Raw genomic sequence first — 56,112 nt, forward strand, 5'->3', positions numbered from 1 at the left:
ATCTGTCGGAATGTCATGGCCTGCTCTTGGTGGGTGTCGACCTTGGTCGACACGTAGATCCACGCCATGCGTGGATGCTCTTCGATCAATTGTCGAAATATTCGATTTCGATTGGATTTGATCCAAGCGAAGCACAGATGGACCAACAGACACCGGACAACTGTCGAAGGCGGGGCGGTGTCGGATTGCGGGGTGTCAGCCGCATGGATGCGGCTGCCAAGCCTACAAGGACGTACTTGCGGCGTCCCCGCCATCCGACACCGCCCCGCCCTCCACGGAATACCCGCTGTTGCTGTTGCTGTTGAGGTTGCCGGCCAGCGGCCGGCACTACAGCAGGTGCAGGGCGCAGCCCTGCCGAACCACCCTCAACGCAGACGGATCAGCAGGCTGCCGCCGGCGCAGATCGTCGCCAGCCACGCCACGCCGTGCCAACCCCACTGCGCCAGCGCCAGGCTGCCCAACGCACCACCGCCAGCCATGCCGATGAACATGCCGGTGAACAGCAGTGCATTGAGGCGACTGCGCGCCGGCGGCACCAGGCCGTAGACCAGGGTCTGGTGCGCGACCAGCGCCGACTGGAAACCGAAGTCGAACAGCAGCGCGCTGACCACCAGCAACGGCAGCAGCGCCACGGCCGGCAGCCACGCATCGACCAGCAACAGCGCAAAGCCAACCAAGGCGACGGCAATCGCCAACCGCGCGACCGCGGGGCTGCCCAACCGATCTGCAAAACGACCGGCAACCGGTGCCGCCAATGCACCGGCAGCACCGGCAATGCCGAACGCACCCGCGGCGGCACTGCCCAGGCCCAGCCGTGCGTGCAGCATCAGCGCCAGCGTCGACCAGAACGCACTGAAGCCCACCGCCAGCAGCGACTGGCTGGCCACGGCGCGGCGCAGCTGCGGCTGCTCGCGCCAGAGCGCCAGCAACGAACCCAGCAGCGCCGGATAACGCAGCGTGCTGGTCGCAGCGAAGTGCGGCAGTGCGCGTGCCATCACCGCCCCCATCGCCAGCACCGAAAGCGCAGCGAGGCCGAACTGCACGCGCCAGCCCCAGGCTTCGGCCACCACGCCGCTGACCACGCGCGACAGCAGGATGCCCAGCAGCAGGCCGGTCATCACTCTGCCCACCACCTGCCCGCGCTGCGCATCCGGTGCCAGCACCGCGGCGGCCGGCACGATGTCCTGTGCCAGCGTGGCCATCAGCCCCACCAGCAGGCTGGCAACCAGAAGCCCCGGCAACTGGCCGGCCAGGGCGGCCGCCCCCAGGGCCAACGCCAGCAGCACCGACTTCAGCAGGATCAGGTTGCGCCGGTCGAAGCGGTCGCCCAACGGAGCCAGCAGCAGGATGCCCAGCGCATAGCCCAGCTGGGTCAGCGTCGGCACCAGGCCCACGGCACGCTCGCCCGCAGCCAGATCCTGCGCGATCAGGCCCAGCATCGGCTGGCTGTAATAGAGCGAGGCCACCGAAAAGCCCGCGCCGGCGGCCATGGCCAGCACCAGGGACGGGGCGGGCGCAGCGCGTGGCGCAGAGACGACGGTTGAGAGCGAGGGAGCGGGCATGGAAGGCACCAGGGAGAGAATTGGAGCCTAGCGTGCCTACATTCGCGATGCGTCTGTAGTAGGCTCAACAACATACTTTACATACGCCATACGCATGAACGATCTCGCATCGGGCGGCGACCGCCTGGACCTGCTGCGTACCTTCCTGCGCATCGTCGACAGCGGCAGCCTTTCGGCCGCCGCCGTGCAGCTGGGCACCACCCAGCCCACCGTCAGCCGTCGGCTTCAAGCCCTGGAACGGCAGCTGGGCCTGCGCCTGCTGCAGCGCTCTACCCACGGCCTGCTGCTGACCGAGGACGGCCAGCGCTGCCAACGCCATGCGCAGCGGGTGGTGGACGAATGGGAAGCGCTGCAGGCCGAGCTGCACGGGCAGACACAGAGGCTCAGCGGCCGCCTGCGGGTGATGGTCCCGCATGCGTTCGGCCAGGCGCAGCTGCTGCCCACCATGCTCGACTTCCTGGCCCAGCATCCACAACTGAGCCTGGAGTGGATCCTCGAGGACCGCCGCCCGGACTTCATCGCCGAAGGCATCGACTGCGCGGTGCGGGTCGGCGCGGTCGATGAACCGCGCGTGGTTGCCCTGCCGCTGGCCGAAGTACCTCGCATTGTCGTGGCCGCACCGTCGCTGGCCGATGCGGAGTCGATCACCACCCCCGAACAGGCGCAGGCATTGCCGTGGATCTCGCTGGTCACCTACTACCGCGAACGTCTGCTGCTGCACGATGCGCAGGGCCGTGCGCACACGCTGTCGATCACGCCGCGCCTGCTGAGTGACAACCTGTTCGTGGTGCAGCAGGCCGCACGTGCGGGATTGGGGGCCGCAGTGGTGTCGGCCTGGCTGGTGGCCGAGGATCTGGCCGAAGGTCGGTTGGTGCAGCTTTTAGCGGACTGGCAGGCACCACCGCTGCCGGTGCATCTGGTGTTCCCCGCTGCGCGACAGCAACCGCTGCGCCTGCGCGCCTTCATCGATGCGATGAAAACCACGCTGCCGCAGCTGCATGGCATGCGGCCGGCACCGCGCTAGGCGCTACCGGCCGCATCACTGCGAAGCGTGGTCCTGCTTCGCCACGGCATTCCATGCAGCGACCTTTGCCTTGGTGTCGGCCAGCATCTTGTCCAGCGCCGCGCGATCGTACACATCACCGCGCAGGATCACGCTGTCGATCTTTTCGGTGGCAGCGATGTCCTGCAACGGGTTGGCGGTCAGCAACACCAGATCGGCCGCCTTGCCCGTGGCGACGCCGCCATAGCGCTGCATCTGGCCGAACCAGGCCGGGCCCGAACGGGTCGCGGCCGACAGCGCCTGCGGTGCGCTCAGGCCTTCCTTCACGAACAGCTGCAGTTCCTGGTGCAGGCCGATGCCGGGGTAGTTGAACGAATTGAGGAAGCCAGCATCGGTACCGGCAATGATCGTCACTCCCGCTTCCTGCAGCAGCGGTAGCACCGCAGCCACCTGGTGGTACTGCGCATGGCGCGCCTCGATCTGCGCCGGGGTGGCCTTGGCCGCGCGTTCGATGCGCCAGGTGTAGGTCGCGCGCAGGCCCGGGCCGATATAGGCCAGATACGGGTCGTTGGCGTGGTCGTCCTGGTCGAGGAAGTCGAGGATGCGGCCACCGTTGAGGGTCGGCGTCACGAATACGCCACGCTTGGCGAAATCACGGTAGGCATGCAGCGCGGTTTCGCGATCGAAGCTGGCGTCGAGCCGGCGGTTGGCTTCGGCGCGATCGATGCGCCCGGCGCCGAAATCGGCCGCGATCTGCGCCTCGTCCTTGCTGCCAGCCTTGAAGGCATAGTCCAGATGCTCGATCGAGGCCAGGCCCGCATCCACGGCCTGCTCCACCGTCAACGCCATCGGAATGTGGCCCGAGGCCTTGAGACCCGCCTTGCGCGCCGCGCTGGCCGAGTACAGGAACAGCTCCGGCGTCAGCGTGCTGTCGGTGATCTTCACGAAGTCGACCTTGTCGTGCTGCAGGCGCTCGATCGCCTTGTCCGCGTCGGCCTTGCTGCCCACTTCGATGGTGCCCTTCCAGACCGGCTTGATGCCTTCGATTTTCGCACCGGAGGTCAGCAGGCGGGGACCGAACAGCGTGCCGTTGGCGATGTCGCCGCGCCACTGCAGTACCTGCTGCGGAAGATCACCGGAGCAATCGCGGATCGTGGTGATGCCATGAGCGATGTATAGCGGCAGCAGCGCCTTGTTCTCTTCCACCAGCGCCGGCCCGCCGCCGAAATGCACGTGCATGTCCCACAGGCCTGGAATCAGGTACTTGCCTTTGGCGTCGATCTGCCGGCTGGCGCTCCACTGGCTGCGTAGCTGCGCATCGGGACCGACCGCGACGATGTCCTCGCCACGGATGACCACGCTCTGCCCGGGCACGCTGCGTGCGTGCTCGACATCGACCACCGTGGCGTTGCGGATCAGCAGATCGGCGCGCTCGGCGGCAGACGCCGACAGCGGTGCAACGGCAAGAAGGACGGCAAGGGACAACGGATGGGAACGGAACATGGACGGCATCCTGGTGGGCACGGCAGCGTGCGGGTGGAAGGGGCGGGTGTCAGCGCGTCGCGCCATGCTGGCGCAGCAGGGTTTCGATGTTGGTGTAGCCGCGTTGCTTGGCATGCGCCAGCGGCGTTACGCCGTCGCCATCGGCAAGCTCGGGGTTGGCGCCAGCGTCCAGCAGCAACTGTACGATCTGCACGTGGCGCGGGCCGCCATCGCCAAGCAGGATCGCCTCCAGCAGTGCAGTCCAGTGCAGGCGGTTGACATGATCCACGGCCACGCCGGCGCGCAGCAGCGTACGCACGGTGGCGACGTGGCCGCGTTCGGCCGCAGGAATCAGCGCGGTACCGCCATAGCGGTTGGTGCTGCGCAGGTCTGCACCGTGGGCGAGCGTCAGCGCCAGGATCTCATCCAGGCCGCGCGCGCCGGCATACAGGTACGCGCTGTCCTGCATCGCGTCCTTGGCATTGACGTCGGCACCGGCCTCGATCAGTTCCCGCGCCGCGTCCACGCTGTTGCCGTGGGTGGCCAGCAGCAGGGCCGTGCGGCCCTGGCCGTCACGCGCCTCCAGATCAGCACCCGCATCCAGTGCCTCGCGCACGGCGCGGGCATCACCGCGGCTGGCGGCATCGCGCAGCTGCGCATCGGCGTCGCTTCGGGAAGTCGCCGTACACGCCGGGATGACCATGGCCAGCAGGCACAGCAGCAGCATGCGGGCCAATGGCGAACGGCGCTGCCGGGAGCGAGGGTGGTGCATCGTGACTCTCCTCATGCGCAATGGCGCCGGCCATTGCCGGCCCCTGCCCTGCATGGTAGAAGTCGGCACGGGTATCCAGAAGTGAAATGTTCAAATGCAAGACAGTGCCAAATCGAATAGAACAGTGTTCGAACTGGACCTGCTGCGGGCCCTGGTGATGGTCGCCGACTGTGGCAGCTTCACCACCGCGGCTACCCGCCTGCATTCAACCCAGTCCACGGTCAGCCAGAAGATCCGCCGCCTGGAGGAGCTTGCCGGCCACCGCCTGCTTGAACGCGGCCACCGCGACGTGCATCCCACCGACGCCGGGCACACCCTGCTGGGCTATGCCCGGCGCATGCTGGATCTGAACGAGGAACTGGCCCAGGCCTTGGCCGGCGCCACCGTGGAGACCGCGGTGCGCATCGGCGTGCCGGAGGACTTCGTGAACCCGCAGACCACGCGCATGCTGGCCGCCTTCAGTCGCCGCCACCCGCAGGTCAAGCTGGAAATCAGCAGCGGCCTCAGCCGTGATCTGGCCCATGGCTTCGACCATGGCGAGCTGGACCTGGTGCTGGTCAAGCAGCGTCGCAACACCCGCCAGGCCGTGCACTGCCGACGCGAACCGATGCATTGGATCGACAGCCTGCGCAGCAGCAGCCTGCAGCAGGACCCGCTGCCACTGGTCACCTTCCCGCCGCGCGGGCTGTACCGCGACGAGATGATCCAGGCCGTCGAGGCCTTGGGCCTGCGCTGGCGCATCGCGTTCACCAGTTCCTCGCTGAGCGGCATCCAGGGCGCGGTGGCCGACGGCATCGGCATCAGCCTGCTGCCACGGCGCGCGGTCAACCGCGAACACCGCATCATCGATGGTCAGCGCGACCTGCCCCTTGTCGACAACTACGAGATCGGCCTGCTGCATCGCGCCGATGCCGATGATGCGGTGCGTGCGCTGGCCAGCGAGTTGTGGCGCCAGGTGCAGCGCGAGCCGGAATAGTCGGCAGGGCTGCGCCCTGCACCGCATTGGTAGTGCCGGCCGCTGGCCGGCGACCTCAACGGCAACGACAACAGCTGGTTTCCTGTGGGATGGCGGGGTGGCATGGCCTGCTCTTGGTAGGTGTCGACCTTGGTCGACCAGTAGATCCACGCCACGCGTGGATGCTTTTCGAGATATTCGATTTCCAATGGAGATTCATCCACGCATGGCGTGGATCTACTGGCCACCGGGAAAACTGTCGGAGGCGGTGCGGTGTCGGATTGCGGGGTGTCAGCCGCATGGATGCGGCTGCCGAGCCTACAGGGACGTACTTGCGGCGTACCCGCAATCCGACACCGCACCGCCCTCCCACGGCATGCCGCTGTTGCTTTGGCTGTTGCTGTTGAAGTTGCCGGCCAGCGGCCGGCACTACCAGGTGCTACCGGGCTCGGCCCGGCCGCTACAGCCAACGGCCGTCGACCACCACGCGTCGCTCGGCCGGCACTGCGGCCACCGCCGCCGGGCCATGGTCGGCACGCACCGCCACGAAGGTGGCCGGACGACCTTCTGCAATGCCGTACTGCGGCAACCCGATCACCTCCGCCGCATGGGTGGTGACCATGTCCAGCGCCAGCATCAGGTCCGCATCGGTGTAGAAGCCCGACCGATAGCCCAGCAGCATCGCCCGCTGCAGCAGGTCGCCATTGCCATAGGGCCACCAGCAGTCGCGGATGTTGTCGTTGCCGGCGAACACGCGCACACCGGCGTCGTGCAGAGCACGCAGCGGCGGGAACGGATGGTCGCCCGGCGCATTGCTCATGATCGCTACGCCTGCGGCAGCCAAGGCCTCACCCACCTGCAGGGCCCGCGCCAACGGCACCTCGCCCAGCGCATAGGCGTGACTGACCGCCACCCTGCCCTGCAGGCCCGCCGCGCGTGTGCGCGCGGCGATCCGCAGCAGCTGCGCCAGCCCGGTCTCGCCCGGCTCGTGCAGATGGATGTCCAGACGCACGCCATAGCGCTCGGCCAGCCCGAACAACAACGCAAGCTGGCCTTCGGCATCCCCGTCCAGCGTGCTCGGGTCGATGCCTCCAAGCACCTCCACCCCGGCAGCAATCGCCTGTTCCAGAATGACCGCCGTACCCGGGCACGACATCACGCCGGCCTGTGGGAATGCCACCAACTGGATGCGCATGATGTCGGCACAACGCAGCGCCGCTTCACGCACCGCCTCCAGGTGACGCAGGCCGGTGCTGCCATCGATGTCGACGTGGCACCGCATCGCCACCGTACCGAATCCGCTGCACTGGCGGATCAGGGCCTCGGCACGATCGGCCATGGGTGCGGCGGTGGCAATCGCGGCCTTTTCCACCGCCAGACGCTCGCGCAGGCTGTTCACCGGCTGATGCGGATGCCAGCGGTCGCCGACGAAACTCTTGTCCAGGTGGATATGGCCGTCGACCAGTCCAGTCAGCACGCTAAAACCGGTCAGATCGACGCTTTCGGCTCCCTGTGCTGCTGCATCGTCGCCATTGATGCCGACAAACCGGCCATCACGGATGTGGAAATGCAGCGGGGCACCGTCGCGATCGACGCCACCATGGACGAACTGCAGGGTCATCAGGTTCTCCCGGAAAGCCAACACTGGCGCCATCCTGCCCGCCGCCGCGTCCATCGGCCAACGAAATATCTGCATGCCATGCATTCACCGGCACGATGAATCCCGTCCGCGACCGTGCGCCGCAGGGACGCCGGATACACGCCTGAACGGGTAACATGGGCGCCTGTTTCCGCTGTGATGCCGCATGGGCCCGTCCGACCGCCACGATCGTCTTCGCCGCTGGCAGGCCGCGTCCCTGCTGGCCGCTGCCCCGATCGCCAGCCTGTCCGCCACCGATGCCAACGCCAGCGCGCCCCTGCAGGCGCCGCCGGGCCAGCAGCGGATTGCCTCCGCCGCGCTGGTGGAGGTACTGCATCAGCGCGTGCTGGCCGGCCAGAGCGCCACCGCCACCCTGGAAAGCTGGTGCGCCGAGCACGGCCTGGCCGAGCAGGCCCGGGTCCGTGCCGTGCGTGTGCACGGCCAGGACAAGACCGCGCCGGCCGACGTGCTGCAGGCCCTGGGCGCCACTGCCTCCATGCCCCTGCGTTACCGGCGCGTGCAGCTGGCCTGCGGCAGCCGCGTGCTGTCCGAGGCCGACAACTGGTACCTGCCCGACCATCTCAGCCCGGCCATGAACCAGGTCCTGGACACGACCGACGAGCCGTTCGGCCGCGTGGTCGGTCCGCTCGGCTTCCAGCGCCAGACCGTGACCGACCAGACGTTCTGGCCGCCGCGCGGCGAAGGCGACCATGGTGTGATCCTGGAAGTGCGCGCACTGCTGCGCGACCGCCAGCAGCAGCCTTTCAGCTACGTCATCGAGTCGTACCTGGTGCAGGCGCTGCCGTAACGTTTCGTCCGCCCGGCATGTCCCGACCTACTGGGTGGTGATGCCGTTGGCAGCCGGATCGGTGGAGAACACGAAGCGTCCCGAATGCAGGTTCCGGCCCAGGGTGTACTCGGCCGTTGCGAATGCATAGACGGGAGGCGTGTTGCCCTTCCCGAAGGAGCGCGCCCAGGCGCTGAAACCGTCTTCGGTCCGGCTGCGGATCTCGCCGAGGCACAAGCTGTAGCCGCATGCGAACGAGACCACGTCCGTATTCCCGTCCAGCGCCGCAGTCACCGCTGACCTGTACAGCCCGGTCAGATCCTGTGCTTCCGGTTGGCGTGCGGCATCCTGCTCGAATTGGCTGACCGCCTGTGCGAATGCTCTGTTGGAACCGACCACCGCATGGAATCGTTCAACGGACATCGCCCCCTCACTCAACAGGCTGCGCTCGCCGGTGAGGAACGTTCCTTCCGCTGGCTTGGCCGCCGCAGCAATGACTGCAGACCCGGGCGAAGCGGGAGCGGTGTGCAGGGATGTTGCAGCATCGCGTATCCGTGTTGCTGCCTCAACCCGGTCGGCAGGCGCCATCGTGGCATCCTGGGCAGCGGCTGCCGGTGCTTCTTCTTTGCTGCTGCAGCCCGCGACTGCGAGCACCACAACCATCAGATGACGAACGTCCATGCGTTGTTTCCTCCCTGCTGATTGGGTGAGCATGCCATTGCTTGGCGCTGGAAGCGAAGTGCCACACAAAGAAAGGCCCGGCAATGCCGGGCCTTTCGTTTTGCATCGCTTAACGGAACCGGTAATCCAGCTGCACCCAGAACTGACGGCCATACGGGTCGTAGTTGCCGACCGGATAGAACGGCCAACCGCCACCGTTCTTGTCTGCCGGCGGGCGGCTGTCGCGCAGGTTGTTGACGATCACGCCAACCGACAGGTTTTCGCCGAACTGGCGGAACACGCTGGCGTTGTAGGTCATGTACGGTGCGATGCGGCCACTGCCATCGGTCTTGGGCAGCGAACCGAAACGGTTGCCATACAGCGTCGTGGTCCAGTCGCCCTGGTTCCAGGTGATGCTGCCATTGGCCTTGCTGCGCCACTGGTAGTCATCCAGCGAATTGCGGATGTCGCGCACTTCGTCATCGGCGAACTGCTTGTACTCATGCTCCAGCACCAGGGTGTAGGCCAGGCGCGTGGTGAAGCGGCCATAGCGACCCGCATCGAAGCGCCAGTTGCCCTTCAGGTCTATGCCGCGCACCGACTCCGATGCCGCATTGATCGGGTTGATCAGTACGCGGGTCACCTGGTCCGGCTGCACGGTGGCAGTGGAGGGGTTGCGGATCACCCGCGAAAGCGCGTCCTGGCACAGCGACGAGCTGATGTCGCGCGTTTCGCCGCCGAGGGTGCGGCCCAGCCGGCAATCGGCCTCATCACGCAGGATGCGGCTGGTGTCGAGGCTGGTCACTTCGTTGTCGATGCGGATGTCGTAGTAGTCGGCGCTGAAATCCAGCCCGGACAGTGGCGACCAGACCACGCCGAAGCCATACGACTTGGCCGACTCGGGCTGCAGCTGCGGGTTGGCGCGGTTGCTGTAGTCGATCGACAGGCCGTTGTAGTCGCAGTTGTCATACGACTGGCCGGCGGTGCGGCAGCGCCAGTAGTCGGTCATGCCGGGGTTGTAGCCTCGGGTCTCGGTGGCGAACACATAGTTCATGTCCGGCGCACGGAAGCTGGTGGCCGCGGTGCCGCGGATCAGCAGGCTTTCGATCGGACGGAATTCGACACCGAAGCTCCAGGTCGCCTTGCCGATATGCTCGCCGCCGGCGCGGTACTGGTCGTAGCGACCTGCCAGGGTGGTGGTCAGCGACTGCAGCAACGGCAGCTGCAGTTCAACACCGGCCGCATAGCGGTCACGTTCGCCACCGGCACCGATGCCGGCGCTGGTGTTCCAGAATTCGCCGGTGCCCAGGCGCGGGTCCGGGCGATTGCGGTAGCCCTGGCTGCCCGCTTCGACCACCGCGGCCAATGCGGCATCGCCACCGGGCAACGCGAACAGGCGGCCGTTGACCGTCGCGCTGAAGGTCTGCAGCCACGCGGCATTGCGGCTTTCCTGGTAGTCGGACAGGCGGCCGTACTCGTCGGGCGTCAATGGCTGGAACAGGCGCGCAGGGTCTGGTGCATAGACCTCCACGCCGTTGCGCACGCCCAGCTGCGGGCCCAGCAGGTACTCGTTGATGCCGGCCAGCAGCACCGGGCGGCGCGTGCGGTTCTCGTAGCGTGAGCGGCTGTAGACGGCCTCGTAGTCCCAGCCGCTGTCGCCGATCTGGCCCCGCGCACCGACGTTGAACGACCACGAGCTTTCCAGGAAGCGATTGGCATTGCGCGGCAGGCCGCCGATTTCCTCCGGCGCGAAGCGGCGGTACCAGCTCTCCAGGTTGCCCGTGTTCTGGTTGTAGAAGTAGTTGCGTGACGAGGTCCAGGTGGGCGCACGGGTATTGTTGTTGATCCGTGCGCTGCCCAGCGCGACATCCGCAAACAGGTCGGTGGTGTCGTTGACGTGGAAGGTCAGCAGGCCGTAACCGTTGAGGTTGCGCTTCTCGGTCTGCACGGTCCAGTAACTGGCAGCGGCTTCGTTGCTGCCGCAGTACCAGCCCTGGCGCGGGTTGTTGGCGCGCAGCACGCTGCCACCGTAGATGGACGAAGCCGCATCGCAGCCGGCGGTGCCCGGATCGATGTTGCGACCGGTGGCTGCATTGCGACGATAGGCGACGGCCGTCGGCTGCGGCGCCTTGCCGGTGGGGTCATCGTCCAGCGAATCCATGAAATCGCGCTGGCGCGCGTGGATCGCCTTGCGCACGTCCAGTTCGAAGCCGAACAGGCCTTCCCAGCGTTCGCCCGAGCTGCCTCCCACCACCTGCACGCGCTGGTTGTCACCACCGCCCTGCTGGGTGCCGCCGGCACGCACGTTGACGTCCACGCCGTCGAAGCGGTCCTTGAGGATGATGTTGACCACGCCGGCGATGGCATCGGAGCCATACACCGCAGACGCGCCGGCAGCCAGCACCTCGATGCGCTCGATCAGCGCACTGGGGATGTTGGCCAGGTTGACCACGTTCACCGAGCCTTCGTAGGCCAGCGGATAGTCGGCCTGGCGGCGACCGTTGACCAGCACCAGCGTGCGGTTCGGGCCCAGGCCACGCAGGTTGATGGTGTTCGCCGCCGGGGTGAAGGTATTGCCGAAGTCCTCGCCCTGCACGTTGCCGGTGTTCTCGGTGAGCGCGCTCAACGCATCGAATGCATTGCGGTAGCCCTGCGCATCGATCTGCTCGCGGCTGATCACCGTGACAGGCGACGGCCCCTCGACACTGGCACGCGGGATGCGCGAGCCGGTGACCTTCACTTCCTGCAATGAGGTGGGTGCGCTTTCCTGCGCGAAGGCCGGCAACGAGGCCAGCATCAGTGACGACAAGGCAAGCACCAGCGGACGCGGGCGCAGCGCCAGGGAAGAGGCGGACATGGGCTTCCTGGGGGAGTTGGGCGGGTGGTCCGGGGCGCTGACGACGGTGTGCGCATAACGATCCCGTAACGAAAGTGTCCTGAACGGATGGTTGCAACGGAAATGACCAGGCTTGATGGCGTTATGCCTGAACCGAATCAGACCGCAGCCAGTGACCACGCCGCATTTGCAACTTCTTTCATTGTTCCCCCTCGCCGGCCTGCGGCATCGTCGCACCCCATGAACCGGTATTTCCCTACTTCCTTGCCACCGCTGCGACCGGTGCTGCGCCGCCACCTCCTGCTGCTCCAGCACGGGCCTGTGGTGCTGCGCCCGTTGCAGCGTTCAGACCTTTCCGCCTGGCGTCACCACTATCGTCAGGTCGAACGCAGCGGCAACCCGCCTGACCATTTCGATGCCGAAGCCCATTTCCTCTGCGGTGTTCAGCGTTCGCAGCTGCAACACGACAACGATCAGTTGCTGCTGGGCAGCTTCGACGCAGCGGGTGAGCTGCTGGACCAGTTGAACCTGCGCCTGCATTGCGCGCATGCGCGCAGCGTTGAACTGCGTTGGCTGCATGCCGCAGGCTGTCCCCAGCGGCGGCAGCTGCACGCTTCGTTGCAGGCGCTGTGCACGTTCCTGTTCGAACAGGTGGGGATCCGCCGCCTGTTCGTACTGCTGCCGCCCGATGCAGGCAGCGCGCTGGTCGCTACCCTGCAGGCGATCGGCTTCGAGCGCGAAGGCCTGCTGCGCGACCACCACCTGGATGTCGAAGGCTGGCAGGACCGCCAGCTCTACGCCCTGACAGCCCCTGCCTGGCTGCAACGGCAGTCAGCAGAGAACTAGCGCACCCGCTCCAGCGAAGCATCCGCGCCGGTCAACACGCTGCAGGCATGGTCCTGCAGCTCCTCGGCGCTGGCATCGTTGTCGCTGCCGGGATCCAGCTGCGTGGCCAGCAGGATGAAACCCGGCGCGCCATGCACGTCCTCGTGCCCCGCCACCAGCAGGCTCCATTGGCCAACCCTGTCCACACCGCTCAGGCCATAGGCCAGCAGGTTGAGGGGATTGGCAGTCAACGCCTCGCCCGGCAGCAGCCGCGCCTGGTATTGATGGCCGCGCAGCCTTACCGGCAGCGGTGCCCACTGCGCGCCGAGGGCCGCGCGATTGTCTTCCAGCGCCCGCAGCACGTCGGCGCGCAGGCAATCGACGTGGATGTGCAGCTGGTGCTGTGAACGTCCATGCGGCGAGTTCAATGCCAGGCTGGCGACGCTGCGCGGCAACCGCTGGCCAAGTGCCTGCTCGGTACGAGCGCGGGCCTGCCAGGCGGCAGCAAAGTAATTGGGTGCCCCGCGCCGGTACAACGCGGGACTTTCGATGCCACTGACCTTGTCCAGTGGCATAAGCAGGAACTGATAGCGGCCGTGCGCGTCCTTGACCAGCACATCGCGGTGATCAACGGCCGGGCGCACCTGCAGGCAATCGCCGCGTGGCGACTGTGCGCCTTGGCAATCACGTTCGATCAGGCGCCACAGCGCATCCGAATGGGCCGGTGGCGGCGCAGGGGGCACGCTGGCACAACCGGCCAGCAACAGCAGGGGCAGCAACAGAAATCGCACGGCAACAACTCGCAGGATCAGGCGCGCAGGCAGCGCCGCGCGCCATTCTAGCCAGTGGGATGTGGCAATCAGTAGGTGCCGAACGGCACTTCAACCACGACCGGGTCGCCGGCAGGCAGCACCTGCAGGGTGTACCGGTCCAGTGCGCCGTCATCATCGGCCAGCGGCTGGCGGTGGAACTGCAGGCGATAATGGCCCTCGCCCACGCGCACCTCGGTGCCGTCGGCAGCCAGCGCGGCAGCGTCGGGCAACAGCAGCCCGCCCAGGTCGCTGTAGGCACCGGCAACATCGGCGAAACCATAATCGGCCAGTTCATCCACCCGCTGCATCGCATAGACATGCGGCAGATACGGGCGCGCCGGGCTGCGGCCGTTGCTCAGATCGGTCACCCCGGCCTGCGGCAGGTGGTACTGCTCGCGAAGCGCGGCAACACCCAGCGACTCGCTGGCCACCTGCAGGCAGCACACCGTGCGCTTGCCTTCACGGTCGAGGATGGCGAAGCGATCACCACGGGTAGCGGCCTGCGGCAGCATCGCGAACGCCAGGTTGCGCTGCGCCGGCTGGTAACCGGCTTCGGTCTGCAGGTTGCGCCAGCCACCAAATACCGGCGCTTCGGCCGCGGGCGCTGGCGCCGGTTCGGCAGCCATGGCTGCCACTGCCATGCAGAGCAACGACAGCACTGCCGTCGTCTTCACTGCGTTCTGCCTGCCACGGAAACTGCCTGACCTCATACCGGACCCAACACCTGCACCGGAATGGCCCGGCCTGCCCGCCGGCACGTTGCCGGCAACGCCGGCCACTATGCAGTGCGGCGGCCGCGCGGGCAATGACCCGAACGCTGCCGGGTTTCGCGCGGTCAGTGCTATCGTGCCGCCAATCCCCTGCGCAGGAGCGCCCGCATGACCATCCGCCTGACTCTGTTGCTGCCCGCCTCGGCCTTGTTGCTGTCGGCCTGTGTCAGCACTCCCGGCCCGGAGGTCAAGGGCAGTGGCCGCTGCGATGCCAGCCAGCTGGGCTGGGCCATCGGCCAGCCGGCCAACGAGCCGAACATCCGCCGCCTGTCCAGCGAAAGCGGCGCCGGCATGGTCAACCCCATCGGCCCGGCCACCATCACCACCAAGGACATCCGCCAGGACCGCCTGCGCGTGTTCGTGGACAAGGACAACATCATCACCGCCACCCGCTGCGAGTAAGCGCGTCACGGCCGTTGCTCAGAGCCGGGCATGCGTCCGGCTCCATGGCTCAGGGCTCGGTGTAGGCCGAGCACTCCGGCAGCGGCTGGTCCGGCTGGTATGCCCCTGACGTGAAGCGGAAGGCGCGCGTGTAGCTGCATTGCGCATCCTGTTCGGTGCGCAGGTCCTTCTTCGTCAACCGCCCCTTGGCCAGCGAGTCCCGCTGCGGTGATACCCCGGCCGGATAGTTGGTGGCCCCGGTCTGGTAGCGCAGTACGGGCATGTCCTGCGCTTCGGCTGCCAGCGCAAGTTCCGCATCGAAGCTGTACTCGTCATGGCAGGCGCCGGCGCGCTGATCAAAATCGCGCTCGCTGAAACAGGCCCGGATCATCTTGTTGGCCGACCACGCAACGGACAGCACGTCGGCGTCCACCTGGATGCCATCGTCGAGATGACGGATGCGCGCCAGGTGCAGGGTCGATGCGCTGGCACCGCCGCCGGAATACATCGCACGGGCCTCCACCAGACCGCCGACGAGCACGTTCTGCAATGCGGCCTGTTGTGGATCGGCCACGGCCTGGCCTGCCCCGGCGCCGGGCGCCAGGCGCACGATGAAGGGCCAGACCCGCAGGTCGCCATCGTCAACCACGTCGATGGGCACGTAGCGCATCTGCGGCTCGCCTTCAGCATCCGCGCGCTCGGCAACTTCCAGCGAGGCCGGCTGGTCTTCGCCCGCTGAAGGCAGCGCCTGCACGCACCACTGGCCATCAGCAGTGCAGTAGCGCTCCGGGCCGTCCGGTCCCTGCCCGCCCTGCAGCAGCAGCGTCTCCAGCCGGTTGCCTGCCGCGTCCCGTTGAACGGGCGCAACGTCCGCCGCTGCAGGCAACGACGATGCCAGCAGCAGTACAGACAGCAGCGCGTAAGCCATGCGCGTGGAAACCATGATCATCCTGTGCGCACCGGCACGTCCTTGCGAGGGGCCGATGGTAGCGCAGGCGCCACGTTGCGGCTCAATGCCCGTCGCAGTCGCAGCTGCCCCAACCTCTCGCCTTCGACGTCTGGCCGATGCCGGGGTTGAAGGTATTGCTCGGGTCCAGCGTGCGGTAGAAGCCGGCCAGCGCCGGCTTGGCCGGATACAGGTGGCCGACGTTGTGCTCGGCCGGGTATTCCGCGCCGCGCTGGTCCAGCAACGCCCACATCGCATGCTCGATGGCCATCGGATCTTCACCCTTGCGCGCGATGTAGTCCTGGTGGAACACATGGCACAGGAAATGGCCGTAGTACAGCTTGTGCAGCAGGCGCCCATCGATATCGGCCGGCAGCTGCTCGAACCAGTCGGCGTCATCGCGGCGCAGCGCAATGTCCAGCGCGACGATGTCCTGCACCTGCCGGCGGTGCACTTCGCGGTAGCGCACCGCCGCACCGGCCACCGCGAAACGATGCAGGAAGGCCTTGCGTCCTTCGTCCGCCGTGCAATGGAAGTAGCCGCCTTCGTGGTCGTTGAAGAAGCCGCGCAGCCAGGCCTCGGTGGCAGCCGCATCCTGTGCGGACACTTTCAGCAGCAGATGATGCTCGTAACGCTGGCGGAACTCGCCCATGCGCTTGGGCAGGTGCGATGGCAACAGGCCGGTCAGCGCCTGCATCATCCGGTCGGTGACACCGCGCAGGCCCAGCCGTTCGAACCAGCCATCAACCCGGCTCTTCAGTGCGAATGCGGCCGGAACGCGCGCGGTACCGAGCTTGTCGATCAGCAGGAAACTGTCCTTGCCGTAGCGCTCGCCGATGTCATAGGCATCCCGGTGGATGTACTCGCCGGCGATGGGCAGGCGCTCGAAGCCGGTCAGCAGCTGGCGGCGGATCGCGGTCAGGCTGTCGGTGCGGTTGCTGCCGATATAGAAGACCTCGGCGGCCTCCTTCTCGAAGGTATCCAGGCGCACGGCGAACACCGCCAGCTTGCCGGCAGATCCGGCCGCCTCGAAATGGCGGCTGGGGTCGGCGTTGAAGCGTGCCGGGGTATCGGCATCGACCTTGCGCACTTCCTCGGCATAACGCGGATCGGAGGCGGCACGGCCATCACCGTCGCTGACATCGGCAGCGCTGTAGTCACCGCTCTGCAGGCGTTGCAGGATCTGCTCGGGCGTGTCGCCCAGCGCGATGCCCAGATGGTTGACCAGTTGCAGTTCACCCCGCGCGTCGACCTGCGCATACAGCGCCAGTTCGGTATAGGCCGGGCCGCGGCGCACCAGCGCGCCACCGGAGTTGTTGCAGATGCCGCCCAGCACCGAGGCGCCGATGCACGACGAGCCGATCACCGAGTGCGGCTCGCGGCCCAGTGGCGCCAGCGTCTGCTCCAGCCGGTCCAGCGTCGCGCCGGGCAGGCACAGCACCTGGCGGCCTTCATTCAACAGCTGGATGCCGGTCAGGCGCAGGGTGCTGACCAGCACGATCGGCCGGCCGTAGTCGTCGCCGTCCGGGGTGGAACCGCCGGTCAGGCCGGTATTGGCCGCCTGCAGGATGATCGCGGCCCCGCCCTGCACCGCGGCCTGCAGCACGTTCCACAGTTGCAGCAGCGTGCCCGGGCGCACCACCGCCAGTACCGGGCCATCACCGAAGCGATAGCCGCGACGGAAGCGACGGGTGGCCTTGTCGCCGGTCAGTACGTGGCGGTTCCCCACCGCGGCACGCAACTGTTCCAGCACCGTATTGCGATCACTCATGGCAGGCGCACCAGCGAATCACGGCCGATGTCGGCAATGCGATGCGCGCCGGTCAGGGTCATCGCCACGCGCATTTCCTTGGCGATCAGGTCCAGCAGGTTGGCCACGCCGGCCTCGCCCTGCGCGGCAAGAGCGTAGACAAACGCGCGGCCCAGCAGCACGGTGTCGGCGCCCAGCGCCAGCATGCGCACCACGTCCAGGCCGGTGCGGATGCCCGAATCGGCGAGGATCTTCAGGTCACCCTGCACGGCGTCGGCGATGGCCGGCAACGCCCGTGCGGTGGACAGCACGCCGTCGAGCTGGCGGCCGCCATGGTTGGAGACCACGATGCCATCGGCGCCGAACGCGACCGCATCACGCGCATCGTCCGGGTCGAGGATGCCCTTGATCACCATCGGGCCTTTCCAGAACTCACGGATCCACTCCAGGTCCTTCCACGAAATGGACGGATCGAAGTTGCTGCCCAGCCAGCCGATGTAGTCCGCCAGGCCCGTTGGGTTGCCACGGTAGGTGGAGATGTTGCCGAGGTCATGCGGGCGTCCGCGCAAGCCCACGTCCCACGCCCAGCGCGGATGGGTGATGGCCTGGCCGATGCGGCGCATTGCAGCGTTCGGACCACTCATGCCCGAGTGTGCGTCGCGATAGCGCGCGCCCGGCACCGGCATGTCGACAGTGAATACCAGAGTGGTCACACCGGCCGCCTGCGCGCGCTCCAGCGCATTGCGCATGAAGCCGCGATCGCGCAGCACGTACAGCTGGAACCACATCGGGCGCTGGATCGCCGGGGAGACTTCTTCGATCGGGCACACCGACACCGTGGAAAGCGTGAACGGAATGCCGCGGCTGTCGGCTGCACGCGCGGCCTGCACTTCGCCGCGACGGGCATACATGCCGGTCAGGCCGACCGGTGCCAGTGCCACCGGCATCGCCAGCTTCTCGCCGAACAGCTCGGTTTCCAGGCTCAGGTCGGACATGTTGCGCAGGACGCGCTGGCGCAGCGCGATGTCGGACAGATCGGACACGTTGCGCTTCAGCGTGTGCTCGGCATACGCGCCACCATCGATGTAGTGGAACAGGAACGGCGGCAGCCGGCGTTCGGCTGCGGCACGGTAATCGGTGGAGGCGGAGATGATCATGGGGTCAACCGTGTGGGGAAGGTAGACGCGAAGCCCGTGCACGCCGGGCTTCGTTGTCATCGAGGGTGCGCAGCGTGGTGTGCACGAACTCGAGGTGGGCATGCGCGGCGGCGCGCGCGCGTTCGGGGTCGCCGGCCAGCACCGCATCCATCATTTCGCGATGCTGGTCGGACAGCGGCGAGAAGGTCCTGGCCGAGGTGTAGAGCTTTTCGCGGCTCTGCGAGATATTGGTCTGCAGCAGTTCGAACAGGCCGCGCATCACCTGCAGCAATACCAGGTTGTGCGAGGCCTCGGCGATGGACAGGTGGAAGGCCGCATCGGCCTGCGCCTCACCGGCGGGGTCGTCCTTGCCATGCGCATCCATCATGGTCTGGAACGCCTGGGCGATGCGCGCGCGGTCCTCGTCGGTGGCGCGCAGCGCGGCGTGCCAGGCCGTGGCGCCTTCCAGCGCGTGGCGGATTTCCAGCACATCGAAGCGGTATTCCGGGTCCCCCTGGAACAGCGGCAGGTACGGCACCAGCGGTTCATCCAGCGCCTGCCGCGCACGTGCGGCGGGCTCGCTCACGTAAGTGCCACCGCCTACCCGCGCGGTCAGCAGACCATGGCTGGACAATTGCGCGATGGCCTCGCGCAGCGCGGTGCGCGAAACCCCCAGCTGAACGGCCAGCGTGCGCTCGGCCGGCAGCCTGTCGCCCGGCTGCAACTGCTGTTCCTGCACCAGCGCACGCAGCTGCGCGGCCACCTTGTCCGAAACCCGTTGTGTGCTCATGGCGCCATTGTGGCCCGAAGCACGCCGCTGTTGGTCGGCCTGTACTGCATGGCTCAGGGAATCATCCAGGTCAACCAGTAGGCCTGGGCTAGGGTGATCAGGCCGACCATCGTGGTGAAGATCAGGCTGTGCTTGACGGTGAAGCGGAACAGGTCCGACTCCTTGCCGGCCAGGCCCACCGCCGCGCAGGCAATGGCAATGGACTGCGGCGAGATCATCTTGCCGGTGACGCCGCCAGTGGTGTTGGCCGCTACCAGCAGCACGTCGGACACGCCGATCTGCTGGGCGGTGGTCGCCTGCAGCGCCGAGAACAGTGCATTGGACGAGGTATCCGAACCGGTCAGGAACACGCCCAGCCAGCCCAGGAACGGCGAGAAGAACGGGAACGCCTTGCCGGTGTGCGCCAGTGCCAGCGCCAGCGTTGCCGACAGCCCCGAATAGTTGGCGATGAAGGCGAACGCCAGCACCATGCCGATCGAAAAGATCGGCATGCGCAGTTCGCGCACGGTTTCAGCGAAGGTCTGCAGCGCCGAACGCGCCGGCATGCGCAGGGCGATGATCGCAATGATTGCGGCAAGGATGATCGAGGTACCCGTGGCCGAGAACCAGTCGAACTTGTACACCGCCTCATAGCTCAGCGGCGCATCGACGATCGGCGGCATCTTCTGCACCATCTGGTCCAGGCCCGGCACCGGAATCTTCAGTACCCAGCCTTCAAGCGGGCCACCGGCTGCGAACAGCGACTTGAACGGCTTGATGCTCCACACGGTGACCATCGCAGTGAGGATCAGGAATGGCGACCACGCCTTGGCGATCTGGCCGACGCTGTGGCGCGGCGCCTCCATTGCCTGTGCGGCCGCCTCAGCGCTGGTTTCGGTATCGAAGCGGAAGATCCGTACCGGCTTCCAGCGGCGCAGGAACAGGGTCAGGCAGACCAGCGACGCCAGCGAGGCGGTGATGTCCGGCAGTTCCGGGCCGATGAAGTTGGAGGTCAGGTACTGGGCGATGGCGAACGAACCGCCTGCCACCAGCACCGCCGGCCAGGTTTCCTTGATGCCGCGCCAGCCGTCCATGATCGCCATGATCCAGAACAGCACGATGACAGTCAGGAACGGCAGCTGGCGGCCGGCCATCTGGCCGATCTCGAAGGCATCCAGGCCGGTCACCTGCCCCGCCACGATGATCGGGATGCCCATCGCGCCGAACGCCACCGGCGCGGTGTTGACGATCAGGCACAGGCCGGCCGCATACAGCGGCTTGAAGCCCAGCCCGACCAGCAGCGCGGCGGTGATTGCCACCGGCGCACCAAACCCGGCTGCACCTTCCAGGAAGGCGCCGAAGGCAAAGCCGACCATCAGCATCTGCAATCGCTGGTCCTCGGTGACCGACAGGATCGAGGCACGGATGATGTCGAACTGGCCGGTCTTGACCGAAACCTTGTACAGGAACACCGCGCCGATGATGATCCAGGCGATCGGCCACAGGCCATAGACGAAGCCGAAGCCGGCCGCGCCCAGCGCCTGCGCCACCGGCATGCGATAGAACAGCAGCGCCACGGCAAGGGCGATGGCCACCGTGATGGTGCCGGCGATCCAGCCCTTCATGCGCAGCACGGCCAGGGCGATGAAGAAGAAGGCGATCGGCAGCAGCGCGATCAGGCTCGACAACCACAGGTTGCCGGCGGGGTCGTACACGTGTTGCCAGGGCTGCATAGGGCTCTCGACAGGAACAGGAGGTTCCCCACCGGGTGGGGGCGTCGGGCCCGCCATATATTGGTCGTACCACATTGACCAACAATCGGGCCACAGGCGCGAATTGAACCTCCAATCCTGCCGACAGCCTATTAGACCATAGGGCTATACGGAATTATTGGTAGTACCATTTGGCGATTACAACTTCTTTTCCACCCGCCGTATCAACGCCAGCACCAGCACGCACAGTACGCTGACACCGAGCGCGATCACGTACTTGCCGATGCCCACGACAATACCGATGGCCGCGGCCATCACCAGCGAACTGGCCGTGGTGAGCCCGCTGACCTGGTCTTCGCGATTGCCGCGCAGGATGGTGCCGGCGGCAACGAAGCCCACGCAGGCCACCACCGCTTCGATCAATCGCACCGGGTCGACCTGCAGCAGATCGCGGTAGCGTTCCTGCTGGAAGTGTTCGGCCACCGAATCACCGAGGCCGACGATCAGCGCAGCGGCACCGGCAATCAGCATGTGCGTGCGCAGGCCGGCAGCGTGCTTGCCCATCTCACGTTCAACGCCCAGCACGCCGCCAAATACCATGGCGGCGGCCACGCGCAGCAGAATGGACATGTCCTGGGTAAGTTCCATGGGGAGGCTCCGGAAGTTTCCCGGAGCGTTGCCCGGCGGCCGTGGGACGGGGGTGAAGGCGATGGCACGCCCTCTTCACCGGGCGATGCCGCCTTGTTTCATGCAACGGGAGTTGCCGGCCAGCGGCCGGCACTACTGCGCCAGATAACCACCGTCGATGGCGTAGTAGGCACCCGTCGCGAACGAGGCATCGTCGCTGGCCAGCCAGGCGACCAGCGCGGCCACTTCCTGCGGCGTTCCCAAGCGCTTGAGTGCATGCCGGCCCTCCAGGGTGGCACGCACTTTGGCGTCCATCTTTTCCAGCAACGGCGTGTTGATGAAGCCCGGGCCCACCGCATTGATGCGGATGCCATCGGCAGCGTGCTCCCATGCAGCCGTCTGGGTCAGGCCGACCACACCGTGCTTGGCGGCCGCGTAGGCGGTCGAACCGGCATACCCGACCTGGCCCAGGATGGAGGCCATGTTGATGATGCTGCCGCCGCTGCCCGCCGTGCGCATCGCCTGGATCTGCGCCCGCTGGCACAGGAACACGCTGGTCAGGTTCACATCGACCACGCGCTTCCAGCCATCAATGGGGTAGTCGCCGCTGCTTGCCGCTGGCCCGCCGATGCCAGCGTTATTCACTGCGACATGCACGCCGCCCAGTTCCTTCACCGTGCGCTGCACCGCCGCTTCCACCGCCGCCTCGTCGGTGACATCCAACGCGACACCGATGGCCTCGGCCCCCTGGTTGCGCAGCGTGGCCACCGTGGCATCCACCGCATCCTGCTTCAGGTCCCACACCGAAATGCGCGCGCCCGATTCAGCGAGCGTTTCCGCTACCGCCAGGCCGATACCGGATACACCGCCGGTGACGATCGCGGTTTTTCCGTTGAGTCGGTAATCAATCATCTGTGGTCTCCATCTGTTGGGAAATCGATGCGGACAGAACCGTCCGACCTCGCCGACACTACGCCCTTCGTCGTGACGAAAGCGCTGCATGCGTGATACTTGCGCGCATGCCCGCCACCTGAGCTCCCATGCGTACAGCCTGCGTTCCACTTTCTGCCGATGCCGAACGGCGGCTGGATACCGATTCCTGCCTGCCTGGCGATCTGTACGAAGTGATGCTCAGCGATGCCACGGTCGATCTGCTGTTCGACAGCGGCTTCCTCACTACCCTCAATACGCGGTTCGGCCTGCTCTTTGACCACTACGAAGACGAATCGATCACCCGTCCCGAGCAGTTACAGTACGCACGCGCATTGCTGCGCGATCTTCAACTTGGCCGTAAATGCCAATCGATTGACCCGTTGGATATCGCATTCGGGCTGGCATTGGAGAAAATGACAGGAATCTATTTCCAACTCTGAAAGCGCAGGACCGATCCGCGCTGCAGGTGCACGATGGAACGTGCGGGCACATCGTCGCCGGCACCCATCATCCATGGTTGAGCGCCGAGCGATGTCCCGATATTTCACGTTTGCCGATTACCGCCGTTTTGGCCAGCGACACGGCTATGACTACCGTGCCGATCCAAGCCACCTGCGCGAAGAACAGTGGGCCGGTCACGGCGACCTGCACGAACAGACCCTGCGCGGCGGCATGAGCCTGCTCGCATCGGATGTGCACAACCGCATCGCCTACACCGCCACAGCGCACGAACGGCCCGGCCTGGTCATCCGCGTGATGCTGCAGGGCCAGGTCGACGTGCAGGTTCCCAACCGCAGTGACTTCAGCCTGCGCGCAGGCACCGCCGTGACCACCAGCCACCGCGACCATGTGGCAATGGTCGGCGTCCATCCCGGCAATATGCGCCTGCGTGGCATCAGCCTGATGGTGCCAGCCGATCTGGACCCGGACCTGCTGCGGCAACCGCAATTGCAGCGGGCATTGGGTTCACACATGGAATGCAGGCACTGGGCGATTCCGCACGCGATGCTGCCGCCTCTCGCGCAGCTGTTCGACAGCCCCTGGCAGGATGGCCTGGACGCGCTGTGGCGCGAGGGCATTGCCCTGCAGCTGCTGTCCACCGGCCTGCAGGCCGATGATCTGCACGCCGAAGGTGCGCGTGCGCTGCGCAGTGGCCAGCGGGCACGGCTGGAACGCGTACGGACGTTCCTGCACGACGACCCTGGCCATGCGCACAGCCTGCTGGAACTTGCCCAACTGGCCTGCATGAGCCCCAGCGCACTGCGCCGGCACTTCGTCCAGGCGTATGGCTGCTCGGTGTTCGACTACCTGCACGAACAACGCATGCGACATGCCGAGCAGGGCCTTCGCGAATCCGGCTGGAGCGTGGAACAGGCGGCTGCGGAAACCGGCTATCGGCATCCCAGCAACTTCGCTGCCGCATTCCGCAAGCGCTTCGGGCTGGTGCCCAGCCGCTGGCGCACCGGCCCTTCGAAGGTTGGTTGAAGCGCATCTGCCCGGGCAGGTGTCGACCTTGGTCGACACGCTTTCGCGCCACCGSGTTGCCGGCCAGCGGCCGGCAMTACCCCRTCRGTCCTGCARGCGATCTGTTCCGGTAGGTGTCGACCTTGGTCGACACGCYTTCGCACYACCGCGTTGCCGGCCAGCGGCCGGCACTACCCCGTCGGTCCTGCAAGCGATCTGTTCACGCTTTCGCGCCACCGGGTTGCCGGCCAGCGGCCGGCACTACCACAACCGGCGCTACCGACATCGCGCGACCGGGGTAGCGCCGGGCTGTGCCCGGCGTCATCCCCTCCGTCTCAGTACACCGGCAGTTCGATGTAACTGGCCTGCGCGGCGCTGTGCCATACCCGCTGCGTCGCCTTCTGGTAGTCACCCGGCTTGGCCAGGTAGATGTTCGGCACGTAGGTCTGTGGGTTGCGGTCGTACAGCGGGAACAGGCTGGACTGCACCTGCACCATCACCCGGTGGCCCTTCTGGAAGGTGTGGTTGGCATTGGGCAGGTCGAAACGGTACGGCAGCACCTGGTTGGCCGCCAATGCCTTGGGGTCGCTGAAGCTCTCGCGGTAGCGGCCACGGAAGATCGCCAGCGACACCGGCAGCTCATAGCCGCCCATCTCCGGTGTCGATGCTTCCTGGTCGGGATACACGTCGATCAGCTTCACCACCCAGTCGCTGTCGGTGCCACTGGTGGAAGCCTGCAGGTTCACCACCGGCGTACCTCCGATACGCAGCGGTGCGGTCAACGGCTCGGTGATGAAGGTCAGCACGTCGGGGCGGCCATCGACGAAGCGCTGATCCTTGACCAGCCAGGTCGTCCACATGTCGCGGTCGCCAAAGCGCACCGGACGCGGTACGAACGGCACCGGCTTGGACGGATCAGACACGTATTCCTCGAAGTCGCCCTCGCCCGCCGCCGGCGCCTGGAACGCCAGCTTGCCACCGGCACGCAGGTACAGCGGCTTGCTGTTTGCCGCGCACGCCTTCTCGCAGCTGCGCGGCCAGCCCTGCAGGCGGTCCCAGTGGTTTTCACCGGTGTTGTACACCAGCACTGGTGGCGTATCGGCCTTCGGCGCGCCATCCACCAGATACTGGTCGAAGAACGGCTTGAGCACGTCGCGGCGGAACTGCAGCGCGGTATCGCCATCGAATTTCAGCGCCCCAAGCTGGCTGCCGTCATAGTTCACCTGGCTGTGCCGCCACGGCCCCATCACCAGGTAGTTGTGGGTGTTGCCGGTATCGCGCCCTTCCATCGCCTGGTAGGCGTGGTTGGCACCCCACATGTCTTCCTGGTCCCACAGGCCCTGCAGCCACATGGTCGGCACCTTCAGCGGCGTCTTCGCCATCACCGCATCCAGCGCCTGGCCCTGCCAGAACGCATCGTATGCGGGGTGCTGTACCAGCTTTTTCCACCAGGTCAGCTGGTCCACGCCGGTAAAGCGCGCGTAGTCACCGGCCGAGCCGATGCGCAGGAAAGTGCTGTAATCGTCGTAGCCCAGCGACGGCAGCGGCGTGCCCTTGCCACGCTTCTCGGTCTGCATCGCGAAGTAGTTGAAATTGACCTGGCGGAAAGCGCCGTAGTTGAGCCAGTCGTCACCCATCCAGCCATCGACCATCGGGCTCTGCGGCGCGGCCACCTTCAGTGCAGGGTGCGGATCGGTCAGCGCCATCACCACGGTGAAGCCTTCGTACGACGAGCCGAGCATGCCGACCTTGCCGTTGGTCTCCGGCACATGCTTGACCAGCCAATCGATGGTGTCCCACGCGTCGGTGGAATGATCGACCTTGGTACCGTTCAGTGGCCCACGCAGCGGCCGCGTCATCACGTAATCGCCTTCGGAGCCGTACTTGCCACGGATGTCCTGGAACACGCGGATGTAGCCGCCATCGACGAACACTTCATCGCCCTGCGGCAGCAGATCGCGCATGCGCGGCGAATCGCTGCGGCTGGCGCGGCCGGCGGCGTCGTACGGTGTGCGGGTCAGCAGGATCGGTGCATTGTGGGCACCCTTGGGCACCACGATCACCGTGTACAGCTTGGTGCCATCACGCATCGGCACCATCACCACGCGCTTGTCGTAGTCGCGACCCACATCGGGGGCGACGAAGGGTTTTCCGCTGATGTCCGGGGTCATCGGCGGCGTGTCGGCGGCCAGCACGGCGCTGGACAGGCTCAGGGCTACGGCAACAGCAACGGCACGCACACGCATGGACATCACCTCCCGGCAGGAAAGGCCCCAGCCTACTCCCGTAGCCCCCGGCAAAGCGTGTGCCTGCTTTGCATTCTGCGGCGTTTACAGGCAGGACTGATGGCACATGTGCGGTCTGCTGCCGCTGCGCTCACCGGGCATGGCCCGGTGCTACCCGTTCACGGCCAACCACGGTAGCGCCGGGACATGCCCGGCGGATCCATCACGCCACCGGTACTTCATGCAGGGCCAGCCAGCGCCAGCGCCCTCCTTCCTGCCGCAGCACTGCCAGCGATTCCCGCCACGCGGTTTCTTCCCCACCCACGGCATGCCCTTCGCGATAACGCAGCACCGCCAGCGGCGACGGCGCTTCCACCGCCTGCACGGCCTCGATGGCGATCCCCAGTCCCGGCCGGGCGCCGTGTCCGCCCACGAACAGCGCCTGCACGGCAGCGCGGTCCAACCTGCGACCGGAGATGCCGACCATGCTGAAGTCCGCGCAGAAATGTTCCATCAGATCAGCCAGTGCATCGGCCGCGACCTCTGCGCGGAACCAGGCCTGCAGCTTGTCGTGCAGCAGGTGGATTTCGTGTTCGGCGGTCATGTCCATCAAGCAGTCTCCGGAGCGGAAAGGGAATGCAGCTGCGACCGGCGCAGCAGCGCCAGCGGCAACAGGGTGAGTACGGCCGCCAGGCCCAACGCCACGCCGGTGGCATGCGCCGGCCACCACTGCATGGCCAAGGCCAGCAGCAGAGCAATGGCGGCGGTACCCAGGCAGAAGCTGAGCTGGCGGTTGAGGTTCCACAGCGCACTGGCATCGCCCAGCGCCTCGGCGTCCACACTCTGGAACGCCAACGTCTGCGCGGTGCTGCTGCACAGGCTGCCGCCAGCGCCCATCAGGGCGAACAGCGTTGCGGCCAGCGTGAAGGGGGGCTGCGATTGCAGCGCCATCAGCAGCAGACCGCTGGCCTGCAGGACCATGCCCAGCCGCAGCACCGAGCCCGGCCCGAAGCGCGCCAGCAAGCGTCGGCTGCCGGTGATTGCCAGTGCCGAGGCCAGCGCCCACGGCAACATCAAGGCGCCGATCTGCGCGGCGCTGTAACCGGCGTGGTTCAACTGCAGGGTACTGGCCAGCTGGCTGCCGATGAACACACCCGGCACCGCCAGATAGACCAGCATCGCCATGCGCAGGCCTCGATGGGACAGCAGCGACCAGCGCAGCAGCGGCTGCGGCTGCCGGCGTGCATTACGCAGGTGGGCGGCGGCCAGCACTGCTGCCAGCAGCAGCAACCCTGCGCCGGCGAAGCGATGGTCGGGCTCACCCAGCCAGGTCAATGCCAGCAGCAACGCGCCCAGCGCAGACATGGCGGTGGCCAGTGCATAGCCCTGCAGGCGTGGCGCACTGCGCAGGCCATCGGCCGGCATCCACGCCAGCACCAGGGCGATCGCCAGCACCGCCAGCGGCAGGCTGGCCCACAGCACGCCGCGCCAGGACAGCCACTGCACCAGCAGGCCGCCAAGAGCCGGTGCAAGTGCCGGCACCAGCAACGCCACCAGCAGGATGCGCCGGGTCAGCGCACCGCGTTGCTCAGGCGTGCACTGCCGGTACGCCGCCGCCTGCGCCACCGGAATCAGCAGCCCGCCAGCCAACCCCTGCAGCAGCCGCCAGCCCAGCAGCCAGCCGATGGACGGCGCGGCGCCGGCCAGGCCCGCAGCCACCGCGAACAGCACCAAGGCAGCCAGCAGCAGGCGACGCTCGCCGCAGCGCGCGGCCAGCCACGGGGCCAGCGGAATCACCACGCTCAGGCCCAGCATGTAGGCCGTGCCTACCCAGGCCAGGGTGCCGATGTCCGCATGCAGCTCGGCCGCCAGCGCCGGGTAGGCCACGGTGGCGATGAACATGTTGACCAAGTCCAGCGCGAACACCAGCAGGAAGATCGCCTCATGGCGCAGGCGTGGGGAAGGCATCAGCAGGCTCCGGCAGCGAAGGCGACAGCATCGCGGACCAGCGTTGTTGGAAAAACACGACGGCAGCTGCAACACTGTCAAACCTGTTTTGACAATCAGCCACCATGGTCAGCCTCGATCGCTTCGATATCTTCCGTGCCGTGGTCGAGGCCGGCAGCCTGACCGCCGCCGCCGAGCGCCTGGGCCTGAGCCGGGCCGTGGTCAGCTTCAACCTGAAGCGGCTGGAGCAGGAGCTGGGGGTAACCCTGCTGCTGCGCAGTACCCGCCACCTGGCGCTGACCGAGGCCGGCGAACAGTTCCTGCAGCACTGCGTGCAGGCACTGGATGCCGCGCAGGCCGCCATCGATGCCGCGCGCCGCGACCAGCATCAACTGCAGGGCGTACTGCGCCTGACCACCACCCCGGAGTACGCGCAGCTGCGGCTGATTCCAGCACTGGAAGCCTTCCGCGCGCAGCATCCAGCGCTGGCGCTGCATCTATCGACCTCGCCAGCCCCGGCCGACCTGATTCCCGAGCGCTTCGACCTGGCGATCCGCCTCGGCCGCCTGCCCGATTCGCAACTGCATGCCACCGAGCTGGAACGTCACCCGCTGTGCGCGGTCGCCGCTCCGGCATTGCTGGCGCGCCTGGGGTCCGCCGAGGCGGTGGATGATCCGGTGCTGCTGGGCACCCTGCCCCGCCTCGGCTATCCGCGCCTGGCCGATGTGCCAGTGGTCGCGCCGGATGGCAGCGATGCATTGTTCGCCACCAATCCGGGCAACGCGGTGATACGCGTGGATGGGGCCAGCAGCCTGCGCGCGTTCGCCGTGGCCGGTGCAGGAGTGACCGTGCTGCCACGCTGGCTGATCGAGGACGATCTCGCCCACGACCGCCTGCGGCCGGTGCTGCGCCAGCATCGTTTCCCGCAGCAGAGCGTGTACGCGGTGTACCCGCACAGCAGCCAGCCCTCGCCGAAGGTGCGGCAGCTGATCGATTTCCTGCGCGGGTGGTTTGGTGACGACGCCAGCTGAATCCTTCGCCCGCCGGGCATGGCCCGGCGCTACCGGGATGCCCGTAATCGGGTAGCGCCGGGCCATGCCCGGCGAGCGCAGCGGCACCCCGTAAACAGACACGGCCCCTTGCGGGGCCGTGTCTTCAACCATCAGTACCGCAGCGGATCAGCGCAGCACCTGCTCCACCAGCTGCACGTCCACCGTCTGCAGCGGCTCGGCGGCGTTGCGCGACAACTGCACCTGGTAGGTGCCGCCGGCGATCTTCCACTGGCGTGCCTGCGCATCGTAATGCGCCAGGGTCTTCGGCTCGGCTTCGATGCGGATGCGGCGCTGTTCGCCCGGTTGCAGCTCGACCTTGTCGTAGCCGATCAGGCGGATCGGCGTGGCGCTGCCGGCCGGCAGCTTCAGGTACAGCTGGGCGACGTCGGCACCGGCGCGCATGCCGGTGTTGCGGATGTCGACGCTGGCAACCAGGCGCGAACCCTCCACGCTCACCTTCAGGTTTTCATAGGCGAACGAGGTGTAGGACAGGCCGTGGCCGAAGGCGAAGGTCGGGGTCAGGCCCTTGGCCGCCATCCACTTGTAGCCGACGTTGGCGCCTTCGATATCGAAATCGAACACATCGCCGAACGGCTTGGCCGGCTTGAAGCCAAGGCCATCGATGTGCGGGCGCGGCAGCTGCGATTCGTCCACCACCCAGGTCACCGGCAGGCGGCCGGACGGATTGGCCTGGCCGGTCAGCAGTGCGGCAATGCCTTCACCGCCACGGATACCCGGGTACCAGGCCTGCAGCACCGCCGGCACCTGCGCCAGCCACGGCGTACGCACCGGGCCGTTGGTTTCCAGCACCAGCACGGTCTTCGGGTTGGCCTTGGCCACCGCCGAAATCAACCCATCCTGGTTGTCCGGCAGCTGCATGTCCGGCAGGTCCACCGATTCGGCCGCCCACTGGGTGGCGAACACGATGGCCACATCCGCCTGTGCAGCAGCCTTGGCCGCAGCGGCGGCATTGGTGCCGTCCACATAGGTGATGGTGGCGTCCGGACGCGCGGCACGCAGCGATTCCAACGGCGAGGACGGATGGAATATCACCGGGCCCGGCCAGGTGGTCGGCAGCACGCCCGGCACCGCGTTGGTGCCCTTGGCCGTGACGCCCACCATCGACGAACCACCGCCACCGATCACGCCCTTGTCGGCATGGCCACCGATGATGACGATGCGCTTGGCGCTGTCGGCCAGCGGCAGCAGGCTGCCTTCATTGCGCAGCAGCACGCTGCCTTCTTCCACCGTGCGCTGGGCCACGGCGAAACCGGCTTCAGCGTCGACCTTCTGGTGCTGCGGCGGGTTGTCGAAGTTGCCGTGCAGGAACATCGTGCGCAGGATGCGCGCGACCATGTCGTTCAGGCGCGCCTGCGGTACCACGCCGCCGTGCACGGCCAGGCGCAGCGGCTCATCGAAGAACACCGCCGCATCGAACACTTCACCGGCGGACTGCTGGTCCAGGCCGGCCAGCGCCGCCTTCGAACCGCTGTGCACGCCGCCCCAGTCGGACATCACGAAACCGGGGAATTTCCACTCCTGCTTCAGCACCTGGTTCATCAGGTAGCCGTTTTCGCAGCCGTAGGTACCGTTGATCTTGTTGTACGAGCACATCGCCACGCCCGGGCGGCCAGCTTCCAGCGCGATCTCGAACGCCAGCAGATCCGACTCGTGCATGGCCTGCTCGCCAATGCGCACGTCATGGAAGTTGCGGCGGGTCTCCATGTCGTTCAGCGCGAAGTGCTTCATCGACGAGATCACGTGCTGGCTCTGCACGCCCTGGATCACTGCGCCGACCATCGAACCGGCCAGCAGCGGGTCTTCACCAGCGTATTCGAAGTTGCGGCCGTTACGCGGGTCACGCTGCAGGTTGACGCTGCCGGACAGCAGGATGTTGAAGCGCTGCTGCCAGGCTTCGCGGCCCATCGTCGCGCCACCGGCAAAGGCAACACCGCGGTTCCAGGTGGACGCCGTGGACGGGCCCGACGGCATGGCGGTGGCGAAATCACCCGGGCGGATGCCACCGGGATTGGTCACGCCCACGCCGGCGTCGGCCGACTGCTGCGACGGAATGCCCAAGCGCGCTACGCCCGGCACGAAACCGGCCGAACCCACCGCACCTTCCGGCAGCTTGCCACCGTCCTTGCCCAGCCCGAAGTAGCTGTGCAGCATCTGGAACTTCTCGTCCTCGGTCATCGCCTTCAGCAGCAGCGCAGCGCGCGCATCGGCGGTGAGCGTGGTATCCATCCACGGCTGCTCGCCGCCCTTGTCAGCCGCATAGGCCAGGGTCAGCAGGGTTGCACGCAGCGCGCTGCCTTCAACCTTGAACGGCGCACTGCTGGCGGCCTGGAAGCCATCGCTGAAATAGCTGGCATCGGCCTCCAGGGCCACGCGTGCCGGATCGAAGCCGGCCGCTTTGGCCGATTCACCGGCCACCGCGCCGAGCAGCACCGCCGGCGCGCCCAGTCGCGAACGCGACACCAGTGCCGGCAACTGCGAAGCACCGGCGCCAGCGTCGGTGTACACCGCCACTGCATGGCGGCCGTCATCCAGGCGCAGGTAGTTCAGGCCCGGCTGGTCGGGGCCGGATTCGGCGGCGATCGGCAGCCGGGTCAACACGGCCTGGCCGTGCTGGGTCTGGCCGTCATCCTTGCCGGCGGCGATGAAGCGGTACTGGTAGCCCAGGCCATCGGCCAGCAGCTGCAGCGGATCGACCTGGCCGATGCCGCGCTGTACCTGGCGAACGCTGACCGCATCCACCTGCAGGGTCTTCAACTGGGCAGCCAGGGCCGGCATCGCGTCCGCGGTCGGCGCCTGTTCCAGCGTCAGCACGGTGAAGGCGGCGGAGTCGGCCCAGGCCGGGGTGGCCAGTGCGGCAGACAGGGCCAGGGACAGGGCGAGCGGCTTTGTAAACGTTTTCATCGGCGGGCGTAATTCCGTTGCCAAGGCAATCGGTCCAGGGAAAGTGCCGCCGAAGGGTGCAGCGTCATGCCGCGCATGCGTTGCCGGGCAACGCCTTGCAGGCCAGAGGACGGGCCGGTCTGCGCGCGGGACCCTCCTCCCGTGCGTGACAACCTGCCTGTCCGGGCCGCGCAGGGCGACCCATCATGTGAAGAGTGTGCGAGGGCGTTCATCGCTGTCAACAGGACCTAAGTCACAGGCGCGATGTGCGGACTGGTTATCAGCCCATCACCGGCGGTCATCAACGGGCTGCACGGCGCTGCCGATAATGGTTCTCCCCGGCGACGAATCGAGCCCATGACCGTACATCGCGACTTCGACCATCTCTGGCGCGACCGCTGTGACACCTCCAGCCAGCGCAGCCCGCGCGTGCTGATCCGGGTGTTCGTCGCCCCCGGCGAACTGGAACGCAGCGTGGCCTTCTACGAGCAGCTGCAGGGTGTGGTCGCCGATGCCGGCTTTCCGTTTCCCGATGCGGGCCTGCGGCTGGCGATGGTCGGTGCGTTCCTGCTGATCGAAGGCTGCGACGAGGCGCTGGCGCCGTTCACGTCGACCACGGGCACGTTGCTGGTCGACGACGTTCGGCCTTATCACGACAAGTTGGTGGCCGCCGGCGCCGAGATCATCTTTCCGCTGCAGGTGGTACCGACCGGTGCGGCGTTCAATGCGGTGCATCCCGATGGCACCGTGGTCGAGTACGTGCACCACCGGCCGGACCCGCAGGGGCGGTGAGGTGGCGGCCGGGCTGCGCCCGGCACCCGCAGAGGCAACGGCCAATGCAACAGCAGAAGCAAAAGCTGGGCTCCTATGGGTAGGCGGGGTGGGTCCGGTTGCGGGGGGCGCCGTGAATCCATCCATGGAGGCTCGGTCGCGCCATCCATGGCGCTCACGCCCCCGCAACCGGACCCACCCCGCCTTCGACAGATTTCCGGCGCGCAGTAGATCCACGCCATGCGTGGATGTTTTTCCCATGAACCTTTGCGGCATACGTCATCCACGCATGGCGTGGATCTACAATTCCTCCATGTCCTCCCCCGCTCTACCCTGGAATGGCACCCTGCTGTTGGATGCACACGTGGCCGTGCTGCAGGGCCACGCCGGTGACAGCGCCGCGCATGCGCACTACGCCCATCAGCTGCTGCTGAGCGACGGCGTCCCTTGGCAGGTCGAGATCGATGGCGTGCAGCAGCAGGGCCAACGGCTGTGGCTGCGCTCCTTCCAATCGCACGCGATCCTGTCGGCGCCCGCTGACGGCTGCACGGTGTTCCTCGAACCGGCACATGCCGACCTCGAACAGATCCAGCAGCATCTGCAGTCGTTGCCCGGCAATGCCGCGCAGCTGCACGAGTGGCTGCCGCGACTGAGCCGCCCACAGCCCCTGGACCGCCGCGTGCAGGCGGCGCTGGCCCGCATCACCCAGCACCTGCCCGGCCCGGTGCCAGCCGCCGATATCGCCGAGGCCGCGCATCTGTCGACCAGCCAGCTGCATCGGCGCTTCCAGTCCGAGCTGGCAGTGACCCTGCGCGGTTGGGTGCTGTGGCAACGGCTGCGCAGTGCGCTGGCGCATCATCTGCGCGGGCACAGCCTGACCGACAGCGCGCATGCTGCCGGTTTCGCCGATCTGCCCCACCTCTCGCGCAGCCTGCGCCGCATGTTCGGCATCGGTGCCGCGCAACTGCAGGGCCTGCAGCTGCACGCGGCCTGACGCATCGATCAACCGCGCCTGCGCAGTCCTTCCGGAAGCTCCGGCACCTCGCCATGGGGCAGCGCGCGGAAGGGGGCCAGCAGTTGTGCGGAATACGCCAGCGGATAGTCCGGCTGGCTGCCGATGCCCAGATCACGCTGCCGCAACCGATAGCCCGGTGCATCAAACGCGGTCCCCAGCAGGTGGTCCCACACGGTGAAGAACAAACCGAAATTGACATCACCTGCAGTGCCATAGCGGATGTGGTGGAAGCGGTGCAGCGGTGCCCATGCCATCACCCGGCCCAACACACCCGGGCGCATGTCCACGTTGGAATGCTGCAGCAGCAGCTGGATCGCGATGGCGAACGCCAGCACTGCGGCCACCGGCATCGGCATGCCCAACAGCAGCAGCGGCAGTACGCCGCCCACCGCTTCGGCGGCCTGGTGCAGTGGGTGTTTCATCAAACCATTGAAGCCATACATGCGGATCACGCTGTGATGCACCGCATGCAACCGCCACAACCAGCCGATGCGATGGCTGGCGTAGTGCACCAGGGTGATGCCAAGGTCAGCCGCGATGATCGCCACCAGCACCTGCAGCGCGAATGGCCACTGCGTCGGCCAGACGTGCCAGGGCACGATTGCCGCCAGCATCGGCACCGTGGCGATCGACAGCAGGTTCAGGCTTTCATTGACCAGCGCATGCAGGACGTCGCGCAGGCGGTCACCCTGGTCGTGGTTGAACGCCGGATCGTAAGGCCACAGCCGCTCGGCAGCGAACGACACCGCGATGGCGACAGCCAGCAAGGCAAGCAGCCACAGCGGGTCACCGTGGGAGTGGCCGACCCAGGCGATGGCGGCGGCAACAAAACCCAGCAGGAACAACGGGGCATACAGGCGGAGCATCCAGTGCTTCATGGCTGGCTCTGAACAGTGAGGGGCCTGCATGCTGGCGCGGCATGCGGGCTGCAGGCTTGAACAAACAGCGCAACCCCGCGTCCGCTCACGTTGAATGCCCACCTTGGTGGGCGATCCACGTCTGGCGTGGATCTACAATGTCGACCTCATCGCGGCCTGGACCGGCATGGATTCCTTCACCTTGATGCGCGCCTTCCGCCGCATCGTCGAACGCGGCAGCCTCGCCCGTGCTGCCGAAGACCTGGGCCTGTCGCCAGCCGGGCTGAGCAAGCAGCTGCGCACGCTGGAAACGCATCTGGGCGTAGTGCTGCTGCAGCGGACCACCCGCCGCATGAGCCTGACCGAAACCGGCCATGCCTATTACCGCGAATGCTGCCGCCTGCTCGATGAACTGGACGCGCTGGAGCGCGGCATCGCCGAACAGCGCGGTGAAGTGAGCGGGCGCCTGCGGGTCAATGCACCGCAGTCATTCGCGCTGAGCACGCTGTCGCCATTGCTGCCACGCTTCCTGCAGCAGCATCCGCAGCTTGCACTGGACCTGGTGATGGAAGACCGTCTGCTTGATGCGGTTGGCGAAGGGTTCGATGTATCCCTGCGCATCCGCGCCGAACTGGAAGATTCGCGGCTGGTCGCACGCCGCCTGGCTTCGCTGCAGCAGGTGCTGTGCGCGGCACCGTCCTATCTGCAGCACCATCCGGCACCGCAGGTGGTGGAAGAACTGCAGGCGCACAGCGTGCTTGGCTACAGCCTGTCCGATTCACCCGGCAGCTGGCCGCTGCTCGGCCCCGATGGCCAGGTCACGGTGACCCTGCCGACACGGGTCACCGCCAACAACAGTCTGCTGCTGCGTGACCTGCTGGTCGCCGGCCTCGGTATCGGTGCGCTGCCCTCGTTCCTGGCCGCACCGGCACTGGCCAGCGGCGAACTGCAGCAGGTGCTGCCCAACCATCGCTATCCGCCGCGGTTCGTCTACGCGGTCTACCCCACCGCGCGCCACCTGCAACCGAAGGTACGCGCCTTCATCGATTTCCTGCACGCCGAACTGCCCGCCTGCGCCGGGCTGGATTCGTAACCGCCAGCGAAAACTGAGCTGCCCGCCGCGTGCTGTTTCGGCCCGGCGCCACTGCCTACTCTGCCGCCTCCCCTCTCACGGACGGCAGGCCGATGATCGCCTCTCCTTCGCTGACCACCACTGCACCGGTGGTCGATTTCTTTCATGACGTGGTCTGCGGCTGGTGCTTCGTGCTGGCCCCGCGCCTGCAGCAGGTCTCGGTCGAACTCGGCATCCAGGTCCACCACCGCAGCTTCGTGCTGCAGGACTCGCGCGAACAGATGATCGAGGTATTCGGCTCGATGCCGCGCGCCAAGGCCATCATCCTGCGCCACTGGGCCGACTGCGCCGCGCATGACGACAGCGCGCGCATCGATATCGACGGCATGCGGGCACAGGACTTCGAATACCCTTCCGGTTGGCTGGGTGCACTGGCCTGCCAGGCCGCCGGCATGCTCGGCGGCAACGCCGCACACGGCGCGATGTTCGATGCCGTGCAGTGGGCGCACCTGCACCAGCACCGAAACATCGGTGACGTCGAGGTGCTGCTGGACATCGCCGAACAGCTGGGGCATCGGCGTGGCGTCTTCGCCGACCGGATGCGCAGCGATGAGGTGCGCCAGCGCGTGCAGGCCGACCGCGCTGAAGCTGCCGCACTCGGCATCCGCTCCATCCCCACCGTCATCACCGGCAACGGCCTGCGCCTGCAGACCCTGCCGCTGCCGCAACTGCGCCAGGCCCTGGCGCCGCTGGTCGCGGCCTGAGCCGCACCGTTCCCCACCTTCAAGGAGATTCCCATGACCCCACGTACCCTGGGCACCGCCCTGGCCCTGCTGTTGGCCGGCGCCGCGGCTTCCACCGCCGTGTCCGCGCACGAACGCGTTCCCTCCGGCCAGCAGGTCGGCACCAGCCCCTGGGGGCCGAAGGACGAGATCGGCCGCCTCAACCTGATCACCGAGGCCTCACGCGCAGCGATCCTGTCGCGGGTCAGCGGCGGCAAAGCCTACGATCTGGCCACCGAGTACTACGTCGGCATGCCCAGCTGGCAGGATGCCGGCGACCCGCACTACCAGTTCTGGATGACCCACACCCCGCGCGGCACGGTGATGGACGACCCGATGGGCGTAGGCGAGACGATGAACCTCACCCGCAGCTACACCGGCACCGCGTTCTCGATGTACAGCCACACCGGCACCCACATCGATGCGCTGAACCACTTCGGCATCCATGGAAAGATCTGGAATGGCTTCGAGGCCGACAAGCACCTCGGCGACCGCGGCTGGAACGTCACCGGCATCGAGAAATTCCCGCCGCTGATCGCCCGTGGCGTACTGATCGACGTGGCCGGCGCCAAGGGCATGGACATGCTGCCGGACAGCTACCGCGTCACCCGCCAGGACCTGAAGGATGCGCTGGCGCGCCAGCACGTGCAGCTGCAGCAGGGCGACATCGTACTGATCCGCACCGGTCGCATGCGCCTGTTCGAACAGCCCAAGGCCTACATGGCCAACCCGCCGGGCATGGGCATGGATGCGGCGCGTTTCCTGGTGGAGGACAGCGGCGCGATGATCGTCGGCGCCGACAACCTCAGCTTCGAGACCTTCCCTTCCGAAGTGTCCGACGACTACGTGCCGCTGCACACCTACCTGCTGGCGCAGCAGGGCGCGCCGATCATCGAGCTGGTGGCGCTGGATGAACTGGCGCGCGACAAGGTCTATGAGTTCGCCTTCATCGGTGGCCCGCTGAAGATCCGCGGCGGCGACGCCGCGCCGCTGCGCCCGGTGGCCCTGCCGGTCCGCCCGTGACCCGATAGCCGGGCCAGGGTGGGCGGTGCCGACCTTGGCCGGCACCGCTTTTCCCGCATCCAGGCCCCCGTTCCCCAGTAGATCCACGCCCTGCGTGGATGCTTTACCTCCTTCAGCAAGCTGAAACCCCGCCCTCCGATTTCATTAGTAATATTACTCACAAGCCGAGTAGCATGTCCGGTCTCAGCCCCTGATATCGGCCTGTCGATACTCGCTCCATGCCTGCCGTTTCCGCCCACTTCTGCCGCTTCCCGCCAGCCCGGCGCCTCCCCCGGAGGACCGGCTGATGGGCGCCGTCGTCGCCCTCGACCGCCTGCTGGACGGCCGCCAGGTCTGGCGCGGGCCGGCACGCCAGGGGCAGGCCAGCGACCATCTGGCCAGTGGCCACCCGGCGCTGGACGCGCGCCTGCCCGGCGGTGGCTGGCCAGCCAGCGGGCTGTGCGAAGTACTGCAGGCAGCACCCGGGGTCGGTGAACTGGCCCTGATCTGGCCGGCGCTGGCAAAGCTGAGCCAGCAACCACGACCGATCGTGCTGGTCGCCCCACCCTATCGCCCGCACGCCCCGGCATGGGCCGCCGCCGGGCTCGACCTGGCCCAGCTGCAGATCATCCACGCCGCACCGAAGCAGGCGCTGTGGGCGGCCGAGCAGTGCCTGCGCTCTGCCGCCTGCGCCGCCGTGCTGTGCTGGCCGCAGCAGGCCGACGATCGTGCCCTGCGCCGCCTGCAGGTTGCCGCCGACAGCGGCCAGTGCCTGGGTTTCGTGTTCCGCGAGGCCCGCGCCGCCCGCAACCCCTCCCCGGCCAGCCTGCGCCTGCAGCTCGACCATGGCCAGGTGCGGGTGCTGAAGTGCCGCGGCGGGCTGCCACCGGCGCAGCCGTTGCCGCTGGCCATCGCCCACTGAGGCCGCGCCATGCACTGGGCCTGCCTGTTGTTGCCGCAGCTGGCGCTGGACAGCGTGCTGCGCCTGCAGCCCGATCCACAGCGGCCACTGGTACTGCTGCAGGGGCCGGCGCAGCGTCGTGTGCTGCGTGCGGTCAGCCCTGCCGCGCGGGCAGCGGGGCTGCGCCCGGGCATGCTGCTGTCGGCCGCGCAGGTGCTGGTGCAGGACCTGCAGCTGCATGACTACGATCCCAGCGCCGAACAGCACACCCGGCAGTTGCTGGCCAGCTGGCTGTATGCCACCAGCTCGCTGGTCAGCCTCGATTTTCCGCATGCGCTGGTGCTGGAGATCGGTGCCAGCCGTGCCCTGTTCGGCGATTGGCTGACGATCGAACAACGCCTGCGCAACGGCCTGCACGACCTGGGCTTCCGCCATCGCCTGGTCGCTGCCCCCAACCCGCATGCCGCGCGCGTGCTGGCCAATGTGCACGATGGCCTTGGCATCGATGCGCAGCAGCTGCCCGCCGCACTGGCACAGCTGCCACTGGCGCGTAGTGGCCTGCCCGTTGATGCAGTGACCGTGCTGGCACGCTCCGGCCTGCGCACGCTGGGGGCGGCCTTCGACCTGCCGCGCGAAAGCCTGGCCCGCCGCTTCGCCCCCGAGGTACTGCAGCAGCTGGATGCCGTGCGCGGTTTGGGCAACGCGCCGCTGCGCTATTACCAGCCGCCGGACCGGTTCGATGCGCGCATCGAATTCGAATACGAGATCGAATCCAGCCAGGCCCTGCTGTTCCCGCTGCGGCGCCTGCTGCTGGATCTGGCCGCATTCCTGTGTTCGCGCGATGGTGGCGTGCAGCGTTTCGATCTGCATTTCGAGCACGACCTGCTGCCGGCCAGCGTGCTGACCATCGGCCTGCTGGCCCCCGAACGCGATGCGGCGCTGCTGTTCGAGATCGCACGCAACCGCATGGAAGCCTTCGCCCTGCCCGCCGGCAGCCGTGCGCTGCGCCTGCAGGCCGAGCAGCTGCCGCCGTTCGTGCCGGCCGCACGTGACCTGTTCGATACCCGCCCGGCGCAGGCGATGCCATGGACCCAGCTGCGCGAGCGCCTGCGTGCCCGCCTCGGCGATGACGCCGTGCAGCCACTGGCCGTGCAGGCCGACCACCGCCCCGAACGCGCCAGTGGCACCCAGCCACCGGCCAAGCCACCCGCTTGGTGGCCGCTGCGCCCCGGCTGGCTGCTGGAGACGCCACAGCCGCTGCGCGATCCGCGCCTGCGCATCGTCGCCGGGCCGGAACGGATTGAATCGGGCTGGTGGGACCAGGCCGATGCACGCCGCGACTATTACGTGGTGGAAACCGCGCAGGGCCAGCGTGGCTGGGCCTTCCGCACGCGCAATGATCCGCATGCGCCGTGGATGCTGCACGGCTGGTTCGGTTGAGCCCCATGCACACCGATCTGCCCGGATACGCCGAACTGCACTGCCTGTCGGCCTTCAGCTTCCAGCGTGGCGCATCCACCGCCGAGGAACTGTTCGCACGCGCCGCCGGCCAGGGTTACCGCGCGTTGGCCATCACCGACGAATGCTCGTTGGCTGGCATCGTGCGCGCATGGCAGGCGGCGAAGACGCACGGCGTGGCGCTGATCGTCGGTGCCGAATTCCAGGTTGAAGACGGGCCCAAGCTGGCCCTGCTGTGCACCAACCAAGCCGCTTACGCCGGGCTGTGCCAGCTGATCACCACCTGTCGCCGGCGGGCAGCCAAGGGCGGATACCGCTGCCTGCGCGAGGATCTGCAGGGACTGCCCGAGGGCCTGCTGTGCCTGTGGCTGGACCGGCAACCGGCGGCCACCGAACTGGAACTGCTGCGCCGTTGTTTTCCGCAGCGCCTGTGGCTGGCCGTGGAGCTGCACCACGAACACGACGACACGCGCCGGCTGCAGCAGCTGCAGGCCTTCGGCGAGCGCCACCGGTTGCCGCTGGTCGCCAGTGGCGACGTGCACATGCACGTGCGTCGGCGTCGTGCCTTGCAGGACACGCTGACCGCGATCCGCCATCGCTGCAGCGTGGCCGAGGCTGGTTGGCGCCTGTTTGCCAACGGCGAGCGTCATCTGCGCCCGCGCACTGCACTGGCCCAGCTGTATCCGCCCGAACTGCTGGCAGAAACCCTGCGCATCGCCGAACGCTGCCACTTCTCCCTGGACCAGCTGAAATACACCTACCCGCGCGAACTGGTGCCCGAAGGCCACGACCCGGACAGCTGGCTGCGCGTGCTGGTCGAGCGCGGCATTCCTTGGCGTTGGAAAAAGGGCATCGAGCCAGCCCAGCGCAAGCAGATCGAGCACGAACTGGCACTGATCAAGCAGAAGCAGTACGCCTCCTATTTCCTCACCGTGCAGGACATCGTGCGCTTCGCCCGCAGCCAGGACATCCTCTGCCAGGGCCGTGGCTCGGCCGCCAATTCAGCGGTGTGCTTCGTGCTGGGTGTGACCGAGATCGACCCAGCGCGCAGCAACCTGCTGTTCGAGCGCTTCATCTCCGCCGAGCGTGATGAACCACCGGACATCGACATCGACTTCGAACACGAGCGCCGCGAGGAAGTGCTGCAGTACGTGTTCAACCGCTATGGCCGCGAGCGTGCCGCGTTGACGGCGGTGGCGATCAGCTACCGTGGCCGCAGCGCGATCCGCGATGTCGCCCGTGCGCTGGGCCTGCCGATGGACCAGGTCAACGAGCTGGGCGCGGCGATGGACCATTGGGGCGGCAACATTCCGTTGCCGGAAACCCTGCGCGAGCGCGGTTTCGATCCGGAAACACCGTTGATGCGCCGGCTGCTGGCATTGACCGCCGAGCTGATCGATTTTCCGCGCCATCTGTCGCAGCATCCGGGCGGCTTCGTGATTTCCGAGCATCCGCTGTCGACGCTGGTGCCGGTGGAGAACGCGGCGATGGCCGACCGCACCGTCATCCAGTGGGACAAGGACGACCTGGACGCCACCGGCCTGATGAAGGTCGACTGCCTGGCACTGGGCATGCTCACCGCCATCCGCAAATGCCTGGCGATGCTGCAGCAGCACGGCCTGCACGAAGGACGCATGGATGCAATCGAGGACGATGACAAGCCGACCTACGACATGATCTGCGCCGCCGACACCATCGGCGTGTTCCAGATCGAGTCGCGCGCGCAGATGGCGATGCTGCCACGCATGCAGCCGCGTAATTTCTATGACCTGGTGATCGAAGTAGCGATCGTGCGCCCCGGGCCGATCCAGGGCGACATGGTGCATCCCTACCTGGAACGTCGGCGGATCCTGCGCGAACAAGGCCCGGATGCGTTGAATGATCCGGAGAACCCGCTGTATCCAGCGCGACTGGAACGCGTGTTCGCGCGCACTCTGGGCGTGCCCTTGTTCCAGGAGCAGGTGATGCAGCTGGCGGTGGAAGCTGCCGGTTATGAACCCGGCGAAGCCGATGCACTGCGCCGTTCGATGGCCGCCTGGAAGCGTCGTGGCGGCCTGGAACCGCACCGCGAAAAGCTGCTGACGGGCATGTTGAAAAACGGCTTCAGTCTGGAATATGGCGAGCACCTGTTCGAGCAGATCAAGGGCTTCGGCGACTACGGTTTTCCGGAAAGCCACGCGGCCAGCTTCGCCCTGCTCACCTATGCCAGCTGCTGGCTGAAGTGCCACCACCCGGCTGCATTCACCGCCAGCCTGATCAACAGCCAGCCACTGGGCTTCTACAGCCCCGACCAGCTGCTGCAGGATGCACGCCGGCATGGCATCACGGTACTGCCGGTGGACGTGCGCCACAGCGACTGGGATTGCACACTGGACTTCAGCAAGGGCGCGGCGGCAATCCGGCTCGGCCTGCGCCTGGTCGATGGCTGCAGCGAACCGGCCGCGCAGATCATCATGCGTGAACGCGCACGGCGCCCCTTCGACGATGTCGGCGATCTCTGCCAGCGCACCGCACTGGATCGCCGCCAGCAGGGCCTGCTCGCCGATGCTGGCGCCCTGCGCGGTCTCAGCGGCCATCGCCACCGCGCACGCTGGGATATCTCCGGCGTGGAGAACCGCCTGCCGTTGTTCGACCAGGCCCGCGCCACCGCCGAAGCGCGCGTGGCCCTGCCCCTGCCCAGCGCCTGGGAAGACATGCAGGCCGATTACCGCAGCACCGGCACCACCCTCGGCCGCCATCCGATGTCGTTCCTGCGTGCGCAGCTGCGAACCCGTGGCTGCCTGGATGCCGCGCAGCTGGCCAACCATGGTCATGGCCGGCGCGTACGCATCGCCGGCCTGGTACGCATGCGCCAGCGCCCGCAGACCGCCAGCGGCGTCACCTTCCTTACCCTGGAAGATGAAACCGGCATGGTCAACGCCGTGGTCTGGCGACATCTGGCCGACCGCCAGCACCACGTCCTGGTAGATACGCAGCTGATGCAGATCGACGGCCGGCTGGAACGCGTGGATGGCGTGCAGCATGTGATCGTGCAGCGCATGCACTGCCTGGACGAACTGCTGCAGGGACTGCGCAGCCACAGCCGCGACTTCCATTGACGATACACACCGTCACACACCGAACTGGCCACGGCCGACCGGATTCCGCTATCGTCGGCCACGTCCAAGGAAGGAATACACAATGGCTCGTGCCCTGACCCTGACCACCCTGGTGGTCGCCATGCTCGCGTTGCTCGTTTCCGGCTGGACCGCCTGGAACCTGCATCGCAGCCAGTCACCGCACCGCGTGATCGAAGCGCGCGGCCTGATCATCCACGATGCCAGCGGCCAGCCGCGGGTGATCCTCGGCGCCCCGGTTCCCGACCCCCTCAGCCGGGGCCGCCCGCAGGGGCCGCGTGCCACCGCCCTGTCCGGCCTGATCCTGCTCGGCCCCGATGGCTCCGAGCGCGGCGGCTACGGCACCAGCGACCGGGGTGGCGAAGCCCTGCTGACCCTTGACGATGCCACCGGCACCACCGAGGTCTTCAAGGTGGTCGCCAATCCGGACCGCGGTGCCAGCCTGATGGTCAAGCACCAGAACAACACCGGCGCCATGCTGAGTTCCTGGCAGGGCAAGCCGGAGCTGGTGTTCCTCGACGACAGCGGCCAGTCCTACTACGTGCGCCCCGGCGCCAGCGCTGCGCCCTGAGCGCGCACGCTCAGCGCATCACCGCCGCCAGGTCATCGGCCAACCGACGTTGCTGCGGCGGGCCGAGTGCCGCACAGGTGATGCGCAACCCATGCGCCGGTGCAGACACCGCAAAGACTTCACCCCCACGCACATGCCAGCCACGCGCCGCCAGCGCCAGCACCTGCGGCGTGCTGTCGGCCGGCAGGGGCAGCCACAGATTCAAGCCTTCCATCGGCATCGGTGTCGGCAGCCCGCGCGCCTGCAGCAGGGCCTGCAGACCCTGCAGCCGCTGCTGGTAGCGCTCACCGGCGGCAGCCACCTTCGCCCGTTGCTGCGCCGACTCCAACACCGAACTGGCTGCATCCTGCAACAGATGGCTGACCCAGCCGGTGCCCGCCGCCAGCCGCAGACGCAGGCGCGCCGCGGTCTGCTCATCGCAGGCCAGCCAGGCCACGCGCAGGTCCGGGCCCAACGCCTTGGACAACGAACGCAGCAACGCCCACCGCCGACCGTCCATCGGCAACACCGAGTGATAGGCCTGTTGCGAGAGCAGCGCGTAGTGATCGTCGATCAGCACCGCGACCTGCGGATAGCCGGCCAGCAACTGGCGCAGCGCACGTGCACGCTTCGCGTCCAGGCTGGCACCAGTAGGATTGTGTGCGCGCGGGGTCAGCAGCACCGCGCGTGCACCTGCATCCAACGCCTGCCGCAATGATTCCACCTGCATGCCGTGCGCATCCACCGCCACCGGCAGCGGCGCGTGTCCGGCCGCACCGAGGACATTGAGGCTGCCCAGGAAACAGGGATCCTCCACTGCGATGCGGTCCCCCGGCAGCAGCCACGCCGACAACAGACGCTCGATGCCATCGACCGCGCCATGGGTCAGTTCCAGCGCATAGTCCGGCGGGCAATCGGCATCCAGCGAAGCCCGTGCCAGGCGTTGCATGCGTGGATCGACCGTCTCCACTCCATACAGGCGCGAGGCCGCCGCGGCCACCCGCAGGCTAGGCAGGCAGCGCGGATCCGGGTTGCCGCCGGCCAGGTCATGCAGGGCCAGCCCCGGCGCACTGCCCTCGCGCGCCATCGTCGCCGGCAGGCCGCGCACCACCGTGCCGCGACGCCCTGCCGTACTGGCCAGGCCCGCCGCGTCCAGCCGCTTGTAGGCAGCGGCTACGGTATTGCGGTTGACCCCCAGTCGATCGGCCAGATCCCGCACCGGCGGCAGCACGCTGCCGGCCGCCAGATGGCCGCTACCGATGCCCTCGCGGATGCTGTCGAAGATCGCTTCGGCGCTGTTCCCGGTGATTTTCATTTTGTCCTATGCCAAACTATCTCTTGTCCTGTGCCAGTGTATCCCACCCTGGCCACCCCGCACCGGAGGTGCCCCATGTCCCTCGCCCCCGCCGACTGGCCCGTCGCCCAGTCCGTCGAACAGATCGCCGCCAACCTGGCCACCGTGCGCCAGCGCATCGCCAGCGCCTGTGCCCGCGCCGGTCGTGATCCGGCCAGCGTGCGCCTGCTGCCGGTCAGCAAGACCGTCGATGAAGCACGCATCCGCATGGCCGTAGCCGCCGGTTGCCACCAGCTGGGGGAAAACAAGGTGCAGGAGGCGCAGCGCAAGGCCGAGGCCATGGCCGACCTTGGCGTGCATTGGTCAGTCATCGGCCACCTGCAGACCAACAAGGCCCGCTACGTCGCACGCTTCGCCAGCGAGTTCCAGGCGCTGGACAGCCTGCGCGTGGCCGAGGCGCTGCAGCAGCGGCTGCTGCTGGAGGACCGCACGCTGGATGTGTTCGTACAGGTCAACACCTCGGCAGAGCCCAGCAAATACGGCCTGGAGCCGGCGGCGGTGGCCGACTTCGTGCAGCAGCTGCCCGCCTTCGACCGCCTGCGCGTGCGTGGCCTGATGACCCTCGCCATCTTCACCCCCGAGGTGGAACGCGTACGCGCCTGCTTCGTGCGCCTGCGCGAGCTGCGCGACCAGCTTCAGCAGACGGCGCCGGCAGGCCTGGACCTGTCGCAGCTGTCGATGGGCATGTCCGGTGATTTTGAAGTCGCCATCGAGGAAGGTGCCACCGTCGTCCGCGTTGGCCAGGCGATCTTCGGTGCACGCTCCACGCCCGACAGCTTCTACTGGCCCACCCCGGGAGCACCGGCATGAAGCGCGCCGTTGCCCTGCAGCACGTGGCCTTTGAAGATCTTGGCACCCTGCATCCGCTGCTGCTCGCGCAGGGATGGCAGGTACATACACTGCAAGCCGGCGTGGATGCACTCGATGCAGCCGAAGATGCCGATCTGCTGGTGGTGCTGGGTGGCCCGATCAGCGTCAACAATGGAGCGGCCTACCCGTTCCTCGCCGACAGCATCGCGTTGCTGCAGCGTCGCCTGCAGCAACAGCGGCCGACGCTGGGCATCTGCCTGGGCGCCCAGTTGATGGCGCGCGCACTGCATGCTGTCGTTGCCCCCACCGGCGGCAAGGAAATTGGTTTTGCACCGCTGCTGCTCACCGATGAAGGCCAGCGCTCGCCTTTGCAGGCATTACAGGGCATCCCGGTGCTGCACTGGCATGGTGAAGCCTTCGAACTGCCGGAGGGCGCACGCCGCCTCGCCAGTACGCCCGCCTGTCGCCACCAAGCCTTCGCCATCGGCCACCATGCACTCGCGTTGCAATGCCATCCCGAACTGGATGCGCGCCAGTTCGAGCGCTGGCTGATCGGCCATGCGCTGGAACTGGCCGCGGCCGGTATCGATCCCGTCGACCTGCGCACGCAGGCCCGCCGCTACGGCGGGCCTCTCGCCGCCGCGGCGACCGCAATGTTCCATCAGTGGCTGCACGACCTGCCGGAGACCCGCCAATGCACTACCGCCTGACCATCCAGCACAACGGCATCCATTGGGGCCATGTCGACTGCGACGGTCCCAACGCGCTGCAACGCATTGATGCCATCGCCGCACGCCTGCCCGCTGCCGAAGGCTTCACCCTGCAACGGCAGAAGGGCATCGGTGAGGAGCGCATCCTCTCCAGCACCGCCGATGGCCTGCGCGTGCTGGCCGCGCAGATCCAGTACCGCGATCTCTGACCATCGCGCCAGGAGCCGGCCAGCGGCCGGCACTACCCGGCTACCCACTCCCATGCGAAGCTTCACGCATGTTGAAACTGTCACGCGGCACCATCGACGGCCTGCGCATTGCCCCACGCTGGCCCGCGTCACAGGTCATCGTCGAGGCCGAGGTTCTGCAGCGCCTGCTCGACGCGCAGGCCCTGCTGCCGTCCACGCTTCGTCTGCTGGTCACCCGCGGCTTCGAATGCAGCCAGGGACAGCTGGGCGGCTTCCGGCGCGTGGTCCGGCGGCTGGGCATCGCCGTGTTCCGCTGCTGCTATCGGCATCGCCATGATGAGATCGACGCCATCTTCGGCGCCAATGGCCACGATCTGGACGGGCGTCATGTGGATGTCTCGCTGGTCCTGCACGGCCAGCGCCTGCGCCTGCTTCCGCTGGGCGTGTTCACTCCACTGCGCTGGCAGCAGCAGCGCGTCAGCCGCCATGCCGACGCCGTTGCAGCGGCCAAGGATGCACTGCAGCGATGCGACTTCGATCTGCACCCCAACGCCACGGAGAGCCTGCAGATCCACTGCGACTATCGCGGCATCACGCTGGCGGAACCGTCGCGTTGATCGACGTTCCCCGCGTGTTGCAGGCAACCTGCACCGACCTTCAGCAACGGCTGGGCCGGATCGACAACCTGTCGGGCAATGGCGAACGAAGCCTCATCATCGAAGGCGAACTGCTGCGGTTCCCTTATCGTATCTACGCCGACGCCACGGACCTGTTCCGGCTCGCATCCCAACTGCAGGGTGATACGCGCGCCCTTTGCCTCTGCCTGCTCTCGCGTCACTGCGACGGACATGTACGGCAACGTGCGATCGAGAAGCTGGGGCCCTCGCCGATGCCCTGGGTGCATGCCTTCCAGCTGGCCTTGCTGGGGGAGTACGTGGACGAGGTCGCGTCGGCCGTGGCGATCACGGCGCAACAGACCGGCCTGCAGCGCTATGCCGCGCTCATTGGCGAGAACCGCGCATTCTTCGACCTCTGCCGACAGCGCGCTGCCAGTTACTGGAATGCCTACTACCGCGCCCGCTACCCCAGCCTGCGCATGTTCCCCGCGCACCGCCTGCTGCTGCAGATGGAACGCGCCGCGCGCTCGCCATAGCCCGCTCTACGCGTGCCAGCGCACGCCCGCGTGGCACTACCGCAGGACGGGCGCACACAAACACAGATGCAAATGATTCTTCTTTACTGTAACGTGACGCCGCTGCCCTTGCCGCCGCGGGCTGTTCCCTTCCCCAGCCGTCGCCCGCCCCGTGCCCATGCCTGTCGAATCGACGGATGTCGCGCAGCTGTGCGCAGCCCGCTACCGGCCGCTGCACGCCCACGTCCGTCGCAAACTCATCCAACACAGCTTTGCCTCAGGTGCTGATGCGGTCACTGGCCCTCTGCTCGCTGCCGACGTCGCCGACCCGTCCGGGGTAGTCAGCGATGAGTGAGCGTCGGCAGCACTGGCAAGCGGTGACGATCAGCATCGGGCTGCACCTGCTGCCGTTGCTGCTGTTCGTCCACTGGATGTCCACCCCGCCGCTGCAGCCGCCGCCGGAACAGGACGTGCGCATCAGCCTGCGCCTGCTGGCGCCAGCCACGCCGCCGCAGCCGGTGGAAGAACTGCAGTCCGAACGCTTCAGCCAGGCCCAGCAATCGCGGGCAGCCGAGGCGCGGAAAACACCCCCACCACCGCGGGCCACGGCGGCACCCGAGGGCAACCTCGCCGCCAGCGAGAAGAATGGCGACGGCCACCAGCCCTTGCCCGTGGCCCCACCTGCGGCCGCGACCGATGCCCGTTCCGCACCGGCATCGATCACGGCCGCACCGCCCGCTCCGGACGCACCACCGGCGGACTTCCAGGCCGGCGCCGCCAGCGACCAGTGGGAAGCCCGCCTGATGGCGCGGCTGGAGCGTTACCGCTATTACCCCGCCGCAGCGAGGTCGCGGCGCCAGCAGGGCACCGCATGGGTCAGGGCCAGCATCGACCGCGACGGCCACCTGCGGGCATTGCGCCTGGAACAGTCCAGTGGACAGCCGATGCTGGATGAAAGCGCGCTGCAGACATTCCGCCGCGCCCAGCCTCTGCCCCGGATTCCAGAAGAACTGCCAGCTCCGCAGGAACTGGTGGGTGCCGGTGGAGTACTACCTGCGCTAAGCGCTGTAGGCCTCTGCCTCGATCTCGAACAGCATTCCGTCCAACGCCAGCCGCGGCACCGGAATCAACGTGCAGGTCGGCGCTGCGCGATTGGCCCAACGTCGCCGCACCTGGCGGGCGATGATGCCCAGGCGATCCTCGTCGTGGTCGACCACCAGGATCCGCAGTCGTGCAACATCGGCCAGATCCGCATGCGCCGACCGCAGCGCGGTCTGCAGATTGTCCAGTGCCTGCGACACCTGCTCCTCGAAGCTCGGCGACAGGCTTCCCTGGTCGTCCTCGCCTCCCTGTCCGGCGATATGGATCACACGCGCTGGCAGTCGCACCACCGCCACATGCGAATATCCGTTGGCACTGGGATCGTGCAGGCCGGGCGGATCGAACAGATCCAGCAGGCCATGGCTGAAGTCCGGGGTGGTCAGCAGGTTCATACCGCATGCCTTGTGGGGAATGCGATGCAGTCTGCGACCTCAACTGCTGTTGAGGTCAAACCAATTGCATGCAACAGAGCGGTCCAACGCACGCAACGATCGGAAGGATCAGGTCCACGCCGGATCCGCGGTGAAATCGATCGTCAGCCAGAACGTGCTGCTTCGCGCGTCCAACCGCACTGCAATCTCATCGCGCATCGCATCCACCTCACCCACCGTGCCCAGCGGCGTAGACGGCGACGTCAGGATGTGGATCTCGATGAAGCGCATCCGCCCCATCTTCGCTACATGGCTGGTGAAGCCGGCATAGCCATGCTCGGCCACGAATGCCTGCATCACCTGCTGCACGCGCTCGTCCAGGTCATCGGGCGCCACCTGCAACACTTCACGCATGGCTTTCCACGCACTGCGCGCCGGCACCGGCAACACCGCCAGGCTGATCAGCGCCAGTACGATCGAATCCAGATAGGGCACCCAGTAGTGCCACTGGCCACCATGCAGCACCAGCGCCAATACGAAGGCCAGCACCACCGCCAGGCTCATCAAGCCCCCCAGCAACCAGCCGCGCACATCCAGCCACAGCAATGCCGACTGCAGCCTGCGGGCCCGCTGGGCCACGAACGCGGCCATGCCCAGGTTGCTGGCACTCAGCAGCGCCGCCCACCACAGCGCCGGTCCGAACTTCACTTCGTGCCCGCCGGTGGTCAAGCCGATCACCGCGTTGGCCAGCGCATACACGCAGGCCAGCGACAGGATCACCCCGCCCAGCGCCTCGACCATCGGCTCCAGGTGCCAATAGCCGTACTGGAAGCGCGGGCTGTGCTCCCGCGCCACCAGCCGCAGCACCGACAACGACACCAGGGTCAGGGCTACGTCGACCAGGCTGTAGATGCCGTCGAACAGGATGGCCTGCGATCCCACCAGCAGGCCACCGATGAAGCCGACCGCACTGACCGCCACGGTGACCCCGATCGAGAACTTCAGGATGCGTTGCTCGCGCGCGGTATCCATCGTCCGCCGAAGGGCCGACCGTACCGGCTCAGGCCTTCAGCACCTCCACCTTGTAGGACGGCACGTCGCCATCGCGCTCGATGATAAGGCCATGGACGTCCGACTCGAAGCCCGGGAAGCGCGCGTTCTGCTCGCGGGCGATGCGCAGCGACTGGATGATCGGTTCGTCGTGGTCGCCGAAGCGCTCGCCCGGCATGATCGTGGGGATGCCCGGCGGATACGGCACCAGCATCGTTGCAGCGATGCGGCCGCTGATCTGCTCGATGTCGACCCGCTCGATCTCGCCCTTCACCAGGTGGTTGTAGGCATCGGCCGGGGTCATCACCGGCGTCGGCAGGTCCACGTACATCTCACGCATCACCTTGGCCACCGCGAACTCCTGGTTGAACGCATGCAATGCGTCGCACAGGTCACGCAGGCCCCAGCCGGCATAGGCATGGGGATAATCGGCGGCCAGCGACGGCAGCGCCTGGGTCAGCGGCGCGTTGCGGTCGTACAGCTCCTTGAACGCCATCAGCTCGGTAACCAGCGTGCTCCACTTGCCCTTGGTGATGCCCATCGAGAACAGGAACAGCACCGAATACAGGTTGGTCTTCTCCACGGTGATGCCGCGGCCCCACAGGAACTTGCTCAGCACCGCAGCCGGGATGCCCAGCTTGCCCATGCTGCCGTCCATCGACAGCCCCGGCGTCAACAGGGTCACCTTGATCGGATCGATCAGCACATAGTCATCGACCAGGTTCTCGAACCCGTGCCAATGCGCATCGGGCTGCAGGTACCACTCCTCGCGCTTGGCGACCAGCGGTGCCGGTGTATCGCCCTTGTCCAGGCTGCGCTCGACCTTTGTCGGTTGCCACACGCTGAACCACCAGTCATCGCGGCCCAGATCGTCGCGTACGTGCAGCATCGCCCTGCGGAAGGCGATCGCCTCGTCATGCATTTCCTGCACCAGCGAACGCCCCGCATCCCCTTCCATCATCTTCGAGGCAACATCACACGCCGCGATCACGCCGTAATGCGGGCTGGTCGAGGTATGCATCATGAACGATTCATTGAAGCGTTCGGCGTCCAGGTCGCGGCTGGCCGAATTACGCACGTGGATCATCGAGGCCTGCGAGAACGCGGCCAACAGCTTGTGCGTGGAATGAGTGGTGAAGATGATCGCGTCCTGCTCGCGCGGCTTGCCCTTGGCCATGCCGTAGTGGTTCTCGTAGAACGGATGGAACGCGGCATAGGCGTACCAGGCCTCATCGAAATGCAGGAAGTCGACCGCGCTGCCGATCTCCTCGGCGATTTTCTCGGCGTTGTAGCACAGGCCGTCGTAGGTCGAGTTGGTCACCACCGCGATACGCGGCTTGGAACCGGCCTGGTAGGCCTGGCTGGCCAGCGGATTGGCCGCGATGCTCTGCTGCAGGGCTTCCGGGGTGAACTGGTCCAGGCTGATCGGGCCGATGATGCCGTGCGCATTGCGGCTGGGCGTGAAATACACCGGCACCGCGCCGGTCATGATCAGCGAATGCAGCAGCGACTTGTGGCAGTTGCGGTCGACGAACACCACGTCGCCGCGGGCCACGGTGCCATGCCACACGATCTTGTTGGCCGTCGACGTACCGTTGGTGACGAAGAAGGTGTGGTCGGCGCCGAAGTTGCGCGCGGCCTCGTCCTCGGCCTCCTTGATCGGGCCGGTGTGATCCAGCAGCGAGCCCAGCTCCGGCACCGAAATCGACAGATCGCTGCGCAGCGTGTTCTCACCATAGAACTGGTGGAAGGCCCGCCCGACCGGTGACTTGGTGAAAGCCACGCCGCCGGCATGGCCCGGCGTATGCCAGGAATAGTTCGACTCGGCCGCGTGGTGGATCAGCGCCTTGAAGAACGGCGGCAGCAGGTTCTGCATGTAGTCTTCGGCCGCACGCATCACCTGCCGCGAGATGAAGCTCTTGGTGTCTTCGAACAGGAAGATGAAGCCGTGGATGTACTTGAGCAGCTTGCTCGGCACCTTCTCGATGGTACGGCGCTCGCCATACAGGAACACCGGCAGGTTGGCCCGGCGCGCACTCTGCTCGCGCAGGAAGGCGGTCAGGCGCTGGAACTCGCCATCGACCTCCTCGCTGCCGTCGATCGAGATCAGCACCGCCGAAGCGGCCACATAGGTACGGGCGCCGGCACGGGCATCGTCCAGGTTCAGGCCGCACAGCACGCGCTGGTCATTGCTGCGCAGCTCTTCCACCAGCGCACGGATGAGGATGCCGCCGATGCGCGGCGAGTCGTAGTCACCGTCAATGACGATGACCGGATAATCCAGGGACTTGAAATACACGTTGATTCTCCTTGTCTAACTCAGGAACGCTGGGCGCCGGACGAAATTGCCGCCGCCTCGCGGGAACGCTGCCGCTGTTGGCGACGCTCCTCGCTGAAGAAGGGATAGAACACGGTGATGAACAGCACGAACAGGAAGGCGTACTGCACGATCGTTCCCGACGAGCCGTAGATCGCCCACAGGCAGTACACGACCGTCAGGCTGGTCAGGGTCCAGAACGCACCGGTGTGCACCAGCGTGTGCGACCGCTCCACCACGAAGTAGCAGGCCACGCACGAATAGATGTACGGCAGCAGCGTCAGCACGACCGCCGCCGAAGTGATCACGTCGAACTGGGCCGAGGCCGTCTTCGAGGTGGAGGTCACCAGCACCGCCAGGGTCATCAGCACGGCCACGATCAGCACGCCCTTGACCGGCACGTCGTCCTTGTTGGTCTTGCTGAAGATGCTCGGGAACAGGCCATCATCGGAGGCCGCCTTGGCGCTCTGCGCGGTCAGCAGGATCCAGCCGCCCAGCGAGCCGGCGGCGCCGATGAAGGCGCACAGGCTGACCAGCGCACCACCCCAGCCCCCGACGGCCTTGGCCGCCGCCAGCGCGAACGGCGCGTCAGACACCTGCAGCTCGCCATTGGGCACCATGCCCATGATCACCGACGAGCTGGCGATGTAGGCGATGGCGGCCAGGAACACACCGGCCAGGGTGGCGCGGGCCACGTTCTTCTCCGGGTTTTCAACCACGCCGGCCGTGACCGAGGCCGACTCGACGCCGATGAAGGCCCACAGGGTCAGTGCCGCAGCACTGGAGATCGCACCGAAGTTCGACTCGCCGGAGACGTTGTAGGCCCCCTTGAAGATATCGGCATCGAAGAAGAACCAGCCGAAGATGGCGATACCCAGGATCGGCACCAGCGCGAAGCTGGTGGTGACCGTCTGCACGCGGCTGACGAACGCCGGTCCGATCATGTTGGCAAAGCTCAGCGCCCACACCAGGATCAGCACCGCGATGCAGCGCACCAGCGGCTCGGACAGGATCGGGAAGAAGTAGCTGAAGTAGCCCACCGCCGCGATGGGAATGGCAACGTTGCCGATCCAGTTGGCGAACCAGTAGATGGTGTTGGTCTGGAAGCCCATGTAGGGACCGAACCAATCGCGTGCATACGCATACGGGCCACCCGCTTTGGGCGCCAGCTTGCCGAGCTTGGCGAACACGAAGGCCAGCAGCAGCGCACCGGCCGTGGTGATCAGCCACCCCCATATCGAGGCGGTACCGATCTTGGCCAGGCTGGAGGGCAGCAGGAACACCCCTGAGCCCATCATGTTGCCGGCGACGAGGAAGGTGGCTCCGACCACCCCGATTTTCTTTGCTTCTGCCATGACAATCTCCTGTACCTGGCATGGGCCCGGTGAACCCGGGCGTGGGGAATGGCTACGCTGGCGTGCTGCCGCTGGCGCTTACTTGATGAAGTTGTATTGCAGGCTGCCCTGCACCCGGACCGTGTCGCCGCGTGCTCCGCTCTGCTGCTGCAGGCGGCCGTACAGCAGTTCCATGCCCATCGTCCACGACGGTGCCGGGCTCCAGATCAGGTTGAACACGCCATAGCGGCTTTGCCGGAATGCATCGGTCGGCAGCGCCGCATTGCGCTCTAGGGTCAGCTGACCGTAGATCAGGTTCGAGCGCCACAGATCAGACCAGTAGTGGGTATAGCCGACGAAGCCACCGTGCAGGTCCAGCGCATCGATGCGTCCATCGGCACCTACCACGGCGTCAAGACCGGAACCGGTGAGATCGGCGGTATAGCGGCTCAGGCCGCGGCCGCCCAGCGCGCCGAACAGCAACAGATCGCGCTCCCCCACCGAGGCCGAGCCACTGAGCTGCGCGCCACCGGCAAAGACGCGGTCACGGCGGGCATCGCCGTCGTAGGCAAGATTGCGCGCCACGACGCCCAGTTGCAGGTGGCCCCAGTCACGCTCCATGCGCGCGATGGCACTCACATCCGGCAATCGATTGACCGCCGCCATCGCATCGCTGGCACCGGCCAGCTCAGTGTCCGGATCTTCGGCGGCCAGGGTCAGGGTGTTGCCCTTGCCCAGTGCAAAGCTGTGATGGATGCCGGCCACCAGCAGGTAACCGGCGCCGCCGGGTCCGGCAAAATCCAGCGTGTCGGGCAGGCTGTCCGGGTCCATGAAGCTGGAGTACCCGTAACCCGCGTACGTGTTGCCAAGCTGGCCATAGGCATGGCGCAGGCGGAACTGATAGCCATCGCTGCTGCCGAAGAAGTCATTCTCCAGATAGAAGCGCAGGTTGCCATGGGTGGTCGGCCGCCGCGCCTCGAAACTGAAACGCGTCTGCTTGGCGTGGATGTTGAAGTTCGAAACATCGCGATGGCTGCCGCCCACCGGCATCGACGAGGGAATGAACTGATCCTCGTCCCCTGCGCCGCGCGAATCCGCAATCGCATCGAGCTTGGCATAGCCACCGATGCGGATCACGGTGTCGGTGCCGGGAATGGCGAAGAAGCCTTTCAGGTCCGGATCGGTCGGGCCGGCGGCGCTGTCCGGGCGCGAGGCCGCCGTTGACGGATCGGCCACCGATTCACGCTGGGGCAGCACGGTCGGCGACACGCCGGGAACCTGGGTCGGGTGCAGGATGCCGCTGGCGGTTGACACCGTCGTGGTCGCCTGCGACGCAGCGGGCGTCGGCGTCGGCAGTACAACGGGAGCCGCAGCCGCACGCTCTTCGCGTCGTTCAAGCTGGTCCAGACGCTGCTGCATGCCCTGCAGCGTCTGCCGCATCGCGTCGATCTCCCGACGCAATGCCTGCGCATCATCCTGTGCGTGCAACGGCATCGCTGCCATCGCCGTCAGGCACCCCATACTCAGTACCGCCAAGCGCATTGCATCCTCCCCGGACTGGAACTTCCGCCGCGCGGCCGAGCAGCGCGCGTGCGCCGCCCCGACCTCAACGAGCCGTTGCTGGAAATGCGGGTACTGCGTCGACGACCGTCGCCAGCCTGCGCGATGCAGGCAACAGGGCGATGACATTGCCCCACCTGCCCGGACAGCGCCGGAGTCGCTTCCACTGCGGCAGCGCTGCCGAAGGGGTGGCGACCGCAGGGGTCTGGGTAACAAGCGCTGGGTGAGAATGTCGTGAATGGCATTGCGCGCACGCCCTCTCGAGGGCATGACCTGTGCGGCATCCATAGCGCAGTGACGCTGTATTCCATGCGCCAAGGCTAGTTCGACTGTCGTTTTTGGCCTTGATTGGGATCAAAGCGAAATGCTTGATGTCAGTCACGATTCAGACGTGACATCTGTTCGTGACGTGCGCAGCCCTCTTCGCCGGGACTGTCGCAGAAAGCAACAGGCCCACATGTCGCCATGTGGGCCTGTCACTCGGTTCAGCAGCCCGGGGGCCTCAGCGTGGGCCGAGTACCGCCTGCAGATCGTTGCCCTGCGGAAGGCCGGCACGTCGCTGCACCTGGCCCTGCGCATCCTGGAACAGGATGCCGGGCGTGCCCTGGAAGCCCATCTCCACCATCAGCACCTGGTTGGCATCCAGTTTGGCTGCGATGTCCCGGCTGATGCTAGGCAGCGGCTTGATGCCACCGCGATCGAACTGATGCTCGTT

Annotated in this window: 49 protein-coding genes and 1 pseudogene (1 of these 50 only partly in view); 23 read left to right on the forward strand and 27 right to left on the reverse strand. The window is 66.9% G+C overall.

Annotated elements, in window-relative coordinates:
* Positions 1–365: 365 nt before the first annotated feature.
* Positions 366–1,562, reverse strand: a complete 1,197-nt coding sequence (locus tag AC1DCU_RS00005) for an MFS transporter (RefSeq protein WP_134832713.1) — start codon at positions 1,560–1,562, stop codon at positions 366–368.
* Between the two features lie 94 nt (positions 1,563–1,656).
* Between AC1DCU_RS00005 and AC1DCU_RS00010 the strand changes: the two genes are divergently transcribed.
* Positions 1,657–2,586, forward strand: a complete 930-nt coding sequence (locus AC1DCU_RS00010) for a LysR family transcriptional regulator (RefSeq protein WP_025878522.1) — start codon at positions 1,657–1,659, stop codon at positions 2,584–2,586.
* Between the two features lie 15 nt (positions 2,587–2,601).
* On the opposite strand, the gene AC1DCU_RS00015 is transcribed toward AC1DCU_RS00010, so the two are convergent.
* Complete coding sequence (locus tag AC1DCU_RS00015; RefSeq protein WP_032975277.1) at positions 2,602–4,068, reverse strand: amidohydrolase family protein; 1,467 nt, start codon at positions 4,066–4,068, stop codon at positions 2,602–2,604.
* A gap of 49 nt (positions 4,069–4,117) precedes the next feature.
* Positions 4,118–4,819 carry an ankyrin repeat domain-containing protein gene (locus tag AC1DCU_RS00020; protein ID WP_309909996.1) on the reverse strand — a complete coding sequence of 234 codons (702 nt, stop codon included), beginning with the start codon at positions 4,817–4,819 and terminating at the stop codon, positions 4,118–4,120.
* A gap of 94 nt (positions 4,820–4,913) precedes the next feature.
* On the opposite strand from AC1DCU_RS00020, the gene AC1DCU_RS00025 reads away from it, so the two are divergent.
* On the forward strand, positions 4,914–5,795 hold the full coding sequence (locus AC1DCU_RS00025; RefSeq protein ID WP_032975274.1) for a LysR substrate-binding domain-containing protein: 882 nt from the start codon (positions 4,914–4,916) through the stop codon (positions 5,793–5,795).
* A 439-nt stretch (positions 5,796–6,234) separates the two neighbouring features.
* Here AC1DCU_RS00025 and AC1DCU_RS00030 read toward each other — a convergent pair whose 3' ends face one another.
* Positions 6,235–7,395, reverse strand: coding sequence for an amidohydrolase family protein (locus AC1DCU_RS00030; protein ID WP_442251978.1), 1,161 nt, complete (start codon positions 7,393–7,395; stop codon positions 6,235–6,237).
* 184 nt (positions 7,396–7,579) lie between these two features.
* Here AC1DCU_RS00030 and AC1DCU_RS00035 point away from each other — a divergent pair, with 184 nt between their 5' ends.
* The gene (locus AC1DCU_RS00035) at positions 7,580–8,221 is read left to right on the forward strand and encodes a hypothetical protein (protein WP_282280104.1); all 642 of its coding nucleotides are present in this window, start codon (positions 7,580–7,582) and stop codon (positions 8,219–8,221) included.
* Between the two features lie 27 nt (positions 8,222–8,248).
* On the opposite strand, the gene AC1DCU_RS00040 is transcribed toward AC1DCU_RS00035, so the two are convergent.
* Entirely contained in the window at positions 8,249–8,788 is a 540-nt protein-coding gene (locus tag AC1DCU_RS00040; RefSeq protein WP_442251969.1) for a hypothetical protein, read from the reverse strand.
* Positions 8,789–8,990: 202 nt separating this feature from the next.
* Positions 8,991–11,717: a TonB-dependent receptor domain-containing protein gene (locus AC1DCU_RS00045; protein ID WP_431601985.1), complete on the reverse strand. Its 2,727-nt coding sequence runs from the start codon at positions 11,715–11,717 to the stop codon at positions 8,991–8,993.
* 219 nt (positions 11,718–11,936) lie between these two features.
* On the opposite strand from AC1DCU_RS00045, the gene AC1DCU_RS00050 reads away from it, so the two are divergent.
* On the forward strand, positions 11,937–12,542 hold the full coding sequence (locus AC1DCU_RS00050; protein ID WP_032975270.1) for a GNAT family N-acetyltransferase: 606 nt from the start codon (positions 11,937–11,939) through the stop codon (positions 12,540–12,542).
* On the opposite strand, the gene AC1DCU_RS00055 is transcribed toward AC1DCU_RS00050, so the two are convergent.
* Positions 12,539–13,312, reverse strand: coding sequence for a CDP-diacylglycerol diphosphatase (locus AC1DCU_RS00055; RefSeq protein WP_425602665.1), 774 nt, complete (start codon positions 13,310–13,312; stop codon positions 12,539–12,541). The genes AC1DCU_RS00050 and AC1DCU_RS00055 overlap by 4 nt on opposite strands.
* A 68-nt stretch (positions 13,313–13,380) precedes the next feature.
* The gene (locus tag AC1DCU_RS00060) at positions 13,381–14,043 is read right to left on the reverse strand and encodes a decarboxylase (RefSeq protein WP_442251970.1); all 663 of its coding nucleotides are present in this window, start codon (positions 14,041–14,043) and stop codon (positions 13,381–13,383) included.
* Between the two features lie 168 nt (positions 14,044–14,211).
* On the opposite strand from AC1DCU_RS00060, the gene AC1DCU_RS00065 reads away from it, so the two are divergent.
* On the forward strand, positions 14,212–14,505 hold the full coding sequence (locus AC1DCU_RS00065) for a hypothetical protein (RefSeq protein ID WP_025878511.1): 294 nt from the start codon (positions 14,212–14,214) through the stop codon (positions 14,503–14,505).
* Positions 14,506–14,554: 49 nt separating this feature from the next.
* Here AC1DCU_RS00065 and AC1DCU_RS00070 read toward each other — a convergent pair whose 3' ends face one another.
* The 7 genes from AC1DCU_RS00070 to AC1DCU_RS00100 all read right to left on the reverse strand — a co-directional run bounded on the left by AC1DCU_RS00070 (position 14,555) and on the right by AC1DCU_RS00100 (position 22,336).
* A complete protein-coding gene (locus AC1DCU_RS00070; protein ID WP_478014085.1) occupies positions 14,555–15,427 on the reverse strand; it encodes a hypothetical protein in 873 nt (290 codons plus the stop codon).
* Positions 15,428–15,494: 67 nt separating this feature from the next.
* Positions 15,495–17,201, reverse strand: a complete 1,707-nt coding sequence (gene dld / locus AC1DCU_RS00075; RefSeq protein WP_442251972.1) for a D-lactate dehydrogenase — start codon at positions 17,199–17,201, stop codon at positions 15,495–15,497.
* Positions 17,198–18,337, reverse strand: a complete 1,140-nt coding sequence (lldD, locus tag AC1DCU_RS00080; protein ID WP_478013522.1) for an FMN-dependent L-lactate dehydrogenase LldD — start codon at positions 18,335–18,337, stop codon at positions 17,198–17,200. The genes dld and lldD overlap by 4 nt, the downstream gene beginning before the upstream one ends.
* 4 nt (positions 18,338–18,341) lie before the next feature.
* On the reverse strand, positions 18,342–19,106 hold the full coding sequence (gene lldR, locus AC1DCU_RS00085; RefSeq protein WP_032975263.1) for a transcriptional regulator LldR: 765 nt from the start codon (positions 19,104–19,106) through the stop codon (positions 18,342–18,344).
* 53 nt (positions 19,107–19,159) lie between these two features.
* A complete protein-coding gene (gene lldP / locus AC1DCU_RS00090; protein ID WP_025878506.1) occupies positions 19,160–20,818 on the reverse strand; it encodes an L-lactate permease in 1,659 nt (552 codons plus the stop codon).
* A 177-nt stretch (positions 20,819–20,995) separates the two neighbouring features.
* The gene (locus AC1DCU_RS00095) at positions 20,996–21,445 is read right to left on the reverse strand and encodes an MgtC/SapB family protein (protein ID WP_442251974.1); all 450 of its coding nucleotides are present in this window, start codon (positions 21,443–21,445) and stop codon (positions 20,996–20,998) included.
* 132 nt (positions 21,446–21,577) lie between these two features.
* Positions 21,578–22,336 (reverse strand): SDR family NAD(P)-dependent oxidoreductase, encoded by a 759-nt coding sequence (locus AC1DCU_RS00100; protein WP_099842786.1) that lies wholly within the window; start codon positions 22,334–22,336, stop codon positions 21,578–21,580.
* 128 nt (positions 22,337–22,464) lie between these two features.
* Here AC1DCU_RS00100 and AC1DCU_RS00105 point away from each other — a divergent pair, with 128 nt between their 5' ends.
* Positions 22,465–22,797, forward strand: coding sequence for a hypothetical protein (locus AC1DCU_RS00105; RefSeq protein WP_025878503.1), 333 nt, complete (start codon positions 22,465–22,467; stop codon positions 22,795–22,797).
* 91 nt (positions 22,798–22,888) lie between these two features.
* Positions 22,889–23,842 carry a helix-turn-helix transcriptional regulator gene (locus AC1DCU_RS00110; RefSeq protein ID WP_025878502.1) on the forward strand — a complete coding sequence of 318 codons (954 nt, stop codon included), beginning with the start codon at positions 22,889–22,891 and terminating at the stop codon, positions 23,840–23,842.
* 314 nt (positions 23,843–24,156) lie between these two features.
* On the opposite strand, the gene AC1DCU_RS00115 is transcribed toward AC1DCU_RS00110, so the two are convergent.
* The 3 genes from AC1DCU_RS00115 to AC1DCU_RS00125 all read right to left on the reverse strand — a co-directional run bounded on the left by AC1DCU_RS00115 (position 24,157) and on the right by AC1DCU_RS00125 (position 28,014).
* Positions 24,157–26,067, reverse strand: a complete 1,911-nt coding sequence (locus AC1DCU_RS00115; protein ID WP_025878501.1) for a CocE/NonD family hydrolase — start codon at positions 26,065–26,067, stop codon at positions 24,157–24,159.
* Positions 26,068–26,269: 202 nt separating this feature from the next.
* A complete protein-coding gene (locus AC1DCU_RS00120; protein ID WP_442251975.1) occupies positions 26,270–26,656 on the reverse strand; it encodes a DUF4440 domain-containing protein in 387 nt (128 codons plus the stop codon).
* Positions 26,656–28,014 carry an MFS transporter gene (locus tag AC1DCU_RS00125; RefSeq protein ID WP_442251976.1) on the reverse strand — a complete coding sequence of 453 codons (1,359 nt, stop codon included), beginning with the start codon at positions 28,012–28,014 and terminating at the stop codon, positions 26,656–26,658. Before AC1DCU_RS00125 ends, AC1DCU_RS00120 begins: the two co-directional genes overlap by 1 nt.
* A 104-nt stretch (positions 28,015–28,118) precedes the next feature.
* Between AC1DCU_RS00125 and AC1DCU_RS00130 the strand changes: the two genes are divergently transcribed.
* Positions 28,119–29,024 (forward strand): LysR family transcriptional regulator, encoded by a 906-nt coding sequence (locus AC1DCU_RS00130; RefSeq protein ID WP_032975257.1) that lies wholly within the window; start codon positions 28,119–28,121, stop codon positions 29,022–29,024.
* A gap of 147 nt (positions 29,025–29,171) precedes the next feature.
* Here the strand turns inward: AC1DCU_RS00130 and AC1DCU_RS00135 are convergent, their stop codons facing one another.
* On the reverse strand, positions 29,172–31,967 hold the full coding sequence (locus tag AC1DCU_RS00135; RefSeq protein ID WP_442251977.1) for a beta-glucosidase family protein: 2,796 nt from the start codon (positions 31,965–31,967) through the stop codon (positions 29,172–29,174).
* A 336-nt stretch (positions 31,968–32,303) separates the two neighbouring features.
* On the opposite strand from AC1DCU_RS00135, the gene AC1DCU_RS00140 reads away from it, so the two are divergent.
* Together AC1DCU_RS00140 and AC1DCU_RS00145 are read left to right on the forward strand one after the other, a co-directional pair.
* Positions 32,304–32,738, forward strand: a complete 435-nt coding sequence (locus tag AC1DCU_RS00140; RefSeq protein WP_025878496.1) for a VOC family protein — start codon at positions 32,304–32,306, stop codon at positions 32,736–32,738.
* 268 nt (positions 32,739–33,006) lie between these two features.
* Positions 33,007–33,711, forward strand: coding sequence for a helix-turn-helix domain-containing protein (locus AC1DCU_RS00145; protein WP_032975256.1), 705 nt, complete (start codon positions 33,007–33,009; stop codon positions 33,709–33,711).
* Between the two features lie 8 nt (positions 33,712–33,719).
* Here the strand turns inward: AC1DCU_RS00145 and AC1DCU_RS00150 are convergent, their stop codons facing one another.
* A complete protein-coding gene (locus tag AC1DCU_RS00150; RefSeq protein WP_442252206.1) occupies positions 33,720–34,598 on the reverse strand; it encodes a sterol desaturase family protein in 879 nt (292 codons plus the stop codon).
* Positions 34,599–34,776: 178 nt separating this feature from the next.
* On the opposite strand from AC1DCU_RS00150, the gene AC1DCU_RS00155 reads away from it, so the two are divergent.
* The 7 genes from AC1DCU_RS00155 to AC1DCU_RS00185 all read left to right on the forward strand — a co-directional run bounded on the left by AC1DCU_RS00155 (position 34,777) and on the right by AC1DCU_RS00185 (position 43,491).
* Complete coding sequence (locus tag AC1DCU_RS00155; protein WP_442252207.1) at positions 34,777–35,682, forward strand: LysR family transcriptional regulator; 906 nt, start codon at positions 34,777–34,779, stop codon at positions 35,680–35,682.
* A gap of 92 nt (positions 35,683–35,774) precedes the next feature.
* On the forward strand, positions 35,775–36,425 hold the full coding sequence (locus AC1DCU_RS00160; RefSeq protein ID WP_442252208.1) for a DsbA family oxidoreductase: 651 nt from the start codon (positions 35,775–35,777) through the stop codon (positions 36,423–36,425).
* A 33-nt stretch (positions 36,426–36,458) separates the two neighbouring features.
* Entirely contained in the window at positions 36,459–37,466 is a 1,008-nt protein-coding gene (locus AC1DCU_RS00165; RefSeq protein ID WP_442252209.1) for a cyclase family protein, read from the forward strand.
* A gap of 286 nt (positions 37,467–37,752) precedes the next feature.
* Positions 37,753–38,367: a translesion DNA synthesis-associated protein ImuA gene (imuA, locus tag AC1DCU_RS00170; protein ID WP_442252210.1), complete on the forward strand. Its 615-nt coding sequence runs from the start codon at positions 37,753–37,755 to the stop codon at positions 38,365–38,367.
* 9 nt (positions 38,368–38,376) lie between these two features.
* Entirely contained in the window at positions 38,377–39,786 is a 1,410-nt protein-coding gene (locus AC1DCU_RS00175; RefSeq protein WP_033831382.1) for a Y-family DNA polymerase, read from the forward strand.
* 5 nt (positions 39,787–39,791) lie between these two features.
* A complete protein-coding gene (locus AC1DCU_RS00180; protein WP_442252211.1) occupies positions 39,792–42,902 on the forward strand; it encodes an error-prone DNA polymerase in 3,111 nt (1,036 codons plus the stop codon).
* A gap of 82 nt (positions 42,903–42,984) precedes the next feature.
* The gene (locus AC1DCU_RS00185) at positions 42,985–43,491 is read left to right on the forward strand and encodes a hypothetical protein (protein WP_025879224.1); all 507 of its coding nucleotides are present in this window, start codon (positions 42,985–42,987) and stop codon (positions 43,489–43,491) included.
* 10 nt (positions 43,492–43,501) lie between these two features.
* On the opposite strand, the gene ptsJ is transcribed toward AC1DCU_RS00185, so the two are convergent.
* Positions 43,502–44,785: a MocR-like B6 salvage transcription factor PtsJ gene (gene ptsJ, locus AC1DCU_RS00190; protein ID WP_442252212.1), complete on the reverse strand. Its 1,284-nt coding sequence runs from the start codon at positions 44,783–44,785 to the stop codon at positions 43,502–43,504.
* 75 nt (positions 44,786–44,860) lie between these two features.
* Here ptsJ and AC1DCU_RS00195 point away from each other — a divergent pair, with 75 nt between their 5' ends.
* From AC1DCU_RS00195 to AC1DCU_RS00220, 6 genes and pseudogenes are all read left to right on the forward strand, one after another.
* Positions 44,861–45,634: a YggS family pyridoxal phosphate-dependent enzyme gene (locus AC1DCU_RS00195; protein WP_032975247.1), complete on the forward strand. Its 774-nt coding sequence runs from the start codon at positions 44,861–44,863 to the stop codon at positions 45,632–45,634.
* Positions 45,631–46,344: a glutamine amidotransferase gene (locus tag AC1DCU_RS00200; protein ID WP_032975246.1), complete on the forward strand. Its 714-nt coding sequence runs from the start codon at positions 45,631–45,633 to the stop codon at positions 46,342–46,344. The genes AC1DCU_RS00195 and AC1DCU_RS00200 overlap by 4 nt, the downstream gene beginning before the upstream one ends.
* Positions 46,329–46,553 carry a hypothetical protein gene (locus tag AC1DCU_RS00205; RefSeq protein ID WP_032975245.1) on the forward strand — a complete coding sequence of 75 codons (225 nt, stop codon included), beginning with the start codon at positions 46,329–46,331 and terminating at the stop codon, positions 46,551–46,553. Before AC1DCU_RS00200 ends, AC1DCU_RS00205 begins: the two co-directional genes overlap by 16 nt.
* A 68-nt stretch (positions 46,554–46,621) precedes the next feature.
* Positions 46,622–47,149 (forward strand): hypothetical protein, encoded by a 528-nt coding sequence (locus AC1DCU_RS00210; RefSeq protein WP_032975244.1) that lies wholly within the window; start codon positions 46,622–46,624, stop codon positions 47,147–47,149.
* Positions 47,146–47,685: a hypothetical protein gene (locus tag AC1DCU_RS00215; RefSeq protein WP_051584910.1), complete on the forward strand. Its 540-nt coding sequence runs from the start codon at positions 47,146–47,148 to the stop codon at positions 47,683–47,685. The genes AC1DCU_RS00210 and AC1DCU_RS00215 overlap by 4 nt, the downstream gene beginning before the upstream one ends.
* 326 nt (positions 47,686–48,011) lie before the next feature.
* Positions 48,012–48,726: pseudogene (locus AC1DCU_RS00220) on the forward strand (energy transducer TonB family protein).
* Here the strand turns inward: AC1DCU_RS00220 and AC1DCU_RS00225 are convergent.
* From AC1DCU_RS00225 to dsbG, 6 genes are all read right to left on the reverse strand, one after another.
* Entirely contained in the window at positions 48,723–49,157 is a 435-nt protein-coding gene (locus AC1DCU_RS00225; protein WP_025879232.1) for a RidA family protein, read from the reverse strand. The pseudogene AC1DCU_RS00220 and the gene AC1DCU_RS00225 sit on opposite strands and share 4 nt — an antisense overlap.
* A gap of 108 nt (positions 49,158–49,265) precedes the next feature.
* A complete protein-coding gene (locus tag AC1DCU_RS00230; RefSeq protein ID WP_032975242.1) occupies positions 49,266–50,168 on the reverse strand; it encodes a cation diffusion facilitator family transporter in 903 nt (300 codons plus the stop codon).
* Positions 50,169–50,196: 28 nt separating this feature from the next.
* On the reverse strand, positions 50,197–52,485 hold the full coding sequence (locus tag AC1DCU_RS00235) for an Orn/Lys/Arg family decarboxylase (RefSeq protein WP_032975241.1): 2,289 nt from the start codon (positions 52,483–52,485) through the stop codon (positions 50,197–50,199).
* A gap of 20 nt (positions 52,486–52,505) precedes the next feature.
* Entirely contained in the window at positions 52,506–53,858 is a 1,353-nt protein-coding gene (adiC, locus tag AC1DCU_RS00240; RefSeq protein WP_025879235.1) for an arginine/agmatine antiporter, read from the reverse strand.
* Between the two features lie 78 nt (positions 53,859–53,936).
* Positions 53,937–55,379 (reverse strand): DcaP family trimeric outer membrane transporter, encoded by a 1,443-nt coding sequence (locus tag AC1DCU_RS00245; RefSeq protein WP_032975240.1) that lies wholly within the window; start codon positions 55,377–55,379, stop codon positions 53,937–53,939.
* A 520-nt stretch (positions 55,380–55,899) separates the two neighbouring features.
* A protein-coding gene (gene dsbG, locus AC1DCU_RS00250) for a thiol:disulfide interchange protein DsbG (RefSeq protein ID WP_032975238.1) crosses the window boundary here: on the reverse strand, positions 55,900–56,112 show its end. It continues 630 nt past the right edge of the window; the window shows 213 of its 843 coding nt (coding positions 631–843); its start codon lies off the right edge, out of view; the stop codon is at positions 55,900–55,902.

The sequence above is a fragment of the Stenotrophomonas sp. 10L48 genome (assembly GCF_056395105.1).

What these genes read in the sequence shown, in the direction of transcription:
- ptsJ (WP_442252212.1), bottom strand. Translation starts at nt 44,785, where the DNA reads ATGAAAATCACCGGGAACAGCGCCGAAGCGATCTTCGACAGCATCCGC.
- AC1DCU_RS00200 (WP_032975246.1), top strand. Translation starts at nt 45,631, where the DNA reads ATGAAGCGCGCCGTTGCCCTGCAGCACGTGGCCTTTGAAGATCTTGGC.
- AC1DCU_RS00005 (WP_134832713.1), bottom strand. Translation starts at nt 1,562, where the DNA reads ATGCCCGCTCCCTCGCTCTCAACCGTCGTCTCTGCGCCACGCGCTGCG.
- AC1DCU_RS00130 (WP_032975257.1), top strand. Translation starts at nt 28,119, where the DNA reads ATGGTCAGCCTCGATCGCTTCGATATCTTCCGTGCCGTGGTCGAGGCC.
- imuA (WP_442252210.1), top strand. Translation starts at nt 37,753, where the DNA reads ATGGGCGCCGTCGTCGCCCTCGACCGCCTGCTGGACGGCCGCCAGGTC.
- AC1DCU_RS00035 (WP_282280104.1), top strand. Translation starts at nt 7,580, where the DNA reads ATGGGCCCGTCCGACCGCCACGATCGTCTTCGCCGCTGGCAGGCCGCG.
- AC1DCU_RS00165 (WP_442252209.1), top strand. Translation starts at nt 36,459, where the DNA reads ATGACCCCACGTACCCTGGGCACCGCCCTGGCCCTGCTGTTGGCCGGC.
- AC1DCU_RS00040 (WP_442251969.1), bottom strand. Translation starts at nt 8,788, where the DNA reads ATGGCGCCTGCCGACCGGGTTGAGGCAGCAACACGGATACGCGATGCT.
- AC1DCU_RS00145 (WP_032975256.1), top strand. Translation starts at nt 33,007, where the DNA reads ATGGCGTGGATCTACAATTCCTCCATGTCCTCCCCCGCTCTACCCTGG.
- AC1DCU_RS00140 (WP_025878496.1), top strand. Translation starts at nt 32,304, where the DNA reads ATGACCGTACATCGCGACTTCGACCATCTCTGGCGCGACCGCTGTGAC.
- AC1DCU_RS00050 (WP_032975270.1), top strand. Translation starts at nt 11,937, where the DNA reads ATGAACCGGTATTTCCCTACTTCCTTGCCACCGCTGCGACCGGTGCTG.
- AC1DCU_RS00115 (WP_025878501.1), bottom strand. Translation starts at nt 26,067, where the DNA reads ATGCGTGTGCGTGCCGTTGCTGTTGCCGTAGCCCTGAGCCTGTCCAGC.
- AC1DCU_RS00205 (WP_032975245.1), top strand. Translation starts at nt 46,329, where the DNA reads ATGCACTACCGCCTGACCATCCAGCACAACGGCATCCATTGGGGCCAT.
- AC1DCU_RS00120 (WP_442251975.1), bottom strand. Translation starts at nt 26,656, where the DNA reads ATGGACATGACCGCCGAACACGAAATCCACCTGCTGCACGACAAGCTG.
- AC1DCU_RS00105 (WP_025878503.1), top strand. Translation starts at nt 22,465, where the DNA reads ATGCGTACAGCCTGCGTTCCACTTTCTGCCGATGCCGAACGGCGGCTG.
- AC1DCU_RS00155 (WP_442252207.1), top strand. Translation starts at nt 34,777, where the DNA reads ATGGATTCCTTCACCTTGATGCGCGCCTTCCGCCGCATCGTCGAACGC.
- AC1DCU_RS00100 (WP_099842786.1), bottom strand. Translation starts at nt 22,336, where the DNA reads ATGATTGATTACCGACTCAACGGAAAAACCGCGATCGTCACCGGCGGT.
- AC1DCU_RS00020 (WP_309909996.1), bottom strand. Translation starts at nt 4,819, where the DNA reads ATGCACCACCCTCGCTCCCGGCAGCGCCGTTCGCCATTGGCCCGCATG.
- AC1DCU_RS00135 (WP_442251977.1), bottom strand. Translation starts at nt 31,967, where the DNA reads ATGAAAACGTTTACAAAGCCGCTCGCCCTGTCCCTGGCCCTGTCTGCC.
- dld (WP_442251972.1), bottom strand. Translation starts at nt 17,201, where the DNA reads ATGAGTGATCGCAATACGGTGCTGGAACAGTTGCGTGCCGCGGTGGGG.
- lldD (WP_478013522.1), bottom strand. Translation starts at nt 18,337, where the DNA reads ATGATCATCTCCGCCTCCACCGATTACCGTGCCGCAGCCGAACGCCGG.
- AC1DCU_RS00185 (WP_025879224.1), top strand. Translation starts at nt 42,985, where the DNA reads ATGGCTCGTGCCCTGACCCTGACCACCCTGGTGGTCGCCATGCTCGCG.
- AC1DCU_RS00195 (WP_032975247.1), top strand. Translation starts at nt 44,861, where the DNA reads ATGTCCCTCGCCCCCGCCGACTGGCCCGTCGCCCAGTCCGTCGAACAG.
- AC1DCU_RS00245 (WP_032975240.1), bottom strand. Translation starts at nt 55,379, where the DNA reads ATGCGCTTGGCGGTACTGAGTATGGGGTGCCTGACGGCGATGGCAGCG.
- AC1DCU_RS00065 (WP_025878511.1), top strand. Translation starts at nt 14,212, where the DNA reads ATGACCATCCGCCTGACTCTGTTGCTGCCCGCCTCGGCCTTGTTGCTG.
- AC1DCU_RS00175 (WP_033831382.1), top strand. Translation starts at nt 38,377, where the DNA reads ATGCACTGGGCCTGCCTGTTGTTGCCGCAGCTGGCGCTGGACAGCGTG.
- adiC (WP_025879235.1), bottom strand. Translation starts at nt 53,858, where the DNA reads ATGGCAGAAGCAAAGAAAATCGGGGTGGTCGGAGCCACCTTCCTCGTC.
- AC1DCU_RS00095 (WP_442251974.1), bottom strand. Translation starts at nt 21,445, where the DNA reads ATGGAACTTACCCAGGACATGTCCATTCTGCTGCGCGTGGCCGCCGCC.
- lldP (WP_025878506.1), bottom strand. Translation starts at nt 20,818, where the DNA reads ATGCAGCCCTGGCAACACGTGTACGACCCCGCCGGCAACCTGTGGTTG.
- AC1DCU_RS00160 (WP_442252208.1), top strand. Translation starts at nt 35,775, where the DNA reads ATGATCGCCTCTCCTTCGCTGACCACCACTGCACCGGTGGTCGATTTC.
- AC1DCU_RS00125 (WP_442251976.1), bottom strand. Translation starts at nt 28,014, where the DNA reads ATGCCTTCCCCACGCCTGCGCCATGAGGCGATCTTCCTGCTGGTGTTC.
- AC1DCU_RS00230 (WP_032975242.1), bottom strand. Translation starts at nt 50,168, where the DNA reads ATGGATACCGCGCGCGAGCAACGCATCCTGAAGTTCTCGATCGGGGTC.
- AC1DCU_RS00225 (WP_025879232.1), bottom strand. Translation starts at nt 49,157, where the DNA reads ATGAACCTGCTGACCACCCCGGACTTCAGCCATGGCCTGCTGGATCTG.
- AC1DCU_RS00180 (WP_442252211.1), top strand. Translation starts at nt 39,792, where the DNA reads ATGCACACCGATCTGCCCGGATACGCCGAACTGCACTGCCTGTCGGCC.
- AC1DCU_RS00015 (WP_032975277.1), bottom strand. Translation starts at nt 4,068, where the DNA reads ATGTTCCGTTCCCATCCGTTGTCCCTTGCCGTCCTTCTTGCCGTTGCA.
- AC1DCU_RS00010 (WP_025878522.1), top strand. Translation starts at nt 1,657, where the DNA reads ATGAACGATCTCGCATCGGGCGGCGACCGCCTGGACCTGCTGCGTACC.
- AC1DCU_RS00150 (WP_442252206.1), bottom strand. Translation starts at nt 34,598, where the DNA reads ATGCTCCGCCTGTATGCCCCGTTGTTCCTGCTGGGTTTTGTTGCCGCC.
- AC1DCU_RS00045 (WP_431601985.1), bottom strand. Translation starts at nt 11,717, where the DNA reads ATGTCCGCCTCTTCCCTGGCGCTGCGCCCGCGTCCGCTGGTGCTTGCC.
- AC1DCU_RS00210 (WP_032975244.1), top strand. Translation starts at nt 46,622, where the DNA reads ATGTTGAAACTGTCACGCGGCACCATCGACGGCCTGCGCATTGCCCCA.
- AC1DCU_RS00070 (WP_478014085.1), bottom strand. Translation starts at nt 15,427, where the DNA reads ATGGTTTCCACGCGCATGGCTTACGCGCTGCTGTCTGTACTGCTGCTG.
- AC1DCU_RS00025 (WP_032975274.1), top strand. Translation starts at nt 4,914, where the DNA reads ATGCAAGACAGTGCCAAATCGAATAGAACAGTGTTCGAACTGGACCTG.
- AC1DCU_RS00030 (WP_442251978.1), bottom strand. Translation starts at nt 7,395, where the DNA reads ATGACCCTGCAGTTCGTCCATGGTGGCGTCGATCGCGACGGTGCCCCG.
- AC1DCU_RS00110 (WP_025878502.1), top strand. Translation starts at nt 22,889, where the DNA reads ATGTCCCGATATTTCACGTTTGCCGATTACCGCCGTTTTGGCCAGCGA.
- AC1DCU_RS00060 (WP_442251970.1), bottom strand. Translation starts at nt 14,043, where the DNA reads ATGAGGTCAGGCAGTTTCCGTGGCAGGCAGAACGCAGTGAAGACGACG.
- lldR (WP_032975263.1), bottom strand. Translation starts at nt 19,106, where the DNA reads ATGAGCACACAACGGGTTTCGGACAAGGTGGCCGCGCAGCTGCGTGCG.